This is a genomic window from Paenalcaligenes sp. DL 309 (assembly GCF_057475285.1).
On sequence record NZ_JBYBKW010000003.1, the window covers coordinates 114650 to 172320 of the forward strand.

General features: G+C 45.4%; 57 protein-coding genes and 2 pseudogenes (2 of these 59 running past the window's edge). 43 read left to right on the top strand and 16 right to left on the bottom strand.

Annotated elements, in window-relative coordinates:
* A protein-coding gene (gene paaN, locus AC2UZJ_RS05275; protein ID WP_486949079.1) for a phenylacetic acid degradation protein PaaN crosses the window boundary here: on the bottom strand, positions 1-1561 show its 5' portion. Its footprint begins 101 nt before the window's first position; 1561 of the gene's 1662 nt are visible here — the first part of the coding sequence; it begins with the start codon at positions 1559-1561; its stop codon lies beyond the left edge, outside the window.
* 163 nt (positions 1562-1724) lie between these two features.
* Between paaN and paaG the strand changes: the two genes are divergently transcribed.
* From paaG to AC2UZJ_RS05295, 4 genes are read left to right on the top strand one after another with little or no spacing between them, the layout of a single operon-like run.
* On the top strand, positions 1725-2531 hold the full coding sequence (gene paaG / locus AC2UZJ_RS05280; protein ID WP_486949080.1) for a 2-(1,2-epoxy-1,2-dihydrophenyl)acetyl-CoA isomerase PaaG: 807 nt from the start codon (positions 1725-1727) through the stop codon (positions 2529-2531).
* 1 nt (position 2532) lies between these two features.
* Positions 2533-2976, top strand: coding sequence for a hydroxyphenylacetyl-CoA thioesterase PaaI (gene paaI, locus AC2UZJ_RS05285; protein WP_486949081.1), 444 nt, complete (start codon positions 2533-2535; stop codon positions 2974-2976).
* A gap of 41 nt (positions 2977-3017) precedes the next feature.
* Positions 3018-4325 carry a phenylacetate--CoA ligase PaaK gene (gene paaK, locus AC2UZJ_RS05290; RefSeq protein ID WP_486949271.1) on the top strand — a complete coding sequence of 436 codons (1308 nt, stop codon included), beginning with the start codon at positions 3018-3020 and terminating at the stop codon, positions 4323-4325.
* A 22-nt stretch (positions 4326-4347) separates the two neighbouring features.
* Positions 4348-4950 carry a TetR/AcrR family transcriptional regulator gene (locus AC2UZJ_RS05295; protein ID WP_486949082.1) on the top strand — a complete coding sequence of 201 codons (603 nt, stop codon included), beginning with the start codon at positions 4348-4350 and terminating at the stop codon, positions 4948-4950.
* A 73-nt stretch (positions 4951-5023) separates the two neighbouring features.
* On the opposite strand, the gene AC2UZJ_RS05300 is transcribed toward AC2UZJ_RS05295, so the two are convergent.
* Both AC2UZJ_RS05300 and AC2UZJ_RS05305 read right to left on the bottom strand, forming a co-directional pair.
* Complete coding sequence (locus AC2UZJ_RS05300) at positions 5024-6007, bottom strand: chemotaxis protein (protein WP_486949083.1); 984 nt, start codon at positions 6005-6007, stop codon at positions 5024-5026.
* Between the two features lie 57 nt (positions 6008-6064).
* Positions 6065-6361, bottom strand: a complete 297-nt coding sequence (locus tag AC2UZJ_RS05305; RefSeq protein ID WP_486949084.1) for a hypothetical protein — start codon at positions 6359-6361, stop codon at positions 6065-6067.
* Positions 6362-6461: 100 nt separating this feature from the next.
* On the opposite strand from AC2UZJ_RS05305, the gene AC2UZJ_RS05310 reads away from it, so the two are divergent.
* The 5 genes and pseudogenes from AC2UZJ_RS05310 (at position 6462) to AC2UZJ_RS05330 (ending at position 11565) form a co-directional block, all read left to right on the top strand.
* Positions 6462-8387: an FUSC family protein gene (locus AC2UZJ_RS05310; RefSeq protein ID WP_486949085.1), complete on the top strand. Its 1926-nt coding sequence runs from the start codon at positions 6462-6464 to the stop codon at positions 8385-8387.
* On the top strand, positions 8384-8611 hold the full coding sequence (locus AC2UZJ_RS05315) for a BCCT family transporter (protein WP_486949086.1): 228 nt from the start codon (positions 8384-8386) through the stop codon (positions 8609-8611). Before AC2UZJ_RS05310 ends, AC2UZJ_RS05315 begins: the two co-directional genes overlap by 4 nt.
* A 34-nt stretch (positions 8612-8645) precedes the next feature.
* Positions 8646-9728 (top strand): annotated as a pseudogene (locus tag AC2UZJ_RS05320) (BCCT family transporter); the annotation flags it as partial.
* A 283-nt stretch (positions 9729-10011) separates the two neighbouring features.
* The gene (locus AC2UZJ_RS05325) at positions 10012-10833 is read left to right on the top strand and encodes a tetratricopeptide repeat protein (protein ID WP_486949087.1); all 822 of its coding nucleotides are present in this window, start codon (positions 10012-10014) and stop codon (positions 10831-10833) included.
* A gap of 27 nt (positions 10834-10860) precedes the next feature.
* Positions 10861-11565 (top strand): TerC family protein, encoded by a 705-nt coding sequence (locus tag AC2UZJ_RS05330; protein ID WP_486949088.1) that lies wholly within the window; start codon positions 10861-10863, stop codon positions 11563-11565.
* Here AC2UZJ_RS05330 and AC2UZJ_RS05335 read toward each other — a convergent pair.
* The 6 genes from AC2UZJ_RS05335 to apaG all read right to left on the bottom strand — a co-directional run bounded on the left by AC2UZJ_RS05335 (position 11549) and on the right by apaG (position 18232).
* Complete coding sequence (locus AC2UZJ_RS05335) at positions 11549-13717, bottom strand: 3'-5' exonuclease (protein ID WP_486949089.1); 2169 nt, start codon at positions 13715-13717, stop codon at positions 11549-11551. The genes AC2UZJ_RS05330 and AC2UZJ_RS05335 overlap by 17 nt on opposite strands.
* A 10-nt stretch (positions 13718-13727) precedes the next feature.
* Positions 13728-14456, bottom strand: coding sequence for a SapC family protein (locus AC2UZJ_RS05340; protein ID WP_486949090.1), 729 nt, complete (start codon positions 14454-14456; stop codon positions 13728-13730).
* Between the two features lie 78 nt (positions 14457-14534).
* Complete coding sequence (locus tag AC2UZJ_RS05345; RefSeq protein ID WP_486949091.1) at positions 14535-15302, bottom strand: DsbC family protein; 768 nt, start codon at positions 15300-15302, stop codon at positions 14535-14537.
* A 54-nt stretch (positions 15303-15356) separates the two neighbouring features.
* Positions 15357-16535, bottom strand: a complete 1179-nt coding sequence (locus AC2UZJ_RS05350; RefSeq protein WP_486949272.1) for an FAD-dependent monooxygenase — start codon at positions 16533-16535, stop codon at positions 15357-15359.
* Positions 16535-17836, bottom strand: coding sequence for a murein transglycosylase A (gene mltA / locus AC2UZJ_RS05355; RefSeq protein WP_486949092.1), 1302 nt, complete (start codon positions 17834-17836; stop codon positions 16535-16537). The genes AC2UZJ_RS05350 and mltA overlap by 1 nt, the downstream gene beginning before the upstream one ends.
* Positions 17837-17857: 21 nt before the next feature.
* Complete coding sequence (gene apaG / locus AC2UZJ_RS05360) at positions 17858-18232, bottom strand: Co2+/Mg2+ efflux protein ApaG (protein WP_486949093.1); 375 nt, start codon at positions 18230-18232, stop codon at positions 17858-17860.
* Between the two features lie 94 nt (positions 18233-18326).
* Between apaG and rpe the strand changes: the two genes are divergently transcribed.
* The 7 genes from rpe to AC2UZJ_RS05395 all read left to right on the top strand — a co-directional run bounded on the left by rpe (position 18327) and on the right by AC2UZJ_RS05395 (position 24692).
* Positions 18327-19034: a ribulose-phosphate 3-epimerase gene (gene rpe / locus AC2UZJ_RS05365; RefSeq protein ID WP_486949094.1), complete on the top strand. Its 708-nt coding sequence runs from the start codon at positions 18327-18329 to the stop codon at positions 19032-19034.
* A gap of 1 nt (position 19035) precedes the next feature.
* The gene (locus AC2UZJ_RS05370) at positions 19036-19719 is read left to right on the top strand and encodes a phosphoglycolate phosphatase (RefSeq protein ID WP_486949095.1); all 684 of its coding nucleotides are present in this window, start codon (positions 19036-19038) and stop codon (positions 19717-19719) included.
* A gap of 244 nt (positions 19720-19963) precedes the next feature.
* A complete protein-coding gene (gene trpE / locus AC2UZJ_RS05375; RefSeq protein WP_486949096.1) occupies positions 19964-21481 on the top strand; it encodes an anthranilate synthase component I in 1518 nt (505 codons plus the stop codon).
* A 27-nt stretch (positions 21482-21508) separates the two neighbouring features.
* Positions 21509-22078 carry an anthranilate synthase component II gene (locus tag AC2UZJ_RS05380; protein WP_486949097.1) on the top strand — a complete coding sequence of 190 codons (570 nt, stop codon included), beginning with the start codon at positions 21509-21511 and terminating at the stop codon, positions 22076-22078.
* 10 nt (positions 22079-22088) lie between these two features.
* Positions 22089-23126: an anthranilate phosphoribosyltransferase gene (gene trpD / locus AC2UZJ_RS05385; protein ID WP_486949273.1), complete on the top strand. Its 1038-nt coding sequence runs from the start codon at positions 22089-22091 to the stop codon at positions 23124-23126.
* A 2-nt stretch (positions 23127-23128) separates the two neighbouring features.
* Positions 23129-23920, top strand: a complete 792-nt coding sequence (gene trpC, locus AC2UZJ_RS05390; RefSeq protein ID WP_486949098.1) for an indole-3-glycerol phosphate synthase TrpC — start codon at positions 23129-23131, stop codon at positions 23918-23920.
* Between the two features lie 13 nt (positions 23921-23933).
* A complete protein-coding gene (locus tag AC2UZJ_RS05395; RefSeq protein WP_486949099.1) occupies positions 23934-24692 on the top strand; it encodes a uracil-DNA glycosylase in 759 nt (252 codons plus the stop codon).
* Between the two features lie 43 nt (positions 24693-24735).
* Here AC2UZJ_RS05395 and lipA read toward each other — a convergent pair whose 3' ends face one another.
* The 6 genes from lipA to AC2UZJ_RS05425 form a co-directional block, all read right to left on the bottom strand.
* Positions 24736-25731, bottom strand: a complete 996-nt coding sequence (gene lipA, locus AC2UZJ_RS05400) for a lipoyl synthase (protein WP_486949100.1) — start codon at positions 25729-25731, stop codon at positions 24736-24738.
* Positions 25709-26410, bottom strand: a complete 702-nt coding sequence (gene lipB / locus AC2UZJ_RS05405) for a lipoyl(octanoyl) transferase LipB (protein ID WP_486949101.1) — start codon at positions 26408-26410, stop codon at positions 25709-25711. The genes lipA and lipB overlap by 23 nt, the downstream gene beginning before the upstream one ends.
* 12 nt (positions 26411-26422) lie before the next feature.
* Positions 26423-26695 carry a DUF493 family protein gene (locus tag AC2UZJ_RS05410; RefSeq protein WP_486949102.1) on the bottom strand — a complete coding sequence of 91 codons (273 nt, stop codon included), beginning with the start codon at positions 26693-26695 and terminating at the stop codon, positions 26423-26425.
* Positions 26696-26705: 10 nt separating this feature from the next.
* A complete protein-coding gene (locus AC2UZJ_RS05415) occupies positions 26706-27575 on the bottom strand; it encodes a D-amino acid aminotransferase (protein ID WP_486949103.1) in 870 nt (289 codons plus the stop codon).
* A 40-nt stretch (positions 27576-27615) separates the two neighbouring features.
* Positions 27616-28821 (bottom strand): D-alanyl-D-alanine carboxypeptidase family protein, encoded by a 1206-nt coding sequence (locus AC2UZJ_RS05420; protein WP_486949104.1) that lies wholly within the window; start codon positions 28819-28821, stop codon positions 27616-27618.
* Between the two features lie 62 nt (positions 28822-28883).
* Positions 28884-29555, bottom strand: coding sequence for an alpha/beta hydrolase (locus AC2UZJ_RS05425; protein WP_486949105.1), 672 nt, complete (start codon positions 29553-29555; stop codon positions 28884-28886).
* A gap of 66 nt (positions 29556-29621) precedes the next feature.
* Here AC2UZJ_RS05425 and AC2UZJ_RS05430 point away from each other — a divergent pair, with 66 nt between their 5' ends.
* Genes AC2UZJ_RS05430 through galU form a run of 4 tightly spaced genes read left to right on the top strand, consistent with a single transcriptional unit; the run spans position 29622 to position 32335 of the window.
* Complete coding sequence (locus tag AC2UZJ_RS05430; protein ID WP_486949106.1) at positions 29622-30512, top strand: biotin--[acetyl-CoA-carboxylase] ligase; 891 nt, start codon at positions 29622-29624, stop codon at positions 30510-30512.
* Positions 30509-31303 (top strand): type III pantothenate kinase, encoded by a 795-nt coding sequence (locus tag AC2UZJ_RS05435; protein WP_486949107.1) that lies wholly within the window; start codon positions 30509-30511, stop codon positions 31301-31303. Before AC2UZJ_RS05430 ends, AC2UZJ_RS05435 begins: the two co-directional genes overlap by 4 nt.
* 14 nt (positions 31304-31317) lie before the next feature.
* Positions 31318-31479 (top strand): hypothetical protein, encoded by a 162-nt coding sequence (locus tag AC2UZJ_RS05440; RefSeq protein WP_486949108.1) that lies wholly within the window; start codon positions 31318-31320, stop codon positions 31477-31479.
* A gap of 16 nt (positions 31480-31495) precedes the next feature.
* Positions 31496-32335: a UTP--glucose-1-phosphate uridylyltransferase GalU gene (galU, locus tag AC2UZJ_RS05445; protein WP_486949109.1), complete on the top strand. Its 840-nt coding sequence runs from the start codon at positions 31496-31498 to the stop codon at positions 32333-32335.
* Positions 32336-32373: 38 nt separating this feature from the next.
* On the opposite strand, the gene AC2UZJ_RS05450 is transcribed toward galU, so the two are convergent.
* Positions 32374-32817, bottom strand: a complete 444-nt coding sequence (locus AC2UZJ_RS05450) for a MarR family winged helix-turn-helix transcriptional regulator (protein ID WP_486949110.1) — start codon at positions 32815-32817, stop codon at positions 32374-32376.
* A 215-nt stretch (positions 32818-33032) separates the two neighbouring features.
* Here AC2UZJ_RS05450 and AC2UZJ_RS05455 point away from each other — a divergent pair, with 215 nt between their 5' ends.
* From AC2UZJ_RS05455 to AC2UZJ_RS05565, 23 genes and pseudogenes are all read left to right on the top strand, one after another.
* The gene (locus AC2UZJ_RS05455; RefSeq protein ID WP_486949111.1) at positions 33033-35258 is read left to right on the top strand and encodes a thiamine pyrophosphate-dependent enzyme; all 2226 of its coding nucleotides are present in this window, start codon (positions 33033-33035) and stop codon (positions 35256-35258) included.
* A gap of 26 nt (positions 35259-35284) precedes the next feature.
* Positions 35285-36793: an indolepyruvate oxidoreductase subunit beta family protein gene (locus AC2UZJ_RS05460; protein WP_486949112.1), complete on the top strand. Its 1509-nt coding sequence runs from the start codon at positions 35285-35287 to the stop codon at positions 36791-36793.
* 114 nt (positions 36794-36907) lie between these two features.
* Positions 36908-37426, top strand: a complete 519-nt coding sequence (locus tag AC2UZJ_RS05465) for a MarR family winged helix-turn-helix transcriptional regulator (RefSeq protein WP_486949113.1) — start codon at positions 36908-36910, stop codon at positions 37424-37426.
* A gap of 9 nt (positions 37427-37435) precedes the next feature.
* Positions 37436-37873, top strand: coding sequence for an acyl-CoA thioesterase (locus AC2UZJ_RS05470; protein ID WP_486949114.1), 438 nt, complete (start codon positions 37436-37438; stop codon positions 37871-37873).
* 113 nt (positions 37874-37986) lie between these two features.
* Positions 37987-40128 (top strand): annotated as a pseudogene (locus tag AC2UZJ_RS05475) (oxidoreductase); the annotation flags it as partial.
* Positions 40129-40151: 23 nt separating this feature from the next.
* Positions 40152-41285, top strand: a complete 1134-nt coding sequence (locus tag AC2UZJ_RS05480) for a cupin domain-containing protein (protein WP_486949115.1) — start codon at positions 40152-40154, stop codon at positions 41283-41285.
* Between the two features lie 18 nt (positions 41286-41303).
* A complete protein-coding gene (locus AC2UZJ_RS05485) occupies positions 41304-42239 on the top strand; it encodes a fumarylacetoacetate hydrolase family protein (protein WP_486949116.1) in 936 nt (311 codons plus the stop codon).
* Positions 42240-42253: 14 nt separating this feature from the next.
* Positions 42254-43276: a carbon-nitrogen hydrolase family protein gene (locus tag AC2UZJ_RS05490; protein ID WP_486949117.1), complete on the top strand. Its 1023-nt coding sequence runs from the start codon at positions 42254-42256 to the stop codon at positions 43274-43276.
* A gap of 43 nt (positions 43277-43319) precedes the next feature.
* The gene (locus AC2UZJ_RS05495) at positions 43320-44105 is read left to right on the top strand and encodes a cyclase family protein (protein ID WP_486949118.1); all 786 of its coding nucleotides are present in this window, start codon (positions 43320-43322) and stop codon (positions 44103-44105) included.
* A gap of 225 nt (positions 44106-44330) precedes the next feature.
* Positions 44331-45302, top strand: coding sequence for a PDR/VanB family oxidoreductase (locus AC2UZJ_RS05500; RefSeq protein ID WP_486949119.1), 972 nt, complete (start codon positions 44331-44333; stop codon positions 45300-45302).
* A gap of 12 nt (positions 45303-45314) precedes the next feature.
* Positions 45315-46637, top strand: a complete 1323-nt coding sequence (locus AC2UZJ_RS05505; RefSeq protein WP_486949120.1) for an aromatic ring-hydroxylating dioxygenase subunit alpha — start codon at positions 45315-45317, stop codon at positions 46635-46637.
* A 5-nt stretch (positions 46638-46642) separates the two neighbouring features.
* The gene (locus AC2UZJ_RS05510; RefSeq protein WP_486949121.1) at positions 46643-47125 is read left to right on the top strand and encodes an aromatic-ring-hydroxylating dioxygenase subunit beta; all 483 of its coding nucleotides are present in this window, start codon (positions 46643-46645) and stop codon (positions 47123-47125) included.
* A 14-nt stretch (positions 47126-47139) separates the two neighbouring features.
* Positions 47140-48768, top strand: a complete 1629-nt coding sequence (locus tag AC2UZJ_RS05515; RefSeq protein WP_486949122.1) for an AMP-binding protein — start codon at positions 47140-47142, stop codon at positions 48766-48768.
* Between the two features lie 2 nt (positions 48769-48770).
* Positions 48771-49949 carry a thiolase family protein gene (locus AC2UZJ_RS05520; protein WP_486949123.1) on the top strand — a complete coding sequence of 393 codons (1179 nt, stop codon included), beginning with the start codon at positions 48771-48773 and terminating at the stop codon, positions 49947-49949.
* Positions 49946-50335: a Zn-ribbon domain-containing OB-fold protein gene (locus AC2UZJ_RS05525; protein WP_486949124.1), complete on the top strand. Its 390-nt coding sequence runs from the start codon at positions 49946-49948 to the stop codon at positions 50333-50335. The genes AC2UZJ_RS05520 and AC2UZJ_RS05525 overlap by 4 nt, the downstream gene beginning before the upstream one ends.
* Positions 50336-50340: 5 nt before the next feature.
* Positions 50341-51069, top strand: a complete 729-nt coding sequence (locus AC2UZJ_RS05530) for an SDR family oxidoreductase (RefSeq protein WP_486949125.1) — start codon at positions 50341-50343, stop codon at positions 51067-51069.
* Positions 51070-51187: 118 nt separating this feature from the next.
* On the top strand, positions 51188-51697 hold the full coding sequence (locus tag AC2UZJ_RS05535) for a TRAP transporter small permease (RefSeq protein ID WP_486949126.1): 510 nt from the start codon (positions 51188-51190) through the stop codon (positions 51695-51697).
* A gap of 18 nt (positions 51698-51715) precedes the next feature.
* Positions 51716-53005, top strand: coding sequence for a TRAP transporter large permease (locus tag AC2UZJ_RS05540; RefSeq protein ID WP_486949127.1), 1290 nt, complete (start codon positions 51716-51718; stop codon positions 53003-53005).
* Between the two features lie 87 nt (positions 53006-53092).
* On the top strand, positions 53093-54121 hold the full coding sequence (locus AC2UZJ_RS05545) for a TRAP transporter substrate-binding protein (RefSeq protein ID WP_486949128.1): 1029 nt from the start codon (positions 53093-53095) through the stop codon (positions 54119-54121).
* A 73-nt stretch (positions 54122-54194) separates the two neighbouring features.
* Complete coding sequence (locus AC2UZJ_RS05550) at positions 54195-55229, top strand: TRAP transporter substrate-binding protein (RefSeq protein WP_486949129.1); 1035 nt, start codon at positions 54195-54197, stop codon at positions 55227-55229.
* Positions 55230-55261: 32 nt separating this feature from the next.
* Positions 55262-56299, top strand: coding sequence for a TRAP transporter substrate-binding protein (locus tag AC2UZJ_RS05555; protein WP_486949130.1), 1038 nt, complete (start codon positions 55262-55264; stop codon positions 56297-56299).
* 217 nt (positions 56300-56516) lie between these two features.
* Positions 56517-57305 carry an SDR family oxidoreductase gene (locus tag AC2UZJ_RS05560; protein ID WP_486949131.1) on the top strand — a complete coding sequence of 263 codons (789 nt, stop codon included), beginning with the start codon at positions 56517-56519 and terminating at the stop codon, positions 57303-57305.
* A gap of 18 nt (positions 57306-57323) precedes the next feature.
* Positions 57324-57671: the beginning of a styrene monooxygenase/indole monooxygenase family protein gene (locus AC2UZJ_RS05565; protein WP_486949132.1), read on the top strand. The gene runs 897 nt beyond the window's last position; the window shows 348 of its 1245 coding nt (coding positions 1-348); the start codon lies at positions 57324-57326; the stop codon falls past the right edge of the window.

Genomic DNA, 57671 nt, shown 5'->3' on the forward strand with positions numbered 1-57671 from the left:
CATGAAAATCACTAAATGCTGCACTCTGATTAACGTAAATTCCACCCATTAAATTAATGGAAAGATTAACGCCTCCTTTTGCAAATGCGTTTATGGATTCTTGTACACGTTTTTCATTAGTGTCGTATAAAGCGGCCGTAATCGCACCTTTTTTTCGTGCTAATTCTGCGGCACGTTTTACCCCTTCTTCTGCACTGTCTACAGCAACTATAAAAACAATAGGGCCAAAGTGCTCTTCGCTATAAAGTGTTTCATTTTCAGCCTCTACCGAAAGAATTAAAGGCGTAGCGGTACGCGCTTGCTCTAACCCAGAGACGGGTATAGAATCTCTGACCACGGGAGCGGCTTTTTTCATGGCTTGGATACATTCCAAGGTATCTGTGTTAGCGATGGCTCCAGCTACCATGGCTGCACGAGCGGGGTCAGACAGTAAGGCATCAACCGCACCACTTATACCTGCTACGACCTCATCAAAACTTTTGCTTTGTGTGCCTACCTGTATACCTTCACGAGGTACAAATATATTTTGGGGAGCGGTACACATCTGCCCACTATAAAGCGATAAAGAAAAGGCGATATTTTGACACATACCCTCAAAATCATCGGTGGCGGCCAGCACAATACTATTCACCCCAGCTTCTTCGGTATACACCAAAGGGGTAGCAGCCTCAGTACGTAACCATTTACCAAATGTAGACGATCCGGTGTAATCAATTTGCGCCACTTCAGAATGCAGAGCTAATTCCTTAGCTTGCCCTGTACCGGGATTTTCTGCAGCTAATAACACCACATTTGCGGGTAATCCCTGCTCTACTAGCACCTCACGCGCCACTTGCACCGTAATAGCCATGGGCAATGTTCCAGCAGGATGAGGCTTAGCAATCACCGTATTACCGGTCATTAAGTTGGCAAAAAAGCCCGCGTAACTGTTCCAAGTAGGGAAAGTTTGACAACCAATAAGCACCGACACACCACGTGGAATCAACGTCCAATGTTTTTCTAGAACGATGTCACCTGCTCTACCTTGTGGTTTAACCCACTGCGCTTGAGCCGGAATACGTGACATTTCATCCCATGCATAAGTGACCGCTTCTAAGCCACGATCTTGGGCGTGAGGCCCACCGGCTTGGAATGCCATAGGAAAGGCCTGGCCTGAGGTATGCATCACCGCATGCGCCATTTCAAAACTGCGGCTATTCAAACGCGCTAAAATTTCTAAACAAATACCCGCACGCTGCTCCAGCGTGGTAGCAGCCCAGGCATCTGCCACAGCCAGTGAGTGACTGACTAAACTGTCTGTGCTTGCAGCAGGATAACGAACACCGAGCTCACCACCGTAAGGGGATTGCTCTGCTCCTACTCTGAACTCTTCAGGGTGCTCAGGTAGGGAAAAATCTTGATTTAACTGTGCCTCATAAGCAGCTAGGCCCACATCTTTAGCGTCCTCGCCATAAAAGCGACCACTGGGAATCTCTGGATACGCTGACCAGAATCCGCGCTGCTGCATGGCGGTTAGGGCCGCTTCTAAGGTTGCGCGATGTTGTTCAAATAAACTGTGCATATTGAATTTTCCTCTGGCTACGTTTCTAGAAAGAATAAATATTATTGACCGACTGGACGGTTTATGCAATAGTAAGAACCCGAATAGCACAACCTTGATAAAAAATAATAAAGTCAAGGTTTCGAGCATAAAGTTAATTCGTGAAATCACATAAGGAGACAGTGTGACTGAGGCTACAACCACCCCAAACAGTGTACTTAGCACGGTAGAGCAAGGTGTATTGCACCTAACTTTAAATCGTCCTGAGAAACTCAATTCCTTCAATACCGAGATGCACCTCGCATTGCGTGCTTGCTTTGAAAAAGCCGCAGAAGATGACGAAATCAGAGCGGTGCTATTAACAGGCGCTGGCAGGGGCTTTTGCGCCGGTCAAGACTTAGGTGATCGCGACCCGCGTAAGGCCGAATCCGCACCCGATTTAGGCCTCACTATTGAGAAATACTACAACCCTTTAGTTCGTCAAATCCGTGCTTTAAACAAACCTGTGATTTGTGCGGTTAATGGCGTGGCTGCTGGCGCCGGCGCCAACCTAGCATTCGCATGTGACATTGTTTTTGCCGCCCGTTCAGCCCGTTTTATTCAGGCTTTTGCCAAAATTGGCCTAGTGCCTGATTCTGGTGGCACGTGGAGTCTTTCCAGACTCTTAGGTGAAGCCAGAGCTAAAGCCTTGGCACTTACCGCCGCTCCTCTAGATGCTGCTACAGCAGCTGACTGGGGTTTGATTTGGCAGGCCGTTGACGACGACAAGCTCCAAGAAACCGCCACTCAGTTAGCGCAAGAACTCGCACAAGGGCCTACTTTAGGGTTAAGCTTAATTAAACAAGCCATTCACGCTTCTGCCACAAACAGTTTAGATGAGCAGCTAGATTTAGAGCGTGATTTACAACGTCAGGCAGGACATAGCCACGATTACGCCGAAGGCGTATCAGCATTTTTAGAAAAGCGCGCCCCCAAATTCAAAGGAAATTGAGATGAATGTAAGCTCACTTTCACCTCAAGCCTTAGCACAGGCGTGCGCAGCGGCTATGTGGGAAGATGATCACGCCACTCAACACTTAAATATGCAATTGATAAATGTAGATGCTGGCACAGCTAGCATCCGCATGACCATCCAAAAAAGCATGCTCAATGGTCATGGCTCTTGCCATGGTGGCTACTTGTTTACCCTAGCAGACTCGTGTTTTGCTTTTGCCTGTAACACCTACAATCAACGTACCGTTGCTCAACATTGTTCTATTACTTACCTAGCACCTGTTTTCGAAAAAGACGAGCTCACAGCAACTGCTAGTGAAGTGAGTCGAATAGGTCGCAGCGGTATTTACGACGTAACAATCCGTAATCAGCGGGACGAACATGTAGCGGAGTTTCGTGGTCACTCACGTACGATAAAAGGTTCATTATTAGCTACTGACTAGCCCCCATCTTATAAAGTCGCAGAGGAAAAATCATGGAAAGCATGGAAAGCCTAACCCCAAGAAAAGAAGATTTAGACCCTATAGAAATAGCATCTAGAGATGAAATTTCTGCCTTACAGCTAGAGCGTATGAAGTGGTCCTTATCTCACGCTTACGAGAACTCACCATTTTATAAAGCTCACTTTGATGAAGCCGGTGTACACCCTTCAGATCTGAAATCATTAGCTGATTTAGCTAAATTTCCTTTTACTTGTAAAGATGATCTGCGTAAAACCTATCCTTTTGGCATGCTAGCAGTGCCGCGAGAGAAACTATCCAGAATTCATGCTTCATCAGGCACCACAGGCAAGCCCACTGTAGTTGGCTACACCCCTAACGATATTGATGTGTGGGCCACAGTCGTTGCTCGCTCTATTCGTGCTGGCGGCGGTCGTCCAGGTGATATTCTGCATAACGCCTATGGCTATGGTTTATTTACTGGTGGTATAGGTGCTCATTATGGAGCAGAAAAACTAGGCTGTACTGTAGTGCCTATTTCAGGTGGGATGACTGAGCGTCAAGTGGCTTTGATTAATGACTTTAAGCCACGCATCATCATGGTTACGCCTTCTTATATGCTCTCCATTCTGGATGAGTTCCACCGTCAAGGCCTTGATCCACGAGAATCCTCTTTACAGATAGGTATTTTTGGTGCTGAACCTTGGACTAACGCCATGCGTAAAGAGATTGAGCAGCTATTCGATATGAATGCCGTAGATATCTACGGCCTATCAGAAGTGATGGGGCCTGGCGTGGCCAGCGAGTGTGTAGAAACCAAAGACGGTCTGCATATTTGGGAAGACCACTTCTACCCAGAGGTCATTGATCCTGTGACTGGTGAAGTATTACCTGATGGTGAAGAAGGTGAGTTAGTTTTCACTACTCTCACTAAAGAAGGTTTACCTATTATTCGTTATCGTACTCGTGACTTAACTCGACTACTACCAGGTACGGCGCGTTCTATGCGTCGTATGGAAAAGGTAACTGGCCGCAGCGATGACATGATTATCTTGCGCGGTGTTAACGTTTTCCCCACACAGATTGAAGAGCAGATTTTCAAATGCGCTGGCTTAGCCGCTCACTATCAGATTGTACTGAGCAGAAGCGGTCGTATGGATAGCATGACCATTAACGTGGAGTGCCAATCAAAATCTAGTGACATAGAATCTAGAAAACGCTCAGGCAAAGAATTGGCCCATCATATTAAAAACGTCATCGGTATTACGGCTCACATTAATATTACCGACCCTGGAACCTTGCATTCTGAAGGCAAAGCTAGACGTATTATTGATAATCGCCCTAAGCGCTAATTACCTTTTAGGAAGGAGTGGCATGACTCGTGCACGCGCAGCTGATTTCGAAGAAAAACAGCTGCATATTCTCAATAGTGCTGCAGCTGTGTTTGCAGAACTGGGCATGGAAAAAGCCTCCATGTCTCAGATTGCTCTACGCAGCGATGTCTCCAAGGCCTTGCTTTATCACTACTATTCTAGCAAGGGAGCGTTGATTTTTGATATTATTCATAGCCACCTTAAAGCACTTAGCGAATCAGTAGAGCAAGTAGCCAAAGAAAGCCAGCACGATCTTCCTGAGGTACGTTTGCGTAAAATAGTATCTCAAATTTTGGAATGCTACCGTGATGCAGACAATCACCATAAGGTGCAATTGAATTGTCACGGCTCATTACCAGAAGAGGAAGAGTTAGAAATTAACAGACTAGAGCGTAAAATAGTCTTACTTGTAGCAGACACCATTCGCGAAATAAATCCTGAGATTAATGACGCTCGCCCGCTATTAAAGCCGGTTACTATGTCACTTTTTGGGATGCTAAACTGGGTTTATATGTGGTTTAAACCCGATGGTCCTATTACGCGCGAAGAATACGCTGATCTCGCTACCACCTTAATCCTCGAAGGCTTAAGAAATATACGCTGATAATCAACGTGAGGCTTACACTAGCTCCACCTAAGCCGCACTTCTGCGGCTTAGGTGGAGATTATTGATTAATTTAGCTTTTGATATTCGCCTTTTTGTTTAACACCGCTCGTATGGTATCTGCCAACTCTTCCGCAGCAAATTTCACCACATAGCCATCGGCACCCACTCGGCGCACATGTTCTTCGTTTGTAGTCCCTGACAACGAGGAATGAATTACCACTGGAATGGTATTCATACGTGAATCCTGTTTTATGTTACGTGTCAGCGTAAACCCATCCATTTCTGGCATTTCTAGATCAGAAAGCACCAAGCTCACTTTATCCGTTATCTTCTTACCTTCATTTTCTGCTGTTTGGGCTAAAACATTAAGACGATCCCACGCCTCTTTGCCTGATTTAACCATCTCATAGGGCACTTCCATAGCTTGTAGAGCCTGCTCTAATAAGGTGCGTGCTACAGCAGAGTCATCGGCAGCTAAAATCATAGAGCCTGGCTTAAGATTTACTTTATTTGTTACCGCTTTTAATTCCTCCTGCTTTTTGTACTCCACAGGCGAAATCATTTGTAAAACCTCTTCTACATCTAACACCTGCACTAAACGTGTCTCGCCATTGGCTCCGTCCTCCAACCTAGCAATACTGGTGACTAAACTACGTCCCACATCGCTGGCTTCCGCAGAAATCACCTTATTCCAATCTAAACGCACAATATCCTCTACGGCCTCTACCGCAAACGCTTGGGTAGAACGTGCGTATTCCGTAATGATCATAAGATTTGGTTCTTTTGCGGGCTTACAGCCCACAATACCTGGCAAATCAAAAACCGGAATCACTTGATCGCGTAAATGCACTACTCCTAAAGAGAACTTCGGCGCACCAGCAATAGAAGTAATGGAAGGGATGGTGACAATTTCACGAACCTTAAATACATTAATGCCAAATAACTCAGACTGATCTTGGGCGTTTTTACAACCAAGGCTAAACAACAACAGCTCAAACATATTAGAGCCGGTTAAGTTCGTGCGCTCGTCGATTTCACTTTGAGCTGATTTCATAATAAACCTTTATTCATAACAAACATTTAGTTACATGTAGCCTGTGTAATTATACGCTTAATGTGCACCTGAAGTGCTTGAATCCCCTTTTTGGCCTTGAGTTCCTATGATGGCCGCGGCCAAACCAATGGTTTTAGTAATGCGCAATTTCATGGTGTCTTTAGCCAAACCACTCAAACCATAGCGATCAGAAATCTCATCGGTGATTTCATGAAGTAAATCAATGGTCTCTTGGGGATTACCCGTTCTGCCCGCAAACATAGCAATATGTGCAGCCATTAGGGCTTGATCGGCAAAAGCGATGCCAAGAAGAGTTTGCTGATCTTGTATATCTTTATCTGTTTCTTTACTCATAGGGTTCTTTAAGATGGTTATGATATGGACATTGAAATAAATCAATATAGCAAAGTGTACCGCACAACCTAGTCCTTAATAATGCTGAGAGTGATCTTCCATGTGGCTTCGTACAATACTTAATTTAAAACCGGCTAAGTGGCCCGTAGGGCGTAGTCTACGCCTTGCTATAGGTATAGGGACGCCCTTAACTATAGGTTTACTAAGTCATCATATTTTGCTTTTTCTCTGGTTCACCTTAGGGGTTATGATGCAGTCCACTGGTGAAGGCACTGGCTCCTATCGCTCGCTAGTCAGAATGACGCTCATCTCTGCTCCTATTGGAGCCTTAGGCTACTTTGCCGCTGATTTATGGCAGGTTTCAGGCCCTGTGGCTATTGCCACGCTAACAGGAGTTGCTTTTGTGGCGGGTATAGTTAATAGTTACGGCGCGGCCTATTCTAAGGGCACCTTACAAGCGCTTTTAGGAGCTTCTCTAGCTTTTGGACTAGGCCCAGAACTACACGGAGTCATTGCCTCATGGGAAATGGCTCTACTTTATTTATGCGGTACGGCGTTCTATTTATTGTTACTGGGCTTAGAAGCGCTTATAGATAAGCGACGCCCCCAACGACAACTCTTAGCAAACTACCTACAAGCGCTAGCTACTTTTACCCAAGCCCATGCTAATGCTCTCCAAGACCCAAACACTAGCACCTTGCAAGAAACCGCTAGAAGCACGGTTATTGATAATTACGAATTACTCTACGGTATATTAATAGATACCCGCACTGCTAATACCGTGCGTTCTAAAGAAAATCAAAATAATGCCGCTATCTTACAAGCCACAGACAGTATTTTCTCTCATATTTTGGCTCAATCTAATATTTCTACTCTGCAATCCTTAGCCACTTGGTTGCAGCAACTGGCTACTGCGGTTTTACACAAAAACCCTTTGCCTATGACGCCTGAAAACTTACAAACTGAAGAAGGTCTTTATTTACGAGTTCAAAATTTAACACAAAGCATTGCTGCCTTAGATAGCATCACACAACGTGCTTCACGTGAGTTTCATCTAGCGCTAAAAGGTCAAATACCGTGGCAGCGCTTATTTGACCATCTGATAGTAGGGCCAGAAGTCATCAAATCCGCCGGCATTTTAGCGCTTTGTATGGGTCTTGCTTTTTCCATGAAATACGTGGTGCATGGCAACCATTGGTACTGGGTGCCTTTAACCGTTTCCTTGGTGATGAAACCAGAGTTAGGCTCTGTATTTGTACGTGCGGTTTTACGGTTAGTAGGTACTGCATTTGGCGTAATTATAGGGTCTATTATTTTAATGTTAATGCCTAAGGGCTTAGCCATGGTGTTTGTCATTGTCGCCATAGCCGCCTGCATGCCTTGGGCTATGCAACGCTCTTATGCGTTATTGAGTTTATTTATTACACCAATGGTATTACTACTAATTGACATAGTTACCCCTGGAACTATTAATGTGAATTATGCAGGCCAACGCATAATGGATACAGCTATTGGTGGTGCCATTGTATTGATTTTTGGCTATTTTATTTGGCCTCGCTCTCATGAAAAACAATTGGCCACTTCATATAAAACCGCTATGAACACCTTAGCCAACTACCTTCAGCAAGTATGTACAGCAGCCCCTGCTCTCCAAGAATCACGCCGTCTTATCTATAGCCAGCTCTCAAACTTACGTGCTCAGTTGCAAAAACAACTCTCTGAACCCCCTCCTGCTAATAAAGAGGCAGCCAAATGGTTTCCTATTATTGCAAGTGCTGAGCGTATAGCAGATCGTATTACTATTTACGCTGAAAGTCGTGCACAAGGTGAACCCTTACCTAATAAGGAAAATACAGCGCTGGTTGTGCAGCAAATGTTAAACGTGACGGAGATGCCAAATCCGGGGCTAACCGTTCAAGACAATCCTCTTTTAGATGAGGTGCTTAGCGAGCTAAATACGATTTCTCGTCTAATCCATACAACACAATCAGTGTCTTTACGTCCACACATGGCTAAAAATGCTTGATTGCTTCCCTTTTTTATCCTAAGGTTAGAATCAACTCAAACAGGCACCCTTGTGGTGGTGTGTTCTGGGCAGCCGCTGAACCTATTGCTCACTTCATTACTGAACCGCCTATGTATGGCGACGAGACGCTTTCCTCCACTCAAGTTGCCTATAACGCCTTAGCGCAAAGTTTCATGCACTGGGGATTTTTAGCTTGGGGGATTTTTAGCTTGGGGGATTTTTAGCTTGGGGGATTTTTAGCTTGGGGGATTTTTAGCTTGGGCTATTTTGGGTAGCTTAACAGGTGTTATCTTTATGCACCTACACTACGACAAAGGCTTACCTTTAAAACCTCGCACCTTGCTCTACCCTATCTTTGGCGACAAGGTCATGAAGGGTTGGTTGGGCACCATTGTAGATGTGTGCTGCGTATTAGCTGTAGTAGCCGGTACCGTAGGGCCTATTGGCTTTTTAGGTTTACAAGTAAGCTTTGGCCTTAACAAACTATTTGGTATACCGGATGTGTACGGTACGCAGATTGCAGTGTTAATTGGTTTAACCATTATCTATACCATTTCTGCTATTAGCGGTATTCATCGTGGTATTCAAATACTAAGCAGCAGTAACGTTATTTTAGCGGCTATTTTAATTCTGTTTATTTTCCTTTTTGGTCCTACCGCGTTTATTGTTGATGGTTTTATTAATGGCTTTGGTATCTATATTAATGAATTTATCCCTATGGCAACGTTTAGGGGTGATTCAGGCTGGTTAGGTGGTTGGACGGTCTTCTTTTGGGGCTGGTTTATTGGTTATGCGCCCTTAATGGCCATGTTTGTGGCGCGCATTTCACGCGGTCGTACTATTCGTCAAGTCGTTACCTTAATTGCCATTTTAGCCCCTGTGGTTACCACTTTTTGGTTTACCGTTTTAGGCGGTAGTGGCTTAGCGTTTGAAATCGCTAACCCGGGTGTTATTACTGATGCTTTTGGTAATTTTGATTTGCCTGCTGCGTTGTTTGCAATGATAGATCAACTACCCTTTAGTTTTATTATCTCCATATTATTTTTAGTATTAACCACGATATTTGTGGCTACTACAGGAGATTCCATGACTTTTGCTGTTTCTATGGTGATGACAGGTACGGATCAACCACACCCTGCTATTCGCATTTTCTGGGGCATTATCATGGGTTTGATGGCAGCAATTCTCATCTATATGGGTGCAGGTGGTATTGGTGCGTTGCAGTCCTTTATTGTGGTCACGGCCGCTCCCGTGTCGTTAATTTTATTGCCTACGCTTTGGGTCGCTCCACGTTTAGTAAGAAATATGGCGCGTGATCAAGGCCTATTAGCCAGCAATTAAATTAAGTCGCTTATACTACATTTTACTTTAACCATCTGGGGCCCCCTATGTCTGCACAAGAAAATCCCATTCGCTCAGCACCCTTTGAAATCAGTAGCACTCCTTATGCTGACGGCGAAGTGGCTGAGTCTTACCAGCTTAACCACACGCCCGAATAAATCTTCTACCCATAGATGTAGCCTTTACCCAGACTCATGACTAAAAAGTGGCTTGTTTTTTAATAAGCCACTTTTTTTGCGTTATTATGCACTCTACTTCACTCTATTTCCTTTAGGAGAACGGCGTGCTGCGTCAGGTAGGTGTTTTATTTTTAACGTTCATGTTGTTAAGCCCCGCTCATTTAAGCTGGGCTCAGACCACAGAATCTTTTCTAAACCCCAAAGAAATTCAAAAAATCCATAAAAAAGCGAATAATGGCGCTGCTAAAGAGCAAATGTCTTTAGCTGTGATGTATTTTTATGGCACAAATGTACGCAGAGACTATGAGTTAGCTAAAAAATGGTTAGAAAAAGCCGCCGCCCAAAATGAGCCGTATGCTCAAACCTTCTTAGGTGGTATGTATGCCGCAGGTATAGGTGTAGGTCAAGACCCTACTGCCGCCAAGGAATGGTATGAAAAAGCCGCCCAACAAGGCTACACAGAAGCCGAGCTCCGCCTAGGCGTACTTTATTACAAAGGCCAAGGTGTGCCTCAAGATTATGCCTTAGCTAAAAAATGGTATGAAAAAGCCGCGGAGAAAGAAAACACCGATGCTCAATTTAATTTAGGCGTACTTTATTACTCAGGTCATGGTGTATCTCAAGACTTTCATCAAGCTAAAGTCTGGTACGAAAAAGCAGCAGAAAAACAGCACTCACATGCCCAATTTAATTTAGGCATGCTGTATTATCGAGGTGAAGGGGTGCGTCAAGACTACCGCATAGCCAAAGATTGGTTTGCACAAGCCGCCCATCAAGACAATGCTCTTGCTCAGCTTTATTTGGGTATGCTTTATCACAGAGGGTATGGTACAGAACTAGATAATCAACAAGCCAAGGATTGGTTTGGCAAAGCTTGTGATAATGGTATTCAAAGAGGTTGTGATTACTATAGACTTTTGAATTAAAGCAAACAACAACAGGTAACAATATTTATGCTGGAATTTTTTCAGACCTTAAGCTGGGCCGCAGTATTTCAAATCATTATGATCGATATTCTTTTGGGTGGTGATAATGCCGTGGTTATTGCCTTGGCATGCCGAAATCTACCCAAAAAACAACGTATGCAAGGCGTACTGTGGGGTACTATAGGTGCTATTGTTTTGCGCGTTATTCTTATTGCTTTTGCGCTTACGCTACTCACAATTCCTTATTTAAAGATCATAGGTGCCTTACTTTTAGCGTGGGTGGCTATACGTTTATTAGTACCCGAAGAAGAAGAGCACGGTAACTTAGGTAGCAGTGTTACCGTGTGGTCTGCGGTTAAAACCATTATTATTGCAGACTTAGTAATGAGTTTAGATAATGTGATCGCTATTGCGGGAGCAGCACAGCTAGCTAGTCCTGATCATCAATTAGGTCTAGTCATTTTTGGGTTATTAGTCAGTATTCCAATTATTGTGTGGGGCAGCACCATTATTCTTACGCTCATAGATCGCTTCCCTTCTATTGTGATGTTTGGTGCCGGTTTATTAGGTTGGATTGCCGGTGGCCTCTTAGTCACAGATATTGCTTACGTTAAGTACTTTGGCGAGCCTAGCACCTCAGTGCGTTATGGTGCTCAAATCGCAGGCGCGGGTATTATTCTTGCGTTGGGTAAGTTTTTAGCCAGTCGCCAAAAGGCTAAAACCATTTCTTAAATTTATTCCTATCTACACCCGCTGGCACATACCACACACGCTTTAGAGGATCCCAGCGGGCCCCCAAGGCTTTGGCTTCATCTTTTTCTGCGAACGACACGCGTAAATCCAGTCTATTGACCTCAGTGGGCGGAGCGGTTTTGGTATTTATCGCAGCCGTTTGTACCGCATATTGCTGCTGTTGCAACTGCGCTAAACGCCGTTGAGCAGGAGCTTTGTTCTGTTCTAGCTGTAAGGCTTTTACATAATCACTACGTTTATATTCTGCCTTAGGCACAAACAAACTCAAACGCTTTTGAGCACGTGTAATAGCCACGTAAAAGAGATTTTGTTCAATTTGGCCACTATTTTTAGTGGAAGGAAACTCCCCATGTGCTAAGAATGGCACCAACACATGCTCATATTCTTTACCTTTAGCCTGCGCTACACAAGCTATCACTACGGCTTGACGTGCTGTTTGCTGAGTACTGGGTTCATGTTGTGCACACCATTTATAAAAATCCGCAACATTTAATGCTAAATCTTTAGCAATTTGTATAAAGCCCGCTATGGATTTCTGAATCACTTCAGCTTGATGATCCAGCACATAAATGCGCTTGGCTACACTCACCATATCCACTCGTTCACACAAAATTTTAAGTACCTCATGCGCGGGCATGTGGAAATTGATTTGCTGTAAATACGCTAAAGCCTCTTCTATACGCCAACGACCTTGTTCTGAACCCGTGCGCTGTATTTGTCCTTTATAAAAAGTACTTAGCAGCTGAGGCATGTCTGCTATTTCAATAGCAGCCTCTTCCAAAAACTGCTCATTTAACGCGATCTCACTAAATAAAGCCAAAGCCCGTACAATTTGCTGGCGCACTTGTAGTGAACTAATAGCGGCTAAATCATTTAACGCTAAGGCAATTAAGCCACGCAAAAATAAAATTTCATCGCGTTGTAAATAGCCCTTCATGCCTAAAAGCTGATAAGGGATATTTGCCTTTAATAAGACATTTTCTAAAGCGGTAGACTGATGTTCATCTCGTAATAGCACCGCACACTGCTCTAAGCGCCCCCCTTGACTATGCCAGACCTGAATGGCTTGCAATACAGGCTGTACAGTTTGTTCGGCCTCTAAGTCCTCATACTGATGTAGCTGTATTTGGGTGCCTAAAGGCAGCGCACTATCTACTTTTTTATTTTTAAATGCTGCTACCGCATAGGCCAAATAAGGACCATGCCTGTAGGTATAGCTTAGTGGGTAAGTTTTTATTTGCTCAAAATAAGTAGTGAAACGCTCATGTAAATAACTGGCGTCAGCGGCTAACTGTTTATAGATCACCTGATCTCGATCACCAGCCGCCACTAAATAGGTTTGTGGACGCGACAATAAGGCACGTAAAATTTGAAAAGAGGCCTCATTGGCATCATGCAGCTCATCGACCACCAGCAAATCATAATCAGGTAATAATTGTAATAAATCGGGTGTTTCTAATAAGGTGCAAGCCAAGTCATAAGTACCATCAAAAGGCCCTCTAAAGAGCACTCCCTCATACGGACTTTGACGCACTTGCTCGTAATATTGCGTCCATAAAAAATCGCTATACGTAACGCCTACCAGCAAGGCTTTTTCTTCAGCATTCTCATCGTCATGCAACTGCAAGCTCATGCTGGCCTTTAGACGTAGCTGACTTTCAAAAAACTGGCTAAGCGCTACATGATGCGTACGAAAGTCTAACTCTACCAGCTGCTCATGATGTTCATAATGTTGGCTTAAACGCTCTAAAGCATCGAGAGCAATGGGTTTCATTTCATGCAAGGTGCCTAAAGCGGGAGGTCGGCTTTCTTCCCAAAAAGCTAAGGTCTGACGTGCAAAGCCCTCCACCGTATGTAAAGCCAACTGCCGCACCATAAAAGGTGCCACGCCTATATCTATTAAACGCTGTTGCAACACTTCCAAAGCTTCAGAGGTAAAGACTAAAGCCAAGATTTTTTGGGGTGCCAAGCCGCGCGCTAAAGCCTCTGCAATACGCAGGGCTAAGGTGGTGGTTTTAGCAGCGCCGGCATTGGCTTCAATCAAACTAATACGGTGGTTAGAGCACTGTATAGCCTGTTGTTCTGCCGTAGCAGTAATACCTTTGGGAATAAAGCGCGGCGCAGATTTCATAATACGCCCACTAAACGGAAGCGCGTTGGGCTAATACGTCTAAATTACTCAACGACACTCGGTGCTGTTCAATAAGAGCTAAGGTACCGTTATGATACATCTGCGCTAACTCATCATCACTGAGTTCGGCGATTTTATCGTTATCTACTACCCAAACTCCTGCTAACTGTTCTGTTTTGTCACCTACGCTAGTGGTAATGGTGCGTGGCATTAACAGACCCTTCTCTTTAAGACGCATCACCCAAAGCTGTGTTTGTTCGGATTCAGTATGTAAAGTGCGTAAGGCTTGGGTTAGCTGCTCTAGGTATTCCGAGGCTTCTCCTTCTTCAAAAAAGGCGATACCTTCGTCACTGTTACTCGTATTAACATTCGTATTTAACCCAGGGTAATCTTGATCCACATACACCACATAACGCTGCTGCGTTTCATCCACACCTAATTGGAAGGGGTGCTTTTTGGCAAAAGCAGGAATGTAATGATAAGGCTCCCAACTTTGGTCTGCATGCACAAACCAATTGTCGTTTGGCGTTAGGCTAAGCAGCACCACTGGCTGCAATAAGGTTTCTTCGGCATTGGCTGCAATAAAGACAATGGGATAGTTTTTACATGCTAACTCAAACTCGCTTTGAGTCACCGGTAAAGCATTCATGCTTTTCGCAAAACCATAGTGATTCGTTTGCAAATCTATTTTTAAGTGCTGTGTAGTAGGACTACCATCTAAAGCAATATGTTTTGACATAAAAACCTCTTTCAAAAAACAACCACCCCCGCAGAGGTGGTTCAAGGTATGGAATGTTATTTATTTAGTTTGGGGCTATTAGTTATTTAATGCCGCACTAGCAGCATCTAAGCGCTCTTTCAGTTTATCTGCAGGCAACCAACCATTAGCACGTGAGCCATCTTCAAAGAAAATAGCCGGCGTTCCTTGCACTCCTTGCTCTAGACCAAGCTGCAATAAATCATCAATAGGATTATCACACGTTTTTTCGGCGGGTTTTTTACCGTCTTGCATCCACGCATTCCAAGCAGCAGAACGATCATCCGCACACCAAACATGCTCAGAGATAACTCGAGACTCAGGGGTTAAAATAGGAAACAACAACGAATAAACCGTGACATTATCAATCTCATTTAACGTTTCATGTAAACGTTTACAGTAAATGCAATTTGGGTCTTCAAAAATAGCAATTTGCTGCGAACCATCCCCTTTTACGGTTTTAATGGCTTTATCTAGAGGTAATTCAGTGAAATCAATACGGTTTAGTTCTTCGATGCGCTGCGCAGTCAGGTCTGTGCGTGAGGCCACATCGATTAACGCGCCTTGAAAAATAAAATCTAACTCGGCATTGGTATAAATGATGTCATTACCGGGCAATCGTAATTCTAAAATGCCATCAAAAGGAGTGCCTAACACCTCCTCCACTTCAATGCCTTCAAATTCTGTCTCAAAGCGTTTTTTAACCTGCTCTAATTGTGCCGTAGTAGCGCTGCTTATTGAGGAGCTGGTTGCCTCATTCGCCCACACACTGCTAACACTCAGACCCATTGTTAATGCAACCACACCGGCTGCGAAGCGCAACTTCATTGTAACTCCTATTTATTTTCTATCCGTTCACTGCATTAGAATTAGGTACTAGTTTTAACGGGACTTACCCGCTGCCTCTTCGATTAAATAACGTTTAATAAAAGGCACCTTATTTACTAGATTCATACCCACATTACGCATCAAAGCCGCAGGTGCTCCGGGCAGCTTAAATAATTGATGCAAGCCGTGCGTAACACACCGCATGGCTAATATAGGCTCCGCACGGGCACGCTTATAACGCGCTAATACCCGTTGCTCACCGACTGACTGGTAAGAGGTTTTGTCTGTTAAAACGCGTATTAGTTCCTCAACATCACCTAAACCTAAATTTAAGCCTTGACCTGCTAAAGGATGTACACGATGAGCCGCATCACCTACCAAGGCAATACGCGGCGCAATCATATCGCTGCGTTCTAGGCTTAGAGGAAAGGCAAAGGGTTGGCTACGCAGACTTAATTGCCCCAAGCGGTGCTGCGTTAAAGCACTGAGTAACGCTTGGAGGTGGGTGGTTTGCTCTTTTGCAGTTAAAGCCATGAAATGATTAGCCTGCTCTTCTTCTACAGACCACACCATAGAAACTTGCGGCCCTTCAGCAGTATCCGGCAAAGGCAGTAATGCTAAAACTGCATCACCCGTAAACCATTGGTAAGCAATATTTTGGTGAGGTAACTCTGCGTTTAAATGCGCTACCACGCCAGTGTGTTTATAAGGGCGACTATGATGTGCTATATGGGCTTTTGTGCGTACGGCAGAGCGTGCGCCATCTGCGCCTATAATTAGACCTGCAGCTAGTTCAGTACCACTTTTCGTTTTAATACCCGTTGCGGTAAAGTTCTCAAAGAGATCCGCATGCCACGAGATGTTATAGACTTGTAATGCTTGATATAAAGCGCGCTCTATTTCACCGGACTCTACAATCCACGTTAGATTAGATTCCGCATTTTGCCAGGCGTCTAACTGCAAAAAGCCATCACTATCCCCATAAAGCTTCATGCCTTTTACTGGCGTGATACGTTCTGGGCGCATTAAACCCCAGACGCCCAACTCATTTAAGAAGCGTTGACTAGCCATAGATAAAGCATATACGCGCGGGTGATACTGCTCAGTCTTTAGTTCTAAAGGTTTATAAGCCGGGGCCACTATGATGGCCGTAAATCCTGCTTTTTTTAAACCCAAAGCACAAGCCATGCCGGCAATGCCGCCCCCGCAAATTAAAATCGCTTCGTTACTCATCATCGTGCGCTAGGAGTGCCGGCATCTTTAGGCCATAGCACCCACATCTCCCCGTTTTGTTTCATGCGTCCCGCTTGAGCACCGGCTGCCTCACCTGTACCCCAGTAGAAATCTGTGCGTGCTGCCCCCTTAATGGCCGCCCCAGTGTCTTGAGCAAACACCAACTTACGTAAGGGCTGCTTAGAAGCCGGATAACTAGTAGCTAAAAACACCGGTGTACCTAAAGGCACAAAGGTGGGATCTATGGCTACAGAACGTTCGGCAATTAAAGGAATGCTGTAGGCGCCTTTAGGCCCTAAAATCGGATCAGTAATCTCTTCCTCGTTAAAGAACACCATGGCTTTATTTACATTCAGCATCTCATGAACGCGATGAGGGTTATCTTGAGCCCATTGCTTAATGTTTTGCATGGAGGTTTGCGCTAAAGGCAACTCACCTTGATCAGCCAACCATTTGCCTATAGAGCTATAAGGGTGGCCATTATGATTACCGTAGGCTAGGCGCACTGCTTTACCATTATCTAATAGCGCACGACCTGAGCCTTGTATTTGTAAAAAGAAAGCTTCTACAGGATCGGCTGCCCACACCAATACTTCAGGCTGACGTGCGGCGTTAGCAGTAATTTCACTGCGGGTATCATAGGGCACCACTCTATCGCCATCCACAATTTTACCGCGTATACGTTTACCTGCTAGCTCTGGATATAAACCACCTAAATCTATAGTGAGTAAATCATGGGGCACGGCGTACAACGGCCATTGATACTCACTATGCTTTCTTTTAGAGGCTTTTAACAAAGGCTCGTAATAGCCTGTAACGGTGTTTTTAGCGATGTTGCCTTTTTCATCGAGCAAACGCCAAGGCTGCAAGTGGCTTTCTAAAAATTGACGAATCTGTTGGGTGTTAGTGCTGTCTGTACTGATGTCACTGTTTTGGGCCGCCAAACACACTGGCTGCCAAGCTCGGGGCGTAGCACGTGCAGGCATAGATAGCGAGCCACTCACGGGACGCATTAAGCCCTTACAGTTATTTATAAAACCTTTCCACACCAGATGTAAATCATCTTTTTGCCAATCCGGCAACGCGCCCCAGCCCAATGCTTGAAATTTACTGGCTAAAGGTCGTGGGGGTGTTTCTACCAAATTAGCCAATTCAGGCACTCGTAGCGGTAAAGCGGCCACATCTTCTTTAGGCGTAACTGCTCCTAAACCCGCTGGCCGTGTGGAATCAGAGGTAGTGGTAGAGCAGGCAGATAAAAATACTGCTAACAGCCCTAAGCTAACGTTTCTTAATGCAGTCATTACAGCCTCAGTAAAATCGGATTAATGTAGGGTACGTGGTGTGGCTAAGACAAACTCATCAATGGCTACATCAAAAGGAATGCCATTTTCACCCACAAAATGAAACTCCCCTTTCATGGTGCCAAAAGAGGTGGGTAATGGGCACCCACTGCTATACTCAAAACTTCCACCCGGCGCTATTAAGGGCTGTTTGCCTACCACACCTAGACCACGCACTTCTTGTGTGTTTTGCTCAGCATCAGAAATCACCCAGTGACGACTAATGAGTTGCGCTGCTTGAGTTCCATTATTTGTTATTTTTACTTTATACGCAAAGAGAAAATGCTGTTTCTCGGGCTCAGACTGCTCGGCTAAGTACTGAGGGCTAACCGTAACCACAATATCATCAGACTGCATAGATATACCTTCGCTCCTTATCTGTTTACTGTTTGCTATTCGCTGTTTCTGTTTACAATAGGGTATTGTACCTTCCTTTTTATACTGTACTGCTATGTCTCATTCTCATATACAACCTGCACGTATCGCACCTAGTATTTTAGCGGCAGATTTTGCACGCTTAGGCGAAGAAGTACGTGATGTGATTAGCGCTGGCGCTGACTGGATTCACTTCGACGTCATGGATAACCATTACGTACCCAACTTAAGTTTCGGCCCCATGGTGTGCGCTGCACTGAGGCCTCATACCGAGGCTCCCATCGATGTGCATTTAATGGTTGAGCCAGTAGATAGTTTGGTTGAACCCTTTGCTAAAGCGGGTGCTAATCTCATTAGTTTTCACCCGGAAGCTTCTAGACACCCTGATCGTACCTTAGCTTTAATACGTGATCTAGGCTGTAAAGCCGGTTTAGTATTTAATCCCGGCACCCCTTTGCATTACTTAGATTATTTAATGGATAAGGTGGATCTCATTCTGTTAATGTCCGTGAACCCTGGCTATGGCGGGCAGAAATTTATTCCTAGCACCTTAGATAAAATTCGTCACGTGCGTACGCGTATTGATCGCTGGATAGATGATGGTGGTCAGCCTATACATTTAGAGGTAGATGGCGGAGTTAGCGCGCAAAACATTCGTGCCATTCGCGCAGCGGGAGCAGATGCTTTTGTGGCGGGTTCGGCTATTTTCAGTAAAGATAACTATGCTGCTGAAATTGAAGCCATGCGCGCAGAAATTACCGCCGCTGATAGTATGAGTGCTTAGTATGCGTTACTCCGCTGTATTATTTGATTTAGACGGTACCTTAGTGGATTCCGTGCCCGATATTGCCCACAGCATTAACCATATGCTCAGTGATCTGGGTCACCCTACGCTCAGCACTGAGCATATTAGCCTGTTTTTGGGCAAAGGCATGGAGCACCTAATTTGGCAGGTATTATTAGAAGTTAACGAAGGTCTTACACCTTCTGCCACCGACTTTGAAAAAGCGAAAACCTTATTCGCTAAGCATTACTTATGGCAATCTGCCCATTCCGTTTCCACTGTATTTGAAGGGGTAAGAGCAGGTTTAGAGGCTTTTAAGACAGCAGGTTGTAAACTGGCTGTGGTCACAAACAAACCTATAGAGTTTGTACCCTTACTACTTCAGCAAATGGACTTAGCTAAATATTTTGAGCTACTTGTGGGCGGAGACACCTGCGAACAGAAAAAACCGCACCCCATGCCTTTTCTATATGCTTGTGAACAACTGCGTGTACTGCCTTCCGAAGCCTTAGTCATAGGTGACTCAAGTAACGACAGCATAGCGGCGCGTCAAGCCGGTATAGACGTACTCATCGTGCCTTACGGTTATAACGAAGGTCAAAGCGTGCAATCTTTGGATTGTGATGGTATAGTTTCTAACATTGCTGAAGCGGCGCACTGGGCCGCACAGCCTAAAAACAAATAAGTAATTACCAAATATATTTTATGACAATGACCCTAAACACTTATTCCATCTATGGCGCCTATTGGCGCTGGTGGTGTTAGTGTTCCGGGTCAGTAATAAAATAGTGCGTACGTAGTGGTTTTATCCCTTACGTAATCAGCCCGGAACTCATTATAGAGCCGGGCTTTTTTGTATCTATAGTCCGGCTACTAAACAAAGTAAATCACGTTTTCTTTCTTAAACTTTTAGTAGGCTTGGACTTAATATGACAGAAATAGAATTTAAAGCCCTCGGCAATCAAGGTTACAACCGCGTTCCCCTAATCGTAGAAACCTACGCCGATTTAGACACGCCTCTTTCCATTTATTTAAAACTCGCTCATAACAGCAGCGAACACGGTGCTAATAGCTGCTTAATGGAATCCGTAGTGGGTGGGGAGCAGTTTGGCCGCTATTCCTTCATAGGCTTACCTGCTAAAACTCTTATTCGCGCTACTGGCACCACCACTGAGGTGGTGCACGAGGGCGAGGTGATAGAAACTCACGAAGGCAATCCTTTAGATTTTATTGAAGCTTATCAAGCGCGATTTAAGGTGGCTTTACGCCCAGGCATGCCGCGCTTTTGTGGTGGCTTAGCCGGTTACTTTGGCTATGACACCATTCGTCATATAGAGCCCAGCCTGGGTATTAATGCCAAACCTTTCCCTGCAGGCCAACGGGGCACACCTGACATCATGCTTTTACATGTTGATGAGCTAGTCATTGTAGATAACTTAGCCGGGCGTACTTACCTCATTGTGTATGCCGATCCCACCAAAGCAGAAAGCTACACCAAAGCACGTCGCCGCTTACGTGATTTACGCGAAAAACTACGCCACCCCGTGACTATTCCCTACGCTTATGCCAGCATGGAAACGTCAGAGAAACGTGATTTTTCTAAAGACGATTACTTAGCTGCCGTGGCCCAAGCCAAACAATACATTAGCGACGGTGAAGTCATGCAGGTACAAATCGGCCAAGTCATCACTAAGCCTTTCCGTGACGCCCCCTTATCTTTATACCGTGCTCTACGTTCTATTAATCCTTCGCCCTATATGTATTTCTGGAATTTTGACGACTTCCAAGTAGTGGGCTCTTCTCCTGAAATTTTAGTGCGCCATGAAAAAAATGTAATTCATGGTGAAAGCAAAGAACACGTCACCATTCGCCCCTTAGCGGGTACCCGTAAGCGTGGCGGTAACCCCGAAGAAGATGCTGCTTTAGCCGCCGAACTTAAGGCCGACCCTAAAGAACGCGCTGAACACGTCATGCTCATTGATTTAGCTCGTAACGACATTGGTCGCATTGCCAAAGCCAGCACGGTAGACGTTACGGATACGATGAACATAGAACGCTACTCCCATGTACAACATTTAGTCTCTAATGTATGCGGTGAGCTGCAAGAAGGCCTAAGCAATATGGATGTGCTCAAGGCCACTTTCCCTGCCGGCACCCTAACTGGGGCCCCTAAAGTGCGTGCCATGGAGATTATTGATGAACTAGAACCCGTGCGTCGTGGCATTTATGGTGGGGCCGCTGGCTACCTTAGCTATGGCGGCGAGATGGATTTAGCCATCGCCATTCGTACTGGCGTGATTCAAGACGGCATGTTGTATGCACAAGCTGCCGCCGGCATAGTGGCAGACTCTGACCCAGAAGCCGAATACCAAGAAACGGAAACCAAAGCCCGCGCCATGCTACGTGCTGCCGAACAAGTGCAATTTGGCTTAGACGAGCCTATTTAATAATAAACTCCAAGGGGGAGACTCATCATGTTATTTATGCTCGACAACTACGACTCATTTACCTATAACCTCGTGCAATATTTTGAGGAACTAGGCACATCTGTGCAAGTAGCCCGTAACGATCAATGCACCATTGCTGATATTGAAGCCTTAAAGCCAGCGTACATTTGCATTTCCCCAGGGCCGGGAAGACCTGAAACAGCTGGTATAAGTTTGGAGATCATCCAGCATTTTGCAGGTAAACTGCCCATTTTAGGCGTGTGCTTAGGTCATCAAGCCATTGCCCAAGCCTTTGGTGGGCACGTCATTCATGCTAAAGAAGTGATGCATGGCAAAGTCAGTGCCATCACGCATCACAACAGCGATGTATTCCACGGTTTACCCAACCCGCTAACCGTCACCCGCTATCATTCCCTAGCTGTAGATGCCACCCGCTTGCCAGACTGCTTAGAAATTACAGCACAAACGCCAGATGGTGAAATTATGGGCTTGCGCCACAAAGAGCTGCCCATTAGTGGTGTGCAATTTCACCCAGAATCCATACTGAGTGAATGCGGTTATGAGCTACTTAAAAACTTCTTGAGACAACAGGGATAAAAATAAAATGATGAAAAAAGATAACACCATTACTCCCAGTGAAGCCTTGGTGCGTTGCATTGAGCACCGAGAAATTTTCCATGACGAAATGTTGCATCTAATGCGTATGTTAATGCGCGGTGAAATGCCGCCCGTTATGGCCAGCGCCCTACTTATGGGCTTACGCGTTAAAAAAGAAACCATAGGTGAAATTGCCGCGGCTGCCGAAGTGATGCGCGAATTTGCTCTACCTGTGATTACGCAAAACCCCGATGAACTATTAGACATGTGTGGCACAGGAGGCGACGGCAGTAATACCTTCAATATATCCACCGCTGCTATGTTTGTGGTGGCAGCCGCTGGGGTGAAAGTTGCAAAACATGGGGGGCGCAGTGCTTCTTCCTCTTCGGGCAGTGCCGATGTGTTAGAAGCCTTAGGAGCAAATTTAGATTTACACCCTGAGCAAGTTGCACAAAGCATTGAAGACATAAACATAGGTTTTATGTTTGCCCCTGCTCATCATTCCGCCATGAAAAATGTAGCCGCTATTCGTAAAGAGCTTGGAGTGCGCACTATTTTCAATATTCTGGGCCCTCTTACCAACCCTGCGAATGCCGCAAATCAGCTCATGGGCGTTTTTCACCCGGATTTAGTCGGTATTCAAGTACGTGCTATGCAGCGTTTAGGTGCTAAACATGTGCTGATTGTGCATGGTAAAGATGGGATGGATGAAGCCTCTACTGGCGCGGCCACCTTAGTGGGTGAACTCAAAGATGACAAAGTCTATGAATACGAGATACATCCTGAAGATTTTGGCATGGCCATGAGCTCAAACCGTAGCTTACGCGTAGAGTCCAAAGAAGAGTCCGCCCTAATGATTAAAGAAGCCCTAGCAAACACAGAAGGTACCGCTCGTGATATTGTGGCCTTTAATGCGGGTTTAGCTATTTATGCCGGTAATGGTACGGATTCTATAGAGTCCGGCTTAAGAATAGCCTTTGATACAATAGCCAGCGGCGCCGCGCGCGCTAAATTAGACGAATTTTGCACTTATACACGGAAACTATAAGCATGAACGATATACTCGCCAAAATATTACAAACTAAAAAAGAAGAAGTGGCCGCCGCCCGCCAGTTGCGCAGTGAATCTGATGTACTACGTGAAGCCAAAAACCGCCAAGATGTGCGGGGTTTTGTGCGCGCTTTAAAGTATAAGATCAGTCAAAATCAGTCTGCAGTAATTGCAGAGGTTAAAAAAGCCTCACCCTCTAAAGGCGTAATTCGTGAAGCCTTTAATCCGGCAGACATTGCCACTTCTTACGCCGCTCATGGCGCCGCCTGCTTATCGGTGCTTACCGATATGCAATATTTTCAAGGAGCGTATGATCATTTACGCCAGGCTAGAGCCGCCTGCGCACTCCCTGTGTTGCGTAAAGATTTTATGATTGATCCCTACCAAATTATCCATGCACGTGCCATTGGCGCTGACTGCATTCTTCTTATTGTGGCAGCACTTAGTCTTAATCAACTGCTGGAGTTTGAAAGCATAGCCCACGAACTGGGTATGGATGTGTTAGTTGAAGTGCATGATAAAACCGAGTTAGATATGGCTTTGCAAATGAAAAGCACCATGATTGGCATTAACAATAGAGACCTGCGTACCTTTGAAACCAGTCTACAAACAACTATAGACCTCTTAGAGCACATCCCAGAAGATAAACTGGTTATTACAGAAAGTGGTATTCTTAATGCTGAAGATGTGAAAATCATGCGCAATCACAATGTGAATGCGTTTTTAGTGGGTGAAGCTTTTATGCGTCAACCCGATCCTGGGGTAGCGCTAGAGCAACTGTTTTTTAATTGAACAACTTTTCTCTATGCAAATGCAACAACTAGGGCTGCTTAGTCAGCCAGAAACGCTTAATCAGTTAACGGGTTCTCTAGAGCCCTTGGTTGCGGCATTATCTCCAAAATGGCAGCAAATCCTAGAGCAAGAGCCTTTGCACTCTAAGTTGCGACTTTTGGATTATTGGCTTCAGCAGCGTATATCTACGGGGGCGGTGATCTACCCCGCCAACCCTTTTTATGCCTTAACGCTATGCGAGCCCGAAGACATTAAAGTGATTATTTTAGGCCAAGACCCTTATCACGGCCCCGGTCAAGCACAAGGCTTGGCTTTTTCAGTACCTGATTACATCACTTGCCCCCCTAGCTTACGTAATATCTATAAAGAACTACATCTAGAATACCCAGAAACGGCTAATTTACCACCTCGTCATGATCTCACCCACTGGGCTCAGCAAGGTGTTTTATTAATTAATAGCACGCTTACAGTAGAAGACGGTAAAGCGGGCTCTCATGCCAATAAAGGGTGGGAACACATCAGCGACGGCATCTTACAGCATGTATTGCAGCTGCCCACGCCTAAAGTATTTATGCTGTGGGGCAACCACGCCCAAGCTAAACAATCTTTAATAGATGCCGAAGCCACTGGGCCAATATTAAGTCTGCATTCAAATCATCCCTCACCCCTAGCTGCCAAAAGAAAACCCACTCCCTTTATAGGGAATGGGCATTTTAAACAATGTAATCAGTGGTTAGAACAGCAAGGTGAAACCGTCATTAACTGGCTGTAGGAAGTTGACGCGCGGCGTCAACTCTACGGGGGGGTTAGGCGAACTAAGCGGTGGTTCCTACGACTCCAGCGGCGGCGGCTTGATCATCCGCATGATAAGAAGAGCGCACCATGGCACCGATAGCGGCGTGGGTGAAGCCCATGGCGTCGGCTTGCTCTTTGAGGAAAGCAAACTCATCAGGCGTTACGTACCGTAGTACTGGCAAGTGATGCCCTGACGGCTGTAAATACTGACCAATAGTCAGCATATCTACATTGTGTTTACGTAAATCACGCATCACTTCCAAGATTTCTTCGTTGGTTTCACCTAATCCCACCATCAAACCCGACTTAGTGGGCACATCCGGGCAACGCTCTTTGAATTGTGACAGTAGCTTTAAAGAGTGCTCGTAATCTGCACCGGGGCGAGCCAGTTTATATAAACGTGGCACGGTTTCTAGGTTGTGATTCATCACATCAGGCGGCGTTTCTTGGAAAATATCTAATGCTTTATCTAAACGCCCCCTAAAATCAGGTACCAGCACTTCAATAGTGGTATGGGGAGAGTACTCTCTAGACTTAGCGATACAGTCTGCAAAGTGCGCAGCACCGCCATCACGTAGATCATCGCGGTCTACAGAAGTTACCACTACATAGTCTAGCCGCATAGCACCAATAGCTTTAGCTAAATTGATGGGTTCATCGGTATCTAAAGGATCGGGTCTGCCGTGACCTACATCGCAGAAAGGGCAACGTCGGGTGCATTTATCACCCATAATCATAAAAGTGGCCGTCCCCTTGCCAAAACATTCGCCAATATTTGGACAAGAAGCCTCTTCACATACCGAAAACAAATTACGCTCACGCAAAATAGTTTTGATATCGTAAAAACGAGAGTTAGGCGCCGCGGCTTTAACTCGAATCCATTCTGGTTTTTTTAAGCGCTCAGTTTGCACAATTTTAATAGGCAAACGCGATGTTTTATCTTCCGCTTTTTGTTTGCTGCTAGGATCGTAAGCACGTGGGCGTACGGTTGGTTTAGGAGAGTTCAGAGTAGTCATAAGTGTTTTTGGTGTGTGCAGTGTTTGCGCTAAGAGTAAATTGATCTCTTAGCTGTAAAGACAAGACCTGACCAACCTGATCCAAAGTCAGTACTTGGCCACAAGATCGCATATCGGTTGTACCTAAACCCTTATAGCCACAAGGATTAATGCCAGTAAACGGATTTAAATCCATATCCACATTTAATGACAAGCCGTGGTAGCTGCGACCATTACGTATCTTAACACCCAGCGCCGCAATTTTTACAAATTCACTGGGTGCGTAACGGCTATTTAATACCTGAGCACCACGTACATAAACACCGGGTGCTTTTTCTTTACGATAGGCGCCAATACCAAAATACGCCAAAGTATTAATTAGAGCCTCTTCAAGCTTGGCTATGTATTGCTTCACATACAAGCCCTGTCTACGCAAATCAATCAAGCAATACGCCATCAATTGCCCGGGACCATGGTAAGTGACTTGACCCCCACGATCAGTCTGCACAATAGGAATGCCCTGAGGGTTAAGTATGTGCTCTGGCTTAGCGGCTTGGCCTAAGGTATAAACAGGCGCATGTTCTAAATACCAAATTTCATCTGGGCTATCTACATTACGCCCATTGGTATAGTCTTGCATAGCTTGCCAAACGGTTTTGTAATCAGGCTGCCCACTAAGCCAACGCTGTTGAAGTTCCATATGCAAAGTAGTTTATAAAACGATGGAAACCATAGGGTGCCCGTGTACCGCTTTATAAATGGCATCCAGCTGCTCACGAGAGGTAGCCCAAATATGAAAAGTTAAGCCTACGTAATTACCTTTACCACTGGGGCGCATTTCTACCGTAGAAGCATCAAAATCCGGAGCGTGCTCTTGCACCACCTCAGTTAAGGTTTGGGCAAACTCTGGGTGCGCTTTACCCATCACTTTAATAGGAAAGTTACATGGGTATTCAATCAACGAGTCTTCGGGTTTAATTTCCATACCTTTTCCTTTAATCGTCTAATTCAGCAATAAGCTCATCGTACCCAGCACGTAATGCCTTATAAATGGCTCCAGGCTTGCCAGTGCCTACGGGGTTTCCGTTATATTCTAAAATAGGTAGTACTTCTTTGGTGGCCGAAGTGAGCATCAGCTCATCGGCAGTGGCTACTTCCTCTTCAGCAATAGGGCGAGCCTCAAAGGGGATGCCGGCATTAGCCGCTAAATCTTCCAGCAATCTATAACGTATCCCTTCTAAGATAAGGTTATTGCGTGGTGGCGCTAACAACACACCATCTTTCACCACCCAGATATTTGTGGAAGAACCTTCGGTCATAAAACCATCTCTAAACTGTATGGCCTCATCTACACCAGCATCTACCGCCTGTTGACGTGCTAATACATTGCCCAAAAGGGATATAGACTTAATATGACACATAAGCCAACGCACATCAGGAATACCAATAGCGCTTAAGCCGGTCTCCCGTACTTCATCGGGGCGCTCAAATGGGCTCACCATGCAAAATACAGTGGGTGCGGTATCTGTCGGGAAAGCATGGTCTCGTTTTGCTACGCCACGAGTAACATGTATATACACCATGCAGTCGGCGCCACGCCCGGAACGCGCCAACATATCTAATACCAATTGCTCCCAGTCTTGATGGCTGTAATCCACCTCAAGGTCTATAAGCTGCAAACTGCGCTCTAAACGGCTTAGATGCTCTGTTATACGAAAAGGTTTACCTTTATAAGCGGGCACCACATCATAGATGCCATCACCAAATATAAAGCCACGATCTAACACGGATACTTTTGCATCACCTAAACGTACATAATCACCATTCAAATACACAATGGTATCGGGGTCTACGCCTGTTATCATCCTTGCCTCATTTTCATCATTAATAATTCATTAATCATAATTAATTAAACATCATACGTACTTTATCTATCATACGGCCTACAAAGCCTGCCTGAGGCACGCTATTAAGGGTAAGTAGAGGTTCAGTGGCGATGATTTGATCATCTAAGCTAAAGGCCACTGTGCCCACCTGTTGATCTTGGCCTACAGGTGCCATTAAAGGCTGAGTATAGTGGGCCATAGGCTCTATTTCATCAGTACGTCCACGCGGCACCGTAACCCATACAGAACGCTTTAAGCCTAAGCCCACTGTATCTACTTCACCTTCCCAAATACGAGCGGTAACTATAGGTTGATTGGGCTCGTAGAGTTCAATGGTGTCAAAGTTTTGATAGCTCCAATTTAGTAATTTTAAGCTATCTTCGGTGCGTGCAGCGTCATTTGCCGTACCTGTTACTACCGTAACAATACGCCTGCCATCGCGCAATGCGGTAGTAACTAAACCGTAACCTGCAGACTTAGTATGCCCTGTTTTCAAGCCATCTACTGTACTGTCTAACCATAACAAGCGATTACGATTAGGTTGTTTAATATCATTATATTCGTATTCTTTTTGGCTGTAATAGTGTAAAAACTGCGGGAAGTCTGTGACTAAATTTCTAGCCAAGGTACCTAAATCTCGCACTGACGTTAAATGATCCGCATGTGGTAAACCATTACTGTTTTCAAAATGGGTATCCGTCAATCCTTGGCGTTTTGCTTCTTCATTCATTAAGGCAGCAAAAGCGCTTTCACTGCCAGCGATGGCCTCAGATAATGCCACAGTGGCGTCATTACCTGATTGCACAATTACCCCTTGCAATAAATCACTCACCTTCACTTGAGTGTTAGGGTTAATGAACATGCGCGAACCTTCTGTGCGCCACGCCGTCTCTGAAACGTGCACTTCCTGATCTAAGGAAAGGCGCCCAGAATCAATAGCAGAAAACACCAAATAAGCCGTCATGAGCTTAGTTAAGGAAGCCGGCTCTACACGCTCATCAAGATTATGAGCCGCTATAATTTGATTGCTATTAACGTCTAAGCTTAACCATGCTCTGGCACCCAAAGTGGGAGCGGGAATGGTGGAGAGCTCACTAATTAAAACGGCCTCGTTCACCCCTGGCTCTCCACCTTGGGCAAATAAAGCCACAGGAGCAAAAGCCAGCGTAAGTGTCACCAAACAGCGGCGTAAAGAAAATCGACCTGCGGGGGCTAATGTAAACATAGTTTGGCTTTGTCTTAATGTATGTCTTTAAAGGAAGTAAAAATAAGAATAAGGAATACCTATCATTGTAATCGCAGCAGACCTAACTGCCACTGCGTAGCTACCAAATCTCGTAACAAAATTAATTTACCATGGAAGAAATGACCGGCCTCAGGTATTACACTGACGGCTAAATTGTGTTTTTTAGCAAAGGCCATGCTTTCTGCTAGAGGCACGACCTCATCGGCTTCACCATGAACTAAATAGGTAAAGCTGGGCACCTGTAAGCGCTCTGCTTCTATAAAACGGAATCGCTCTACCGCACAACCAGCCAAGACCAGAGCCTGCGGAGTGCGCCGCCCATTTTGCTCTAAGAGTGCATACAGCTGCGCTGCTACCGATGAACCAAAGGAAAAACCACCTAGCATGAAGTGCCCAGCTGCTAAGCGGGGAAACTCCTGCTGAAACTGCTGCACCAAGTCAAACATATCTACCGTCTCGCCACGCCCCTCATCAAAACTTCCAGCAGACAGTCCCACCCCTCTAAAATCTGGCCTCACCACCACTAAACCTAACTGTGTAGCAGCTTTACTCATAGTGGTTACCACTTTGTTATTGCGAGCACCGCCATGCAAAGGATGGGGGTGCAGAATCAATGCCCAACCAATAATTTCTTGATCCGGCTCAGGCCAATCCACAGCACAGTCAATTTGCCCGACTTTGCCTTGATATTGCACAGTCTTAATACGTTCCATAGTAAATTTAATGCCATAATAGAATGAATATTTCTCTATTCTACTCAATTCACCAATTTTTTTTGTATGTTATCCACTCACGGTTCTGCCGCCCTTGGCTTAGCCTCACCTGCTGCACTTTGTGAGCAATTAACGTCTGCGCTGCCCTTTTTTCCCTCTATTGCATGGGTGGAGCGTACAGATTCCACTAATAGTGATTTATTAGCGCAAGCACGTTCCCGTAATGGGCAACTTATGCGTCCATGGCTGTTAGGGGCCCACTTCCAAGACCGTGGACGTGGGCGTGCAGGGCGCACCTGGGAAAACCGCACCGGCTCGCATCTTATGTTCTCTTGTGCTTTTGATGTGTTTTTAGCGCCGCGCCAATTAGCCACCTTATCACCTCTGGCAGGCGTCGCTGTAGCCGAGGCTTTACGCTCTTTTTTACCTCTACATGAAGCGCCTAAGCTCACCTTAAAATGGCCCAATGATATTCAATGGCATCAAGCTAAGCTTGCCGGCATTCTTACCGAAGTTACTCGGGCTGGTACCTCTAGCTTAAGTAAAGATCATCATGTGGTTATTATTGGTATAGGTATTAATTTGAATGATGCCCGCGCCCTCAGTGCCTCTTTGAACCGTAAGGTAGCGGATTGGGGCGGCATAGTGGCCGAGATCCCACAGCTAAAAAACATTAGCGCTGCAGATATTACTGTACGCATTGCTAAAGCTTGGTATCAGGCGCTGAATGAAGTCACCGCCTATGGTTTTAAAAACTTAGTGCAACGCTATAAAAAAGTAGATGCCTTAGCAGGACAACACCTCACCATTACTGATAAAAACCAAGTTATATTGACCGGCATTAGTGGCGGCATTAACGAGCAAGGCCAGTTACTCATTCGTCAAGGTCCACAAACTCATGCTATTTCAGTAGGTGAGGTTTCCGTACGTGCTCTTGAAACCCAATCATCACCATGACTTTACTTATAGATGTAGGTAATACCCGTATTAAAGTGGGTTACAGCAACTCTTCGCTCTCTTTGGCTATAGCTCACGAAGATTTCAAGCAAATAATGCCTTGGCTGCAAGACCATGCTTTAAAACCTAAAAACGCTTTAGGTATTTGTGTGTCCTCCATGGCGCTGGCGCAAAAAATAGAACGTTTACTTCTAGCCATAAGCTGTTCTATACAATGGCTAGATGCCACCTTACCTTGTCCTTTAGTGCATAATAATTACGAATCGCCTCAGCGCTTAGGTGCAGACCGTTGGTTAGCGCTTATAGGAGTACTACACCAGCAGCAAGCCTATAAAAACCGCCCTATTATTCACGCCAGTTTTGGGACTGCAACTACCGTAGACACCATTATGCCTAGCAGCAGCCCAGAAGAAAAAGCACAGTTTATAGGTGGTCTGATTTTACCGGGTCCTAAACTCATGTACGATAGTTTGGCACTGAACACCGCTCAATTAGGGACGGGCAACGGCGCTATACAAGATTTCCCTAATAACACGCGGGCAGCTATTAGTAGCGGCATAAGTGGAGCTCAAATTGGTGCTGTGTTACGACAATGGCACCTAACTTGGCATAAGCAACTAGGTTCTCCCTTATTAGTTTGTAGTGGCGGCGGTTGGGAGTTAGTTAAAGAGGAGTTAATCCAGGCCTATAAACAGCAATTACTCTTATTACACTTACCCATTGAAATTCCTCTTTGGCAGCCTACACCAGTCTTAGACGGGTTAGACTATGTTGCTAAGCAAAAAAATTAAAACAGGAAAAACATATGCGTATTTTGGTATTACTCGCCTTATTTTTTAATTTGTTTTTATTGGCTTATGGACAAGGTTTTTTTGGTACCCCACCGGCTGATTTAGGCACAAGCCCCACGCCAAAGCCCTTCTTTAATCATGCCAACATCCATATTGATACGTCTGTACAGAAATAACATGAAGGAATAGGAAATGAAACCCATTCGCAAAGCTGTTTTTCCAGTCGCTGGTTTAGGTACGCGCTTTTTACCGGCGACTAAAGCCATGCCCAAGGAAATGCTACCCATCGTAGACAAACCGTTAATTCAATACGCTGTAGAAGAGGCCATTGCAGCAGGAGTGACGGAGCTTATTTTTGTGACTGGCCGCAATAAACGCGCCATTGAAGATCATTTTGATAGGGCGCCTGAATTAGAAGCTCAGCTAATTACGAGTGAAAAAAATGCCCTGTTAGAAGCCGTTAAAAATGTTATACCCGCGCACGTAAGCTGCATTTACACACGTCAAGCTAGCCCTCTGGGCTTAGGTCATGCCGTCTTATGCGCAGCACCTATTGTGGGTAATGAGCCTTTTTTAGTGCTATTAGCTGATGACCTCATCGATGCTTCTCCAGCCGTTTCCTTACAAATGGTAGAAGCCGCACATCAACATAATGGCAGCATTATTGCCGTACAGAATATAGCGGCAGCAGACACTGATAAATACGGTATTGTTTCGGGAAAAAATGTAGACAATAAAACCATGCGTTTGGATAATATTATCGAAAAGCCTGCGCCTGCAGATGCACCTAGCCAATGCGCTGTGGTAGGCCGGTATGTATTAGAGCCAGAAATTTTTGATCATTTACGACGTACACAGCCGGGTGTGGGTGGTGAAATTCAACTCACTGATGGCATTGCTAGCCTCTTAAAAACCAAAGCTGTGTATAGTTTTGAGTACGAAGGCCAGCGCTACGATTGCGGCAGTAAAGCCGGTTTTTTTAAAGCAACAGTAGAGTTTGGGCGTAAATACCACGGTTTAGTGACGGATTAGTACAACACTTAAGCCTTACTACCGCTCTATAGTCCCTACTATTCTTCTATTCCAGAATCCGCAATCAAACGGCGTAAGATTTCTTTTAAAGCGTTTACATCTAAAGGCTGTAAGCGCTCTACTACCTCCGATTCATGTTTTTTCGCTGCTGTAATTAAATCGGAAATCAGTGTTTTACCTGTGGGGGTAATCTCCACCAACGTCACCCGTCTATCACCATTGTGCGCCACCCTATGCACATATCCTGCTGCCACCATTTTATCTACTACCCGCGTTACCGTAGGCTGCTTGCTAGTGGCTATGCGTGCTAAATGCCCCACACTCACTACCCCAGCACCAGACAAAGTGGAGAGCACCCGCCATTCCGTAATAGTTAAGCCATTCTTTAATACCACCTGATGAAACTCAGTAGAAATAATCTGGCTAGCCTGTGCCAATAAGGCAGGTAAATAGTTGTCTACAAATACAGAAGCTGTTGCCACACGCACACCTTAAAAAATAAAAATAAATCGGCTTAACTATACTCAAGCCTCCTCAATTATTCATTATCTAGTCAAAAAAACCCGCTTTATGACTTAAATATAGGGAAAACCATTACGATTGATATGTTGAGTCCTAAACATATTCATATGAAAATAATAGGTATAGCGAAACAACTGCTAAATTTATTATTGCAGTACCCACGAGGAGTACAACAATGGCTGAACGCTCATTTGTAGAAGAAGTCAAAAAGTTACGTATAGGAGATGGTGAAATTTTTAGTGGCGAGGGTATTCTCGCTGTCACTAAAGCTTTGCTAGAGTCCGGCGTATCATATGTGGCGGGTTACCAAGGCGCGCCCATTTCCCATTTGATGGATGTACTGGCAGATGCCCAAGACATTCTAAAAGACCATAATATTCACTTTGAAAACAGCGCCTCCGAGGCCACAGCAGCAGCGTCTTTAGCGGCTTCTGTTAACTACCCGTTACGCGGTGCCGTTACTTTCAAAGCCACAGTAGGTACAAACGTTGCCTCTGATGCACTCGCTAACCTCGCTTCAGGCGGAGTAAAAGGTGGTGCACTCATTATTGTGGGTGAAGATTACGGTGAAGGCTCATCCATTATGCAAGAGCGTAGTCATGCTTTTGCCATGAAGTCTCAAATTTGGATGCTAGACCCCCGTCCTAACCTACCCTGTATTGTGCAAGCGGTTAAAGATGGCTTTGATCTCTCTGAAGCCAGTAATACCCCAGTTATGCTTCAGCTGCGTATTCGCGCTTGTCACGTACACGGTCAATTTGTGGCCTCTGATAATAAGCCCGCCAAATTCACGCTCAAAGAAGCCATGGAAACTCCTGAGCGTGATGTGGAGCGTATTGTATTGCCTCCCGCCAGCTTTCTTCATGAAAAAGAGAAAATCGAACAGCGTTGGCCAAACGCCATTAAATTCATCGAAGAGCGTCAGCTAAACGAGTTTTTTGGCGATGCAGACGATGATGTGGGCTTAATTATCCAAGGCGGCGGTTACAACAGTGCTATCCGTGCCTTGGAACATTTGGGCTTAGCCGATGTCTTTGGTGAGTCTAAAATCCCAATGTATGTCATGAACGTGGCATACCCACTGATTGATTCTGAAATTCTACGTTTCTGTGAAGGCAAACGTGCAGTTTTAGTCTTAGAAGAAGGTCAGCCTAACTTTGTAGAACAAAACATCTACGCCATCTTAGGTCGCGCCAAATCCACTACCACTATCCATGGTAAAGATTTTCTACCTTTAGCCGGTGAGTACAACACCCAAACCATGCTCAAAGGCATGCGTACTTTCCTGGAGCATTACGGTCGTATAGAACCTTTACCTGCTCCTAAGCCACGTGTGGTAGCTCGTGTAGAAGACCCCACTCAAACCTCGGTTAAAGCTGAAGCTAAAGTAACTCAACTCAACGAAGTGGTTGAAGCCGCTGAAGTGAAGTCCATGAGTGCCTTAGATGAAAACATCCAGGCCAGACCCCCAGGGTTTTGTACTGGCTGTCCTGAGCGCCCAATCTTTACCGCTATGAAGCTGGTAGAGCGTGAGTTAGGTGAACATCACGTTAGTGCAGACATTGGCTGTCACTTATTCTCCATCTTGCCACCCTTTAACCTAGGTAATACCACTATGGGTTATGGCTTAGGTGGTGCGAGTACCTCGGCGTTAAACGCAGCTGACTCAGACAAACGCGCTATTTCCGTCATGGGCGATGGCGGCTTTTGGCATAACGGCTTAACTTCCGGTATTGCAAATGCGGTATTTAACAAAAGCGACAACCTCACCATTGTGGTGGATAACAGCTACACCGCCGCTACGGGTGGTCAAGATATTTTGTCTTCCACCGCTAAAAACGATACGCGTAGTACAGGTCATCTCATTGAAAAAGCCGCTAGAGGCGTGGGCGTGAATTGGTTGCGTACTGTAACGCGTACCTATGATTTAAAGAAAATGACCAATACCTTGCGTGAGGCCTTAACCACTAAAGAAAAAGGGCCTAAGGTATTAATCGCGCAAAGTGAGTGCATGCTAAATCTACAACGTAGAGAAAAGCGTAAAACACGTAAATCCATTGCTGAAGGTGAGCGTGTGGTGCGTGAGCGTTTTGGCATTGATCCAGATACTTGTACGGGTGATCACTCTTGCATTCGCTTATCGGGCTGTCCTTCATTATCTATACGCCCTAATCCTGATGCTTTACGTACCGACCCTGTTGCCACAGTGATGAATAGCTGTGTGGGCTGTGGTCTATGTGGTGAGGTGTCCCATGCCGCCGTTTTATGCCCTTCTTTTTACCGTGCCCAAGTCATTATTAACCCGAATGGTATGGATAAATTCCGTGAAAAGTTACGTAAAAATGTGATTGGCTGGTTCCAACGTCGTAATGCAGCTAAGCGTGCAAAGTACGCATTTTAATCCGCTAGAAACAAAGGTCTAATTCAATGCAAGTCAAACCAATTAAAATAGCTATATTAGCCATGGGCGGTGAAGGTGGTGGTGTATTAGCTAACTGGATCGTTGATCTAGGTGAACATAATGGTTACATAGCCCAAACCACCTCTGTGCCGGGAGTAGCACAGCGTACTGGTGCTACTATTTATTATGTGGAGTTATTCCCCACTAGCGCCATCCAGGACGGCAAGTCTCCAGTGCTCGCTCTGATGCCTATGCCAGGTGATGTAGACGTGGTCTTAGCTTCCGAACTCATGGAAGCTGGCCGCGCCGTACAACGAGGCTTAGTTACTGCTGATCGCACTACCTTAATTACCTCTACTCACCGTGTTTACACCATTGCAGAAAAAACCGCTATGGGTGATGGGCGTGTAGATAGTGATGCACTTATTGCTGAAACCAAAGCAGCCGCTAAACAATACATCCATTTTGATATGGAAAAAGCCGCTGAAGACTCAGGTAGTGTTATTAGCGCTGTACTGTTTGGGTCACTGTCTGCTTCTGGGGTTTTACCGTTTAGCCGCGAGCAGTTCGAGCAAACCATTGAACGCGGTGGCGTAGGTGTTAAGCCAAGTTTACGGGCCTTTGCCACCGCTTATAGCCGTGTAGGTAACGCCAAAGCCGCTGATGAGGATACAGACGCCAAAACATTAGATGTGGCGGCTGTGCAGCCTAAAAACCCCAAAGTTGCCGCTCTGGTTGATCAAGTACGTAGTCAATTTCCTGAAGAGTCTCAAGCTATTGTGCTAGAAGGGGTACGTCGTCTCATTGATTTCCAAGACATTGCTTACGCACAACTTTATCTTGATCGTTTAATAGCCCTTAAAGCCAAGGCTAATGCCGATGACGTGGCTTTAATTCGTGAAGCAGGTCGTTATTTAGCTCTATGGATGTCTTTTGAAGACGCGGTACGAGTGGCGGAACTTAAAACTCGTAGTAGTCGTTTTGAGCGCGTAGAAAAAGAAGTGCGCTTAGACGAAGGCCAAATTCTGGCCATTAACGAATACATGCATCCGCGTATTGAAGAAATCAGCGAAATAGTACCCTCTGTCAAACTTGGCAAATGGCTGTTGAATCCCAAAAGCTGGGGTCACCGTTTGGTCAGTAAATTTACCCAAGAAGGCCGTGTTATTCAAACCAGCTCCTTGCGCGGTTTCTTATTACTCAATACGTTGAGCGGTTTAAAAAAATGGCGCCGTAAATCACTACGTTACCAAGTAGAACAAGAACGTATTGAGAAATGGTTAGCACGGATTGCTAAAAATGCTGCCTCCCACCCGGCGCTAGCCTTAGAGATAATACGTGCACAACGCTTAGTCAAAGGCTATGGTGACACGCATCTTAACGGTCTGAAAAATTTCCATACGCTAATGGATACTTTAGACCGTCATAGCACCCGTGTGTCTCCGAGTATTTTGCAGTCCATGTGTACCGCTGCGCTAGCCGATGAGCACGGCAAAGAGTTAAATAAAGTATTGCAACATCACGCTTTAGCTTAAGTGTGTGGCTTAGATGTGGGTTTACTATGGTTAACCATAGTAAATGAATATTTTACTTCTAAAGCATTTAGGGTAAAATAATTCACATTTACTAATGATGCACAGGAATACGGCATGAAGCAGAATGCAGCAGTGGCCAGTGAAGTGGTAGAACACGATAAAGACAGTGGTTACGAAGGCAGACTAAGCCCTCAGGACCCTGCAAGCCTTCGATTATGGTTACGCATGATGACATGCACCAAAACCATTGAAGACGAAATTCGTCGTCGCTTACGCACTAAGTCAAATATTTCTTTAGCGCGTTTCGATTATATGGCGCAGCTTTATCGTTACCCTTCTGGGTTAAAAATGGGTGAGTTATCACGGTACCTAATGGTAACTGGCGGCAATGTTACCGGTTTAACTGATGAGCTTTCCCGTGAGGGACTGGTTTCACGAGAAAGCAGTCCCACTGATCGTCGTGCATGGCTTTTACGTTTAACGCCCAAAGGCAAAAAAACGTTTGAGACAATGGCTAAAGAGCACAATGCATGGATCGCCGAGCTATTCGATGGTTTAGATCAAGAAAATATTGAGCTAATTCATCATCACTTAGGGCAGTTACGCAGACATTTATTAACCTTAATTAAATAAGGCATAAGCATGGGCTCAACCTTTTACACAAAAAAACACCGCATTCGTTTTTCTGAATGCGATCCAGCGGGTATCGTTTTTTATCCACAATACTTTGTCATGTTTAATGACTGCATAGAAGAGTGGATTGATTCCTTTCTCCCGGGCGGGTACAGCGGCTTAATTGCGGAAAGAAAAGTCGGTTTGCCTACAGTTAATCTTCAGGCTAACTTTCGCTCTATCAGTCAAATGGGCGATGACGTTGATCTTAAAATCGGCGTCAAACAAATGGGTAGTCGCTCTTTCCAGCTAGTTTGGCAATGCATAGGTAAAGACGGTGTGTTACGCATGGAGGTAGAGCAAGTCATCGTCACCACTTCTTTAGTCACGCATCAAGCCATTGAAGTACCCGAGTTTCTGCGTACTCCCATGCAAAAATACCTCTTAGCCGAAGAAACAATTGCATAAAAGCAAAAAATTAAAGCTTACTTTTGATAAAGATCACTACATTCTCTTTACCTAGATGCTTTACTTATATACTATTTATTAATAAACATACTTAATAACCATACGGGACAACTATGAAAATCGTATGTATTGGTGGAGGCCCAGCTGGCCTGTATTTTGGCCTGCTGATGAAGCTACAAAACCCAGAAAATGAAATTGTTGTGCTTGAGCGCAACCGCCCTTACGACACCTTCGGTTGGGGCGTGGTGTTTTCAGACGCGACTATGGATAATTTGCGTGCAGCAGACCCAGTCTCTGCACAAACCATTGGTGATGCGTTTAACCATTGGGATGACATTGAAACCCATTTCAAAGGTCGTGCCATACGCAGTAAAGGTCACGGTTTTATCGGTATTGGGCGCAAAAAACTACTCAATATTCTACAAGCACGCTGTGAAGAAGTGGGTGTAGAGTTGGTTTTCGAAACCTTAGTCGACGACGAAGTAGAGATTGCACGTAAATACCAGGCAGACTTAGTCATCGCCTCTGATGGTATTAATAGCCGCATTCGTAACAAATACCCTGAAAGTTATAAGCCAGATATAGACGAGCGCGATTGCCGCTTTGTATGGTTAGGCACGAAAAAAGTCTTTGATGCCTTTAACTTTATTTTTGTTGAAAATGAGCACGGTTGGTTCCAAGCGCATGCCTATAGATTTGAAGATGGGCTTTCCACTTTCATCGTAGAAACTCCGAATGAAACGTGGGAGAAAGCAGGCATTGAGCACATGAGTCAAGAGGATGGCATCAAGTATTGCGAAGAGCTCTTTGCTCCTTACTTAGATGGCAACCCTCTCATCAGCAATGCAGATCACTTACGTGGTGCTGCTATCTGGATTCGTTTCCCACGTGTCATTGCTAACGAGTGGGTACATTGGGAAAACATTGATGGTAAAAATGTGCCTTTTGTTCTTATGGGCGATGCCGCTCACACGGCGCACTTCTCTATTGGCTCTGGTACTAAACTAGCCCTAGAAGATGCCATTAGCCTAGCTCAACATCTTAAAGATGATGCCACCGTAGAAGAAGCCTTAGAAGAATACGCAGCCGTACGTAGCGTTGATGTATTACGCATTCAAAATGCGGCTCGTAACTCTACTGAATGGTTTGAAAACGTAGAGCGCTACGCAGATATGGAGCCAGAGCAATTCACCTATTCCATGCTCACACGTTCACAGCGTATTTCTCATGAGAATTTGCGTTTACGCGATCCGGAAGGCATAGAGCAGTTCGAGCGTTGGTATGCCAACTATTCCGGCATGGATTTAGCTGCAGATCAAACTCCGCCTCCACCTATGTTTACCCCGTATGCGTTACGCGATTTACAACTTAAAAATCGCATTGTCTTTGCGCCTACGTTAACTTATCAGGCCAAAGAAGGCGTAGTGCAAGACGCTCATAATACGCATTACAGCGCGCGCGCTGAAGGTGGCGCAGCCTTAATCATGGCAGAAATGACAGCGGTTAGCCCTGAAGGCCGAGCCACTACTGAATGTCCTGGTTTATGGAATGACGAACAACAAGCCGCTTGGGCCCCTATTGTAAAAAATGTACAAAGCAAAGGGGCTGCTATGGGGGTACAACTAGGTCATGCTGGCCGCCGTGGTGCTACTGAAGTCACTGTAGATATAGATCGAGCACAAATGGATGAAATCCGTGATGCTTTTGTGGCTGCTACCCAGCGCGCCGATGCCGCCGGTTTTGACTGTATTGAACTACAAGCCGCGCAAGGGTATTTGCTCTCCACCTTCATCTCTCCACTCACTAATCAACGTACCGATGAATACGGTGGTAGCTTAGAAAACCGCCTTAAATTCCCATTAGAGGTCTTTAGTTCTATGCGTGCTGTATGGCCTGAGGGCAAACCTATGATGGTACGCATCGCTGCTACTGATTGGGCCGAAGGGGGTACTACGGTAGATGATGCCGTAGAAATCGCCCGCGCTTTTAAAGCTGCCGGGGCGGACCTCATTGATGTGTCTAGTGGTGAGGTCGTTGAAAACGAGCAGCCCGTTTATGGCCGCATGTACCAAACGCCGTTTGCAGATCGCGTACGTAACGAAGCCGACATTGCCACCATGGCCGTAGGCGCAATTACAGAAGCCGATCACGCCAACAGCATTATTGCCGCTGGCCGTGCTGATTTATGTGGCTTATCCACGGCTTTTATGAAAGACCCTAACTGGCCTCTAACCGAAGCGGCCAAACTGGGCTATCAACTAGTCTAAGGAGACTTCTCATGACAACCAAAGACAGCAATTACGACTCATACAATGAAGACGTTATTGGTCGTGCTAACGTCGAAGCAACCCCAGAACGCGTTCAGTACTATAAAGAGCTTGAACAGTTTGAAACCGGGGCCTTATGGAATGTAGCAAACAAAATTGAGCCTTGGGAGCCCAAATCTGAATCTGTGCCGGTGTTATGGCGTTATCAAGATTTGCGTGAATATGTATTACGCTCTGTAGACTTAGTCACCCCTGAGCAAGCGGGTAGACGTGTTATTTATTTAAATAACCCCGGCCGTCAAGATGTAGCCGCAGCGGTAGGCTGGCTCTATTCTGGCTTACAAGTGATGCACCCCGGTGAGGCCGCCTCCGCCCATTGGCACTCCTCATCTGCCTTACGTTTTATTATGGAAGGCACCGGTGCTTATACTATTGTAGATGGTCATAAAATGACCTTAGGCGGCAATGACTTCGTACTAACGCCTAATGGGGCTTGGCATGAGCATGGCGTGAGCGTTGAAGGCTCCACGTGTATCTGGCAAGATGGTTTAGACATTCCTTTTGTGAATGCCATGGAAGCCGGTTTTTACGGGGTACACCCAGACCTCTCGCAGGCAGTGACCTATCCCGTAAACGACGCCACGCATATTTGGGGCGGTCCCGGCTTAAAGCCCACCCTACACGATTGGCAAAAGCCTTACTCCCCTCTCTTAAAGTACGAGTGGGAGCCCACCTATGAAATGCTCTTGCGTTATTCTAAGGTGTCTGATGGCAGTCCTTTTGATGGCATCATCATGGACTACACTAACCCCTTAACCGGTGGCCCGGTAATGGCCACTATGGGTGCTAGCATGCAAATGCTGCGCCCTGGCGAGCACACCAAAGCCCACCGTCACACAGGTAGTATTATGTACCAAGTGGCTAAAGGTGAAGGCTATTCCATCATCAACGGCAAGCGTTTTGACTGGCGCGAACGTGACATTTTCTGCGTACCATCTTGGATGTTCCACGAGCATGTCAATGGCTCCAGCAGCGATGATGCTTGTTTATTTTCATTCCATGACCTACCTGTTATGCGTGCTTTAAACCTTTATTACGAAGAAGCCCTCGCTGACAACAACGGTCATCAAATTATTACTGAATAACCTTTTTGGAGATTAAAAATGCGTCTTGTTACTTATCGCAGTGAAGTGGCTGCAGCCGGCCGTCTAGGTGCTATTGTTGGTGACCTAGTTGTTGATTTATTTGAGTTTGGTTTAGCTATTGGGCAGCCACTACCCGACAATATGCTTGATTTTATTGATATGGGTCCAGCTGCTGTTACAGCCACCAGCAATTTGCTCAATGACTACGCTGATGATTTGCCTTTGGGAGTAACCATTCCTTTAGCAAACGTTAAGCTATTGGCTCCTATCCCACGTCCGCGTAAAAACATTTTTGGTATTGGTCTGAACTATTTAGAGCACGTGGCAGAGTCTAGCCGTACCTTAGATACGTCAAAAGACCTACCCAAAGAGCCGGTTATTTTCTCTAAGCCGCCTACCACTGTTATTGGCCCTGATGATTCCATTGGTCACAATGCAGACATCACCCAACAAATGGACTGGGAAGTAGAGTTAGCCGTTATTATGGGCTCTAGAGCGCAGCGTGTCAGCAAAGAAGACGCCTTAGATTACGTTTTCGGTTACAGCGTTATGCTTGATGTGAGTGCACGCGATTGCCGTCGTTCAGGCCAGTGGATCTATTCCAAAGGTCAAGACACTTACGCACCCTTTGGTCCAGTCATTGTTACTGCTGACGAGCTCACTGACCCCCATAACCTCAACCTAAGCTTGACGCTAAATGGTGTGACAAAGCAAGACTCCAACACCAAGCACATGCTCTTTGATATTAACCACCTAATTTCTGATATTAGTGCTGGTATTACCCTAGAGCCCGGCGATATTATTGCCACCGGTACTCCTGAAGGCGTAGGTGCTGGCCGTGACCCACAAGAGTGGATGTGGCCTGGTGATGTAGTGGAAGCCACTGTTGAAGGTATTGGTACACTACGTAATCCAATTGTTAACGTTACCCCTAACGTTACTTCTAACAAATAATTTCGGAGCAATGCATGCTTGAATTACCTAAATTCAAGGCTGCAGCTGTTCAGACTGCGCCCGTGTTTTTAAACACGGACGCAACCATTGAAAAAGCCTGCCGCCTCATTCACGAAGCCGCTGATAATGGCGCGGAACTCATTGCCTTTCCTGAGGTGTTTGTCTCCGCTTACCCTTACTGGAGCTGGGTGATGAACCCAGTAGAAGCCAGTCCGTGGTTTGAAAAGCTCGTTATGTCTGCGATTACGGTTCCTGGCCCGGAAATCCAGAAAATTGCTCAAGCCGCTCAACAACGTGAAGTTAACGTTGTGATTGGTGTTAACGAGCGTGACCCAAATAGCTTTGCCACTATTTACAACACCTTAGTTACCATTAACCACGAAGGCCGCATCATTGGCCGTCATCGTAAGTTGGTACCTACGTGGGCTGAAAAGCTCACCTGGTCTAATGGTGATGCTTCTTCTATGCGTGTGCATAACACCAGCATTGGGCCTTTGGGTTCATTAGCATGTGGTGAAAACACCAACACCTTAGCGCGTTTTAGCTTATTAGCGCAGGGTGAAATGGTACATACAGCTAACTACATTGCGCTACCTGTAGCACCCAAAGATTACGATATGGCTGAAGCCATTCGCTTGCGCGCCGCAGCGCATTGCTTTGAAGGCAAAGTGTTTACCGTGATTTCTTGCTCTACCGTACCTGAAGAAGTCATTGAGCTCATGGCTGAAACGCACCCTGAGTCACGTGAATTACTCGCACGCAAAAACAGTGCTTTCTCGGGCATTATTGGTCCAGATGGTCGTACTATTGGTGAGCCTCTCATTGATGATGAGGGTATAGCTTACGCCGATATTGATTTATCTAAGTGCATACAGCCTCGCCAAATGCATGACATCACAGGTCATTACAACCGCTTTGACATCTTCAATCTGCAAGTCAATCAACGCGCTATGACCGCCGCAACCTTTACCAATGATAACTTTTGCGATGATGACCTAAACCCTGATCCTGAGAACGCGGATTTCAACGATAAATAAGCCTCAAGATCAACAAAATCTACAATACATACGGAGACAAACCATGAGTGATGCACTGAACCTCATGATCCAAGCCTTAGACAATAAGCAGCTAAAAATTATTGATCTAACCCACACGCTAAACGAGGAGTTTCCTTGCCTGCAGTTGCCGGAGCAATTTGGTCAAACCGCGGGTTTTAGCAAGCAACGTATTAGTAAATACGATGAAAGTGGCCCCGGTTGGTACTGGAACAACTTCACCTGTGGTGAACACACTGGTACTCACTTCGATGCCCCAGCGCACTGGGTTTCTGGGAGTGAGCAGCCAAATAGCACGGTAGATAAGGTACCAGTTGAAACCTTTGTACGTCCTGCTGTGGTCATTGATGCCAGTGCAGAAGTAGCCAAAGATGACAACTGGATTCTCACGCCTGAGTTTCTTGAGGCTTGGGAAGAAAAGCACGGCCGCATTCCACCCAACACATGGGTGTTCCTGCGTACGGATTGGTCTAAGCGTCTAGAGCAAAGCCCGGAAGCCTACGTCAACATGAAAGAAGACGGCCCTCACACACCAGGACCCTCACAAGCTGCTGTGGAATGGATGATTAATGAGCGTGATGTGCTCGGTTTTGGTGTTGAAACCATTAACACCGATGCGGGTAAATCCATGTCATGGGATATGCCACTACCGTGTCATACCTTAATGCATGGTGCCAATCGTTATGGTCTGCAATGCATGCAAAACCTCGATCAATTGCCTCCTACTGGTGCGTTGATTATTGCTGCACCGTTAAAAATTGAAGATGGTTCAGGTAGTCCATTGCGCGTTTTAGCAATCGTTAATAATTAATATAACTAATCAATAATTCATCGATTAAACGACTAAACGACTCGTGCTTAATCGTTGTAGTAATTTGGGGCCTCTTTGAAAAAAGGGGCCTTTTTTTGTTTCTGTTTTATCTAATGGTTTTCCATTAAATTCGACAGAATATATTGATTACTAAACTATTCACTCATAGAATACATTCAAGAGAATACGTTTATTAATTTATCCCCATTGTTTAAAAGGCGCACGATGCAACCATTTGACCTCGTTATTCGTGAAATCCACGACGCTTCACCTTTAATTCGCGAGTTTGTACTTGAGTCTACTAAAGGCTCTGCTCTGCCCGTGTTTGCCCCCGGGGCACACATACAGGTACAGATCCCCGAGCTAGAGGATTACCGTTGCTATTCACTCATCGTTACCGCAACTGATTACGACTGGAGCGCGGCCCCTCAACAATATCGTTTAGGCGTGCGCTTGGAAGAAGACGGTCACGGCGGCTCCAAATGGATGCATCAACGCCAAGTTGGCGAGGTGATTCAGGCTAAAGGACCTATTAACGATTTTACTTTACAACAAGCTGCACCGAATGAGAGCGAACTGGTGCTGATCGCGGGTGGTATAGGTATTACACCTATAGCCAGTATGGCACATGCGCTCAAACAGCATAAACGCCCTTTCACATTACATTACAGTGCTCGCAGTCAAGATCAATTGGCTTTTGCCGATGAATTACAAAATCATCTTGGTGAGCAACTTGTTTGCTATACCAATGATAGTAATCAATTTGATCTTAATGTACTTTTTGACAGCATAGATCCTAAACAACACATTTATGTGTGTGGGCCACAAGGCATGATTGACGCGGTACTAGCAATAGGCCAAGAGCGCGGCTGGCCACGAGAAAATATTCATTTTGAGCTTTTTATTACTGCTGCAGCCCAAGAAGGTGACCAACCTTTTGAGCTAGAGCTACGTTTATCAGGCCTCACCTTTACCGTTCCTGCAGACAAAACCATACTTGAAGTCTTAGAGGAAGCCGGCGAAGACCCCATGTATGACTGCAACCGCGGTGAGTGTGGCGTCTGTACTGCTGAAGTCTTAGAAGGAATTCCTGACCACCGGGATTATTTCCTTACGGATAAAGAAAAAGCGGAAGGTAAAGTCATTCAAATTTGTATTTCTCGCTCCAAATCTCCAAAACTTGTATTAGACATGTAAGAGGTAACTGCCATGAGTCATAAATATCGTAATAACCCCGAAGCCATTCGCCAACTCGTTCGTGACACAGAGGTCCATAAAGACCTCTACATTGATGACGAGTTATTTGACCTAGAAATGGAACAGCTTTTTGCTAACTCTTGGGTGTATGTAGGCCATGCTAGCCAAATTCCAAATAAAGGGGATTTCTACACCACTACTGTAGGGAATGAAGAAGTCATTATGGTACGCCACAATGACAACAGCATTAAAGTGCTCTATAACCGCTGCCCTCATAAAGGCGTGAAAGTTGCGGGCGAAACCTGTGGTAATACGGGTAAGTTTTTTCGTTGCCCCTACCACGCTTGGACCTTCCGTACCGATGGCCGTCTCTTAGCCATTCCATTAAAAAAAGGCTACGAAGACACCGGTTTTGAATGTTCTGAGGCTAGCCAAGGTATGGCGCCAGTAGAAAATGTAGAAGTCTATAAAGATTTCGTTTTCTGTCGCTTAAATCCTGAAGGTGAAAGCTTCGAAGACTTTTTCGGTGAATCGTTAACCACCATAGACAACATGGTAGAGCGCTCTCCTGAAGGTAAGCTAGAAATTGCAGGTGGTGTGATGCGTTATATGCACAACTGTAATTGGAAGATGTTAGTAGATAACCAATCGGATACCTGTCACCCCATGGTGGCTCATGAGTCCTCTGCTGGTACCGCCATTAAAGTATGGGAAGACGCCCCCGAAGGCACGCCTAAACCTATGGCGGTAGAGCTATTTGCGCCTTTTATGTCACCTTATGAGTTTTATGAAAACATGGGCATACGTGTTTGGGAAAATGGTCATGGCCATACTGGCGTATCTGATTCCATACACGCCGAATACTCCGATGTGGGCGGTTACTTTGATCAAATGGTAGAAGCTTATGGTGAAGAACGTGCCAAAGAAATCTTAGGCGATGTGCGTCACAACACCATCTACTTCCCTAACATCATGATTAAAGGCCCTATTCAAACGCTACGCGTCTTTAAACCCATTGCGGCCGATAAAACGTTAGTGGAGTCCTGGACCTTCCGCTTAGTGGGCGCCCCAGACAAACTCTTAGAGCGCACGCTTATGTACAACCGTCTCATCAACGCTCCCACTTCTGTGGTGGGCCACGATGACTTGGAAATGTACGAACGAGCTCAAGCAGGCTTACAAAGCCGCGGCCGTGACTGGTTAAACGTAGGCCGTCTCTTTGATCCTGCGGAAGTGGATCAGAAAAATGTGGTGGTGAATGGCACTAGCGAAGTGCAAATGCGTGCACAGTTCCGTGCGTGGTTGAAATTCATGGACGTTGAGCAAAAGGACTAAATCAAATGACCCAAATTACACCTCAAGACCTAATTGATTTTGTTTATAACGAAGCCAACTTATTAGACGAACAACGTTTTGACGAGTGGCTAGACCTGTTTACAGAAGATGCTTATTACTGGATGCCATTAGCGCACGGGCAAACTGATCCCATTTTGCATGCCTCTTTACTCTACGAAGATAAGTTACTGCTTAAAGTACGCATAGAGCGTTTAGCGGGACAGCGCACCTTTTCTCAGCAGCCTAAGAGCCGATGCCATCACCTATTACAGGCACCACGCGTGCTGGATTTTGATGCCAGCGCGGATGAGCATCAAGTACGCACCGCTTTTCATTACACCGAAACCCGTGATGACAGCCAAACCATTTATGTAGGTTGGGCTACCCATCATTTGGTAGTAGAGAATGGTCAGCTACGCATGCGTTTAAAACGAGTCGATTTACTGAATTGCGACGCGCCTTTCAGCAATATTCAATTATTTATGTAAGGCAGGAGAACGTAATGGCAGAAACCATTTACACCGCATTCAAACATACTACTGAGCAATGGCCTAATAATGACTTTATGATGGTTTTGCCAGAAACCGCTGAGATCTATGGCATTGAAGCTGGTGCTCTAAGTTACAAAGACGCATTAACTGAAATTGATAAACTCGCCGAGCAGTACGGTCAAGCAGGTTATGCTCATGGCCACAGAGTGGGTATTCTATTAGAAAACCGTCCTGCGTTCATTCTGCATTGGTTAGCTTTAAACAAGTTAGGCGTTTCTATAGTTCCTATTAATCCTGATTTACGTATTGCCGAGCTTGAGTACCTGATTGGTCACTCAGAAATGATACTCGCCATTGCCATTCCTAGCCGTCATGAGGATTTACGCTTAGCCGCAGAAAAAGCCGGTCACACCATGGGGATTATTAGTCCTGATGAGTTAGCGCCTAATGCTAGCACCGTACCTTCTCATGGTACTAAAGCGATTACCATCGATAGTGAATGTGCCTTAATGTATACCTCAGGCACCACAGGCAGACCTAAAGGCTGCATGCTATCCAATGCTTATTTCCACTACTCAGGTGAATGGTATGCCGATGTAGGCGGTTTGGCCACTTTACATAAAGGTAGTGAGCGCATGCTTACCCCTCTGCCTTTATTCCATATGAATGCCTTGGCTACCTCTACCATGGCAATGATCAAAACGGGCGGTTGCATGATTGTATTGGATCGCTTCCACCCGCGCACTTGGTGGGATTCAGTACGTAAATCTGAGGCCACGGTCATCCATTATTTAGGTGTGATGCCTGCTATCTTAATGAAATTAGAAGCCTCGGAAAGTGACACCAATCATCAAGTACGTTTTGGCTTTGGTGCTGGTGTAGATGGCAGCTTACATGAACCTTTTGAGACCCGCTTTGGTTTCCCGTTACTTGAAGCATGGGCCATGACGGAAACGGGTGCCGCCGCTTGTATTATTGCTAATGAAGAGCCACGTTATATAGGCACCAACTGCTTTGGCAAAGAAAGTGATCAGGTAGAGGTGTTACTGGTAGATGACGAAGGCAATCCAGTACCAGAAAACACAAATGGTGAGCTATTAGTGCGTCACGCCGGCGACGACCCACGTCGTGGTTTTTTCTCAGGTTACTGGAAAGATCAAACCGCTACCGATGAAGCTTGGGAAGGCGGTTGGTTCCATACCGGTGACATCGTTATGCGTGACAGCAATGGCTATCTGCACTTTATTGATCGCAAACGGAATGTGATCCGCCGTAGTGGTGAAAACATCGCTGCCGTGGAAGTAGAAAACGTCATGCAACAACACCCTGCTATACGTTCTATTGCGGTAGCTGCTGTGCCAGATGCCATTCGCGGTGATGAGGTGATGGCACTTATTGTGCCTCATGAGCCCGTATCCACACTAGAAGCCAAACAGCAATTGGCCGAAGACATCGTTACCTGGGGGCTTAGTCAGCTGGCCTACTTTAAAGTACCAGGCTATGTGAATTTTGTGGAAAGCGTACCCCTGACTTCCACCAATAAAATTCAACGTGGCGAGCTTAAAAATAAAGCCCTAGAGCTACTTGAGCATCCTGAGTGCATTAATACTAACCACCTCAAAAGACGTCAGGACGTTTAGTAATGGCTAACTCTACTCGCACTCCTTATGCTGATGTGGTCTTAGTTTGTCCGGTGACTATTCCTTATGAGCGCTTTTCTGAACAAAGCGCTCATCGTTGGTTAGGCACGGCACTCAAAGAGCTAATCGCTCAAAGCGGCTTAAAGAAAATGGATGTGGATGGTGTTTGCGTATCAAGTTTTACGCTAGGCAGCGATACCGCTGTGGGGCTGATGCAGCATTTTCAAATGAGCCCACGCTGGTTAGATCATATCCCCATGGGTGGGGCCAGCGGCGTGGTGGCAATGCGCCGTGCGGCTCGCGCTGTGCAATGCGGTGATGCCAGCGTGGTAGCTTGTATTGCGGGTGATACCAATCAACGGGAATCGTTTAAAAACACGGTAAGTGGTTTTTCACGATTCTCCCAAGATGCGGTCTACCCCTACGGCGCTGCTGGTCCGAATGGCAGCTTTGCCCTCCTTACCGATTACTACATGCAGCACTACGGCGCCACCCGTGAAGATTTCGGCAAGTTATGTGTAGCACAGCGCGAAAATGCCTTACGCAACCCGCACGCTCTCATGAAAAAGCCCTTAACCTTAGAGCAATATATAGAAGCCCGCCCCATTGCTGAGCCCATTCATTTATTTGATTGCGTCATGCCTTGTGCCGGAGCTGAAGGTTATTTAGTGATGCGCCGTGAGCAGGCGGAACAATTAAAACTGCCTTATGTGGAAATCTTAGGCACCATTGAACGTCATAACGCTTACTTCGATGATGCGGTGCAGCATCGTGGCGGTTGGGCCATGGATATAGATGAACTCTACGCCATGGCCCAACTCACCGCCAAAGACATTGATTTCTTAGAAACCTATGACGATTACCCCGTCATTAATGTGCTGCAATTTGAAGACTTAGGTTTTTGTGCCAAAGGCGCAGGACCGGCGTTTATTCGTGAAAACACCTTCACCATAGAGGGCAGCTTCCCCTTTAACACCTCAGGCGGTCAGTTATCTGTAGGCCAAGCCGGTGCCGCGGGGGGTTATTTAGGTTTAGTACAAGCCCTACGTCAGCTGACGAACAGCGCAGATCAAACCCAAGTTGCCGAAGCCAGCGTGGGCATGGTGTCTGGTTTTGGCATGATTAACTACGATAGAGGCATTTGTACTGCTGCCGCTATTTTGCAACGAGGTGACACATGAGTAACGCAAAACCACCAAAAGCGCGCAGTGCAGCGGCCAGTGGCCTAACAGAAGCGGCTGAGCAGGGCGTATTTAAATTACAAGTATGTGCTACCTGTCAAACGGTTCAATACCCGCCTAGAGATGTATGTAGTCACTGTTTAAACGATGATTTGCCTTGGCAAGAGGTTCCTAATGGGGCTTCTGTGGTGGCTAGCAGTACACTCCACCACAGTAATGAGCCTTATTTTCAAGAAAAAATGCCTTGGCGTATTGCTACCGTCAAACTAGATTGCGGCCCTGTTGCCATTGCACACCTAAACGATCACTTAGAGACTGGCTCACGAGCCGTACTTTCTTTAGAACTAGACCCCGCTAATGTTGGCGTATTGGTCGCTAAGAGATAATTTCCATGACTACTCCTTATACCGTTATTGTTACCGGCGGCAGCGCTGGTATTGGTGCAGACCTTTGCAAACATTATGTAGAGCAAGGCTATACCGTCTTATCTTTAGCCCGTACTGCTTTGGACTGGGAGCACGAGCGCTTAATTAATATACAGGTCGATTTATTAGATGAAGAAGCCACAGCCACTGTAGCCGCTGATATTGCCTCTCACTATAACGTGACCCATTTTGTGCATAATGCAGGGGTAATTTGGCCTAATCTGCTCGAAAACGTGGCCCTCAAAGAACTGCAAGGGCTAACTCAAATTCATTTGGGCTCGGCTATTCAAATTATGCAGGCTATTTTACCAAGCATGCGCCAAAAACAATTTGGCCGCGTAGTCCTCATGTCTTCACGTGGTGCGTTAGGCTTACAAACGCGCACCGCCTACGCCGCCACCAAAGCAGGTATGTTAGGCATGGCACGCACGTGGGCTTTAGAATTAGCAGATCAAGGTATTACCGTAAATGTAGTGGCGCCTGGCCCCATTCAAACACCCATGTTTTATGACGTGGTTGATGCAGGTAGCGACAGAGAAAAAAACATTGCAGCCGGTATCCCTGTAAAACGTTTAGGCCGTGTAGATGATATCACTCGTGCTGTGAGCTTTTTTACTGATCCAGACAACAGTTTTGTAACAGGACAAACGCTATACGTTTGTGGCGGAGCAAGTATTGGCACCTTAACTATTTAGGGGAAATAAAAGGTTAACTTAAGGGTTATTTTCTATTTACGCGAATTGGTTAACTAGTAAACTATTCATAACAAAACATTAACCCTTTCCTTTTTACTTTGTTCCTGATGGAGACAACATGGACAATGATCTACCAGATATGCAGTTGGTTCGTTCCTCTGGCGGTCTGATACGTGTGCTGGAGTCTGTGCTGGACGCATTCTGTGCGGTGCTGCTTGTACTGATGACCTGTATTACTACCATAGATGTGGTGGGGCGCTATGTGTTTCACTCACCTATGCAAGGGGCTTATGAAAGCAATGAGTTTTTACTTGCCGTCCTTATTTTTGCTGCAATTCCCCGTGTTACATGGCATCATCAGCACCTCTCCGTAACTATACTAGATAGCTTTCTCTCGCCCGCTATACGTAATATACAACAACGGTGTTTGTCGCTTATTTCAGGGGCGGGTTTACTCATACTTAGCTATTTTTTATGGCTGCATGGTCTGCAGCTAAATAGTTATGGCGATATGAGTAATGCTTTACAAATACCCATTGCACCTTTTGCTTTCTTTATTTCTATCTTTACTGCTATTGCCGCATTAGCCGCATTAGCCCATCTCTTTTTACCTGTACGCCAGCCCTAAGCCACAGAGGTATTTCGCATGTTAGTTTCTTTAATTGGTCTAGCTGTATTAATGGCTAGCCTATTCGTAGGTTTACCCATTGCATGGGGCATGTTGCTGGTTGGCACCCTTGGTTTTAGTTATTTTACTGGTATAGAAGCCGCCTACACCATGGCGGCTCAAACGGCCTTTGATACCGGTATGAGCTATAGCTTCACCGTATTACCCTTATTTATTTTAATGGGTAATCTAGTTAATGCCTCCGGTTTATCACGAGATCTCTACACCGCTGCCAATGCCTTTATAGGCCATATGCGCGGTGGGCTTGCTATGGCTACCATTATGGCCTGTGGTGCTTTTAGTGCCCTGTCTGGTTCTAGTATGGCCACCACTGCGGCCATGAGCCGCGTTGCCATGCCCTCCATGCGTAAATACGAATACGATGACCGCTTAGCTACAGGCAGTATTGCCGCGGGCGGCACCTTGGGTATTTTAATTCCCCCTAGTGTAATTATGGTGGTGTACGGCATTTTGACTGAAACCGATATTGGTAAACTGTTTGCCGCTGGTTTCCTGCCAGGCTTTATTGCCCTTCTCATGTATTTACTCACTGTGGTGCTACTTACCACTATCAATCCCAAACTGGGTAAAGGTGGTGAAAAGAGCACCTGGGCACAGCGTCTACACGCCACCAAGGGCATATTTGCCATCTCTGTGCTGTTTATTATTATTATGGGTGGTATTTACGGCGGTGTTTTTACACCTACCGAAGCGGCTGGTATAGGGGCTTTTTGTACTTTTCTAATTACCTTAAAGCGTCGTGGCTGGCAGCCAAAGCTCTACTTTACGGTTCTGGTTGAGGCGGCTCAGACCACCACGATTATGTTTGCCTTAGTGATTGGTGCGCTCATTTTCACAAACTTTCTCACCATCGCTGGTTTACCTAATCAATTACTTGGCTTTATTAATGGCTTAGATATTTCACCCTTAATGGTGATTGTAGTTATTTGTATTATTTATTTAATTCTGGGCTGTTTCTTAGAAACCATGTCCATGGTGATGCTTACGGTTCCTATCTTTTACCCTATCGTCGCCTCGTTAGGTTTTGATTTGATCTGGTTTGGAATTGTTGTGGTGGTAGCAGCAGAAATCAGTCTTATTACTCCGCCCTTAGGACTCAATATTTTTATGATTAAAAATGTGATGCCTGATATTCCTTTAGGAACGGTTATACGCGGCGTTACCCCCTTTGTTATTACCGATATCATCCGCTTAGCACTTCTTGTATTAGTCCCTTGGATTGTCCTAGTTATCCCTAACAGTATGTAAGCTATAAACACAAACACAAACACAAACACAAACACAAACACAAACACAAACACAAACACAAACACAAATATAAATATCGGAGTAGACATGAAACTTATTAAAAAAATCAGCCTAGGACTTAGTTTGAGCTTAGCCGCCCTAATCCCCTTAGGCAGTGCCCAAGCAGAAACTCAAGTGTTGCGTTTTTCTAACTGGCAATCACCCACCCATTTCATTACTACTGACATGCTTTTACCATGGGCAGCAGAAGTAAAAGAAGCCACCGATGGCCGGGTGGAAATTGAATTCACCAACCCTTTAGGTAAACCGCAAGCCCACCTAGACTTAGTACGTAACGGCATTAGCGATTTAGGCATGTCTGTACATAGCTATACAGCTAGTCGTTTCCCATTAGTTGAGTTTGCAGAGCTCCCCTTCACTACTGAAGACAGCGGCGTTAACTCTGTAGCCTATTGGGACACTTATCAAAAATACATGCTAGATGCCGACGAACATCGTGGTGTAAAGCTGCTTGGTGCCTGGACCAGCCCGGCTTCCGTTATATTGACCTCTAAAGAAAATATCACTAGCTTAAAAGACGTAGATGGCATGAAGCTGCGCTCACCTAGCCCGCTTTTTGACAATGTAAGTAAAGAGCTAGGCGCCACGCCTATTAGCGCTCCTGCACCGGACGCTTATGAAATGCTCTCTAGAGGGGTAATAGATGGCATGTATTTTCAGTATGATCAAATTGAAAACTTCAAACTGGAGCGTTTGATTAAATCTGTGATTGCCGCCCCCGGTGGGTTTGGTAAAACCAGCCAGTATCTTTTCATGAATGAGAAAAAATGGGATGCTTTAAGCGACGAAGACAAAGCCGCTATTTTAAGTGTTTCTGAAAAGCACATGGCTAAAACTTTTGGTGAGAAGTGGAATAAATCTGAGCAAGACGCGATTAAAAAGCTCACCGCAGAAGGTTTACAAACTTACTACATAGAAGGTGAAGAGCTAAAGAACCTCAAAGAAAAACTCGCTTTTATAGAAAAAGAATGGCTTGAAAAAGCAGCGACAAAACAAGTAGACGGTGAAGAGGTTTTAGACTTTTATCGAACTCAAATTAAAGAGCTAAGCAATTAATGCAGTAATTACTGTTATTAATAAATAAATTAATAACTTAATAACTTAATAACTTAACCAAAAGAGACAAAAAATGAAACTCATTAAACGATTAAGTGTCTGCTTAGCTCTTGGTTTAGTCGCGCTCAGCCCATTAAGCAGCGCCCAAGCCCAAACAGAAACTCAAGTTATCCGCTTTTCAGACTGGCTCCCGCCAGCTCACTATATTGTTAAAGAAATGTTGGAACCTTGGGCTGAAGAAGTCAACACGGTAACGGAAGGGCGGGTGCAGATAGAATCCATCAACCCCTTAGGCAAACCCCAAGCCCATTTAGATTTAGTGCGCAATGGTGTAGCTGATATGGGCATGGGTATACATAGCTATACGGCAAACCGCTTTCCCTTAATCGAATTCTCCGAACTGCCTTTCACCACAAATAGCAGTGAAATTAACTCCATCGCCTATTGGGATACCTACCAAAAATTTATGCTAGATGCCAACGAGCACCGCGGCGTAAAATTGCTTGGCGCCTGGACCAGCCCCGGCATCATTATTCTCACGAATAAAGACAATATCACCAGCCTAGAAGATATTAAGGGCATGAAACTTAGATCTCCTAGCCCATTATTCGATAATATTACTAAAGAGCTAGGCGCCACTCCCATTAATGCCACAGCCCCCGAAGCCTATGAAATGCTTTCTAGAGGCGTTATTGATGGCATGTACTTCCAACATGATCAAATTAAAAACTTCAAATTGGAGCGTTTAGTTAAATCAGTTGTGGTGGTTCCCGGTGGGTTTGGTAAAACCAGCCAGTACCTTTTCATGAATGAGAAAAAATGGAATGCCCTGAGTGCTGAAGATCAGGCGGCTATTCTAAACATTTCCGAAAAGCAAATGGCTAAAAACTTTGGTGAAAAATGGGATATTTCTGAACAAAATGCCATTAAAGACTTAGCGGCAAATGGATTGAAAACTTACTATGTAGAAGGCGAAGAGCTCAAAGAGCTCAAAGATCGTCTGGCCTTTATTGAAACGGATTGGATTAAGGCAGCTGAAAAGAAAAACGCTGATGGTAAAGCAGCCTTAGAATACTATAAAGCTCAAATCGTAGAACTCAGTAATTAATACAGCAATTGATGCTTCACAGGAGACAATACATGAAACTCATTAAACAATTAGGTGCTTGTTTAGGGCTTAGCCTAGCAGCACTCACCCCATTAAGCATGGCTCATGCCCAAACAGATACGCAAGTCATACGTTTCTCTAACTGGTTACCGCCAGCCCACTATATAGTCAAAGAAATGTTAGAGCCTTGGGCAGAGCGCGTAAATGAAGCCACTGAAGGTCGGGTAGAAATTGAATTCATTAATCCTTTAGGTAAACCCTCAGCGCATTTAGACCTAGTTCGTAATGGTGTGGTGGATATGGGAATGAGTGTGCATAGTTACACCGCCAGCCGTTTTCCTCTAATTGAATTCGCTGAGCTGCCCTTTACTGTGGAAGACAGTGGCATTAACTCCGTGGCTTACTGGCGCACTTACGATAAGTTCATGAAAGATGCGAATGAACACAGGGGTGTTAAGCTTTTAAGTCTATGGACTAGCCCCGCCACCGTTATTTTCACTAATAAAGATGAAATTACGAGCCTAAAAGATGTAGAAAACATGAAACTGCGCTCACCTAGTCCTTTGTTTGACGATGTTGGAAAAGTCTTAGGTGCGGTTTCTGTTAATGCAAATGCTTCTGATAGCTATGAAATGCTCTCACGCGGTGTAATTGACGGTATGTACTTCCAATACGATCAAATGGAAAACTTCAAGCTTGATAAGCTTATTAAAAGTGCCGTTGCTGCCCCAGGTGGCTTAGGTAAAAGTAGCCAATACTTAATGATGAACGAAAGAAAGTGGAACTCGCTCAGCGAAGAAGACAGAGTTGCCATTGAGTCGGTATCGGGTGAGTTTGCGGCTAAAGAGTTTGGTACAAAATGGAATGATTCCGAAGTCAAAGCCATTAAAAAACTAACTGAAAACGGCCTCAAAACTTACCGCGTTCAAGGTGAGGAACTAAAACAGCTTCAAGAAGACCTCGCCTTTATTGAAGCAGACTGGATTGAGGCCGCTGCTAAGAAAAATGTGGACGGTAAAGCAGCATTAGAGTATTACCGTGCTCAAATTGAAGAGTTAAAAAATCAATAATATGTTAATTTAGCTCTTATCGTTTAAAAAATGCCCGCTGTGCTCTGAGCACAGCGGGCATTTTTATTGGGGTTTTCCCTAGAAAAATCAAGTAGTTGCGTAATCTGTATAGCCTCTGCCGAAACTGTATAGACCCTAAGCACTCACTCCCCTAGTATCTAAATTATTGATAGCTAAAGCAATTAGCCTTCAGGATCACAGCAAAAAGGGAGACAAGATGAAAGGCTTAGAAAATAAGGTTTATATCATTACTGGTGGCGCCACGCTCATAGGCACTGGCGTGGTAGAGGTATTACGCAGTTATGGCGCAAAGGTAGCCGTCTTCGATATTGACGCTAAAGGTGGTGCAGCTGCTGCTGGCAATGATTCCACTGTAGCTCGCTTTTGGGAAGTCGATATTACCGATGATGCTGCCATCAAAGCAGCCACGCAAGAAGTCCATAAGCACTTTGGTCGTGTAGACGGTTTAGTTAATTTGGCCTGTTCGTATTTAGATGAAGGCATTAATTCCAGCCGTGATGATTGGCTCACCGCTTTAAATATTAACGTAGTCAGCGCGGTAGAAATGAGTAAAGCCGTACGTCCGTATATGTTGCAACAAAAAGGTGGCGCTATTGTTAACTTCACTTCCATCTCTTCTTCTATTGCCCAAACAGGTCGTTGGCTTTACCCCGTTTCCAAAGCCGCCTTACTTCAGTTAACGCGTAGCTTAGCCGTAGATTTTGCTGCCGACAATATACGTGTTAACTCCGTATCGCCCGGTTGGACTTGGTCCAAGGTGATGGATGAAATCACCGGCGGCGATAGAGCGAAAACCGATCGTGTGGCTGCCCCTTTTCATATGTTAGGCCGTGTGGGTGACCCCGAAGAAGTCGGAGAAGTCGTGGCTTTCTTATTATCAGACTCTGCCAGCTTTGTCACCGGTGCTGACTATGCCGTAGATGGTGGGTATTCCGCCATGGGACCTGAACAAAATGTACCTGCTATTCCTAAATTAGCAGAATAAAACCCAAGGAGATAAATTATGCGTAAAGTTGCAATTATTGGTGGTGGTCAAGCTGGTATGCCCGTGGCCTTTGGTCTTTTAGAAAAAGGCTACGAAGTCACCCTCTATACAAATCGTACCCCTGAACAAATTCGTGATGGCCGTGTTATGTCTAGCCAGTGTATGTTTGCGAATGCCTTAGATGTAGAACGTAGACTCGGCATTAATTTTTGGGAAGAGGAATGCCCACCCGTAGAAGGCATTGGTTTTGCCCTCCCTAACCCCGATAAACCCGACACCAAAGCCGTAGACTGGAGTGGCCGCTTAGACCGTATCGCCCAAGCCACTGATCAACGCATCAAAATGCCGGTGTGGATTGATGAGTTC

Bases quoted from the DNA above. Each gene is read 5' to 3' on its own strand.
- paaI (WP_486949081.1), top strand. From the start codon at position 2,533: ATGAATGTAAGCTCACTTTCACCTCAAGCCTTAGCACAGGCGTGCGCA.
- paaK (WP_486949271.1), top strand. From the start codon at position 3,018: ATGGAAAGCCTAACCCCAAGAAAAGAAGATTTAGACCCTATAGAAATA.
- AC2UZJ_RS05295 (WP_486949082.1), top strand. From the start codon at position 4,348: ATGACTCGTGCACGCGCAGCTGATTTCGAAGAAAAACAGCTGCATATT.
- AC2UZJ_RS05300 (WP_486949083.1), bottom strand. From the start codon at position 6,007: ATGAAATCAGCTCAAAGTGAAATCGACGAGCGCACGAACTTAACCGGC.
- AC2UZJ_RS05305 (WP_486949084.1), bottom strand. From the start codon at position 6,361: ATGAGTAAAGAAACAGATAAAGATATACAAGATCAGCAAACTCTTCTT.
- AC2UZJ_RS05310 (WP_486949085.1), top strand. From the start codon at position 6,462: ATGTGGCTTCGTACAATACTTAATTTAAAACCGGCTAAGTGGCCCGTA.
- AC2UZJ_RS05330 (WP_486949088.1), top strand. From the start codon at position 10,861: ATGCTGGAATTTTTTCAGACCTTAAGCTGGGCCGCAGTATTTCAAATC.
- AC2UZJ_RS05335 (WP_486949089.1), bottom strand. From the start codon at position 13,717: ATGAAATCTGCGCCGCGCTTTATTCCCAAAGGTATTACTGCTACGGCA.
- AC2UZJ_RS05340 (WP_486949090.1), bottom strand. From the start codon at position 14,456: ATGTCAAAACATATTGCTTTAGATGGTAGTCCTACTACACAGCACTTA.
- AC2UZJ_RS05345 (WP_486949091.1), bottom strand. From the start codon at position 15,302: ATGAAGTTGCGCTTCGCAGCCGGTGTGGTTGCATTAACAATGGGTCTG.
- AC2UZJ_RS05350 (WP_486949272.1), bottom strand. From the start codon at position 16,535: ATGAGTAACGAAGCGATTTTAATTTGCGGGGGCGGCATTGCCGGCATG.
- mltA (WP_486949092.1), bottom strand. From the start codon at position 17,836: ATGACTGCATTAAGAAACGTTAGCTTAGGGCTGTTAGCAGTATTTTTA.
- apaG (WP_486949093.1), bottom strand. From the start codon at position 18,232: ATGCAGTCTGATGATATTGTGGTTACGGTTAGCCCTCAGTACTTAGCC.
- rpe (WP_486949094.1), top strand. From the start codon at position 18,327: ATGTCTCATTCTCATATACAACCTGCACGTATCGCACCTAGTATTTTA.
- AC2UZJ_RS05370 (WP_486949095.1), top strand. From the start codon at position 19,036: ATGCGTTACTCCGCTGTATTATTTGATTTAGACGGTACCTTAGTGGAT.
- trpE (WP_486949096.1), top strand. From the start codon at position 19,964: ATGACAGAAATAGAATTTAAAGCCCTCGGCAATCAAGGTTACAACCGC.
- AC2UZJ_RS05380 (WP_486949097.1), top strand. From the start codon at position 21,509: ATGTTATTTATGCTCGACAACTACGACTCATTTACCTATAACCTCGTG.
- trpD (WP_486949273.1), top strand. From the start codon at position 22,089: ATGAAAAAAGATAACACCATTACTCCCAGTGAAGCCTTGGTGCGTTGC.
- trpC (WP_486949098.1), top strand. From the start codon at position 23,129: ATGAACGATATACTCGCCAAAATATTACAAACTAAAAAAGAAGAAGTG.
- AC2UZJ_RS05395 (WP_486949099.1), top strand. From the start codon at position 23,934: ATGCAAATGCAACAACTAGGGCTGCTTAGTCAGCCAGAAACGCTTAAT.
- lipA (WP_486949100.1), bottom strand. From the start codon at position 25,731: ATGACTACTCTGAACTCTCCTAAACCAACCGTACGCCCACGTGCTTAC.
- lipB (WP_486949101.1), bottom strand. From the start codon at position 26,410: ATGGAACTTCAACAGCGTTGGCTTAGTGGGCAGCCTGATTACAAAACC.
- AC2UZJ_RS05410 (WP_486949102.1), bottom strand. From the start codon at position 26,695: ATGGAAATTAAACCCGAAGACTCGTTGATTGAATACCCATGTAACTTT.
- AC2UZJ_RS05415 (WP_486949103.1), bottom strand. From the start codon at position 27,575: ATGATAACAGGCGTAGACCCCGATACCATTGTGTATTTGAATGGTGAT.
- AC2UZJ_RS05420 (WP_486949104.1), bottom strand. From the start codon at position 28,821: ATGTTTACATTAGCCCCCGCAGGTCGATTTTCTTTACGCCGCTGTTTG.
- AC2UZJ_RS05425 (WP_486949105.1), bottom strand. From the start codon at position 29,555: ATGGAACGTATTAAGACTGTGCAATATCAAGGCAAAGTCGGGCAAATT.
- AC2UZJ_RS05430 (WP_486949106.1), top strand. From the start codon at position 29,622: ATGTTATCCACTCACGGTTCTGCCGCCCTTGGCTTAGCCTCACCTGCT.
- AC2UZJ_RS05435 (WP_486949107.1), top strand. From the start codon at position 30,509: ATGACTTTACTTATAGATGTAGGTAATACCCGTATTAAAGTGGGTTAC.
- AC2UZJ_RS05440 (WP_486949108.1), top strand. From the start codon at position 31,318: ATGCGTATTTTGGTATTACTCGCCTTATTTTTTAATTTGTTTTTATTG.
- galU (WP_486949109.1), top strand. From the start codon at position 31,496: ATGAAACCCATTCGCAAAGCTGTTTTTCCAGTCGCTGGTTTAGGTACG.
- AC2UZJ_RS05455 (WP_486949111.1), top strand. From the start codon at position 33,033: ATGGCTGAACGCTCATTTGTAGAAGAAGTCAAAAAGTTACGTATAGGA.
- AC2UZJ_RS05460 (WP_486949112.1), top strand. From the start codon at position 35,285: ATGCAAGTCAAACCAATTAAAATAGCTATATTAGCCATGGGCGGTGAA.
- AC2UZJ_RS05465 (WP_486949113.1), top strand. From the start codon at position 36,908: ATGAAGCAGAATGCAGCAGTGGCCAGTGAAGTGGTAGAACACGATAAA.
- AC2UZJ_RS05470 (WP_486949114.1), top strand. From the start codon at position 37,436: ATGGGCTCAACCTTTTACACAAAAAAACACCGCATTCGTTTTTCTGAA.
- AC2UZJ_RS05480 (WP_486949115.1), top strand. From the start codon at position 40,152: ATGACAACCAAAGACAGCAATTACGACTCATACAATGAAGACGTTATT.
- AC2UZJ_RS05485 (WP_486949116.1), top strand. From the start codon at position 41,304: ATGCGTCTTGTTACTTATCGCAGTGAAGTGGCTGCAGCCGGCCGTCTA.
- AC2UZJ_RS05490 (WP_486949117.1), top strand. From the start codon at position 42,254: ATGCTTGAATTACCTAAATTCAAGGCTGCAGCTGTTCAGACTGCGCCC.
- AC2UZJ_RS05495 (WP_486949118.1), top strand. From the start codon at position 43,320: ATGAGTGATGCACTGAACCTCATGATCCAAGCCTTAGACAATAAGCAG.
- AC2UZJ_RS05500 (WP_486949119.1), top strand. From the start codon at position 44,331: ATGCAACCATTTGACCTCGTTATTCGTGAAATCCACGACGCTTCACCT.
- AC2UZJ_RS05505 (WP_486949120.1), top strand. From the start codon at position 45,315: ATGAGTCATAAATATCGTAATAACCCCGAAGCCATTCGCCAACTCGTT.
- AC2UZJ_RS05510 (WP_486949121.1), top strand. From the start codon at position 46,643: ATGACCCAAATTACACCTCAAGACCTAATTGATTTTGTTTATAACGAA.
- AC2UZJ_RS05515 (WP_486949122.1), top strand. From the start codon at position 47,140: ATGGCAGAAACCATTTACACCGCATTCAAACATACTACTGAGCAATGG.
- AC2UZJ_RS05520 (WP_486949123.1), top strand. From the start codon at position 48,771: ATGGCTAACTCTACTCGCACTCCTTATGCTGATGTGGTCTTAGTTTGT.
- AC2UZJ_RS05525 (WP_486949124.1), top strand. From the start codon at position 49,946: ATGAGTAACGCAAAACCACCAAAAGCGCGCAGTGCAGCGGCCAGTGGC.
- AC2UZJ_RS05530 (WP_486949125.1), top strand. From the start codon at position 50,341: ATGACTACTCCTTATACCGTTATTGTTACCGGCGGCAGCGCTGGTATT.
- AC2UZJ_RS05535 (WP_486949126.1), top strand. From the start codon at position 51,188: ATGGACAATGATCTACCAGATATGCAGTTGGTTCGTTCCTCTGGCGGT.
- AC2UZJ_RS05540 (WP_486949127.1), top strand. From the start codon at position 51,716: ATGTTAGTTTCTTTAATTGGTCTAGCTGTATTAATGGCTAGCCTATTC.
- AC2UZJ_RS05545 (WP_486949128.1), top strand. From the start codon at position 53,093: ATGAAACTTATTAAAAAAATCAGCCTAGGACTTAGTTTGAGCTTAGCC.
- AC2UZJ_RS05550 (WP_486949129.1), top strand. From the start codon at position 54,195: ATGAAACTCATTAAACGATTAAGTGTCTGCTTAGCTCTTGGTTTAGTC.
- AC2UZJ_RS05555 (WP_486949130.1), top strand. From the start codon at position 55,262: ATGAAACTCATTAAACAATTAGGTGCTTGTTTAGGGCTTAGCCTAGCA.
- AC2UZJ_RS05560 (WP_486949131.1), top strand. From the start codon at position 56,517: ATGAAAGGCTTAGAAAATAAGGTTTATATCATTACTGGTGGCGCCACG.